Source organism: Actinotignum sanguinis (genome assembly GCF_030230305.1).
Taxonomy (GTDB): domain Bacteria; phylum Actinomycetota; class Actinomycetes; order Actinomycetales; family Actinomycetaceae; genus Actinotignum; species Actinotignum sanguinis.
The window spans coordinates 1-52,639 of record NZ_JASPCQ010000012.1 but is presented as its reverse complement, the minus strand read 5'-3'; the positions used below and the strand labels follow the sequence as shown (position 1 = coordinate 52,639).

Below are 52,639 nucleotides of genomic sequence, written 5' to 3'. Positions count from 1 at the left end.
GAACATCAGTCATAGTCATAGTTAATCCTCAATTTCTTACTCAAATCAAGCATTTACACAAACTATTTGACACCCTCTACGATTTTTGATCCGAATTTGTGCGGCAGCTATTTTTACTCGTTCTGGATCCGTGATAAGCCGTTCGGGATCAATGTCCGCATCGCTTTCAATTTCGGCAAGTAGTTCCTCGTCTGTTCTCATTGTTAGAAGCCTTTCCGTTCGAGAAACTTGCGCTCGACACCGAGCCGTCATCGCGTGAAAATCTCCCCGCAGCATCGCCCAGGGGCATACATTGAAGAACATCTTGACCCATGTTGAGCCGCTCGCTACCAGTATTGGGTAGCCGGGGGCGGGTAAAAAGTAGGAGCCAGCTATCCCCTCGGTGGGGGAAGAGGATCCCTGACCCTCTTTTCGCCGGCATCTCAATACTATCAGCGTGTAAATCTATCTCGCAGTCCCGAACGGAGGCGCTGTTCCTCAAATCGCCCCTTTTATTTTCGTCGCGTACCCCGGTTTGGGGGTACAAATCTCCACCCCTTGGGTTGTACCCCCAAAAGTACCCCCGAAGTACCCGTAAGTACCCCTAAAGACCGGTCAAGAGTGGCTACGGGGGAGCGTTCCAAGCCCCACCATTCCCCGACTTTCCCGCGCCAGCTCAACAAAAACTAAGCCCTCAGGCCGATTTCTCGACCTGAGGGTTAGATCGCATGCGGAGAGTAAGGGATTCGAACCCTTGGTGCGGGGTCGCCGCACAACGGTTTTCAAGACCGTCTCATTCGGCCGCTCTGACAACTCTCCAGGCAGCGCCGCCCACGCGGGCTGCAAAAGGCAAGTTTAGCTTAGTTTCGCGCGCTGCCACACCCGCCTGGATTCTAAATCGGAATGCAACAGCGCTGCGGTGCTATCTATAGCGCCACCACCTACGCCGCCGGCACCGCCACGTCAAGTTCTGGGCCAAACTGCCCCACAGCCCCAAACTCACCCACCGGCGTGAACTCCGGCAGCAGGATGCGCTCCATCAGATGCGCATCCATATCCGCCGAGTGGTTACCGGAATGGGTCATGCCGGTGTCCTCAAATCCCTGGCGAGCGTAGAAGCCGCGCAGCGGGCCCACGCAATCCAGGCGCACCCGGTCGTAGCCGTAGGTGACTGCCAGCTGGGCCATCGCGGCCAGGATCGCCCGCCCGGCGCCCTTCGCCTCAACGGCCGGATTGGCCATGAGGGTGTGGAGGTAGAGGGCGGGCCTGTCATCGAACCAGATGAGCGGGTCGGAATGCAGGGCCCGCACGGCGGCGGTGATAGTGCCATCGGCCGCGCGCAAAGCCCAGAATTCGCCGGCGTCTACCTGCTCGGCGATTTTCCACACCGGCAGCGAGCCGAGGGGCCACTGGCTGTTACCTGCGGCGGCCATAGTTTCTTCGATGGTGCGGCGGATGGTGGCGAGGGTGGGGATATCCTCACGCGTGCACCGGGTCAGGTGAGTCAATTGAGTGGTCATGAGAGTCGTCGTCCTCCGCAACTCGGTCCCACAGGGGAAATTCGGTCAGGAATTAGCCAGCGCTTGGCATGCATGAAGCAAATATGCGCTGCTGTTAGGTTGGGTTGGGGGTGGCGTCGTCGTACCGGACGAAACACCGGGGGTGTCACGCGGTCATGGGCCGCTGAACGCTAGCGTAAAACAAGAAAAGTCTTCAGTGCAAGCTCTAGTAACGGTCAAGAATCGGTATCGTTGCTGTACGCGAACAGCTGGAAACGCGGGTGGTACCGCCCGGCCTCGCTTGCTGCACACAGGATTTTACACAGCGCGGCGGCCCTGTCAAAACGTGGTGTGCACCACCGGCACGTGTCTGCCGTGAATGAAGGGCGACGACGCCGCGCCTACCGCCCACCAGCCCTGTTATCCCGCGGAAACGTGAGCGGCGGCGCCCCAGCGCCGGGCCGCGGCATTAAGTCTGACAACCACATAGGATGGTGCCATGACTTCTCTACATAAGGACCCGCACAATGATCGTGCGCAGGCCACCGCGCCCAGCGCTGGCGCCGCGGCTGGCCGTTCGGCCCGCGCGCTCGTCACCCGTACCGCCGACCGTGATTTCCGCATCCCGGCCGTGCTGCATCGGGATAACCAGCTGACCGTCTTCTTCGATGAACGCCCGCATCCGAGCGGGGATTTTGACTGGGAAAACCTGGGTGGGGCAATGGCTGCCGACCTGCCTAATCCCAACCGTATTTGCTATATCACCGCCAAGCTCCCCGCGCCGGGCACGCCGCTGCGCGCGCAGGACCTTGAATTTTCCGCTCCGCTCCCGGTTCCGGGAACTCCTGCGGTGTGCGGGGATCCGTGTGTGGCCGGCGCTCCGGTAGCCAGTGCTACGGGCGCGGATGCCGCAGCGCCAACCGCCGCCGGGAACGATGCCGGCATCACCCTGGCCTACGCCGCCTCGGAAGAAATCGGCTATTTCGGCTCCCGCTTTGATGGCCCGCGGCTGGAAGCTTGGATCGCCTGGGGGACCAGCCTCGATTCTCTGAGCCATACTCGGGTGGACGATGAGCTCTATAGTGAGCTGCGTTGCGATGGTCTTTTCGCCACCTCCGGCTCCACCCCGCTGCTGGGCGATACCGCGCTTCTCCCATACGTGACGAACCGCGGCGGGGAGGCGGTTATCTACGTGGTGCATGTGCGCGCAGGCAAGATTGTGGCGATTTCCGAGCCGATCCGCCCGGTGGGTACCCCCGGCTTGGACGAAACCACCCTCGAGGTATGCGGGGGAGAGGTCATCGCGAATATCCGCCTCCAGGGTTGCGGTGGGCGCGTGGTGGCACGCTCGAGCGATGGCCTGAGCTGGTCTGAACCGCAGCCCCTGAACTTCCCCGATCCGGGTTGCAATGCCAAGCTCATCACCTGCGGAGATGGCACCGTCCTCATCCATCCGCATTCGGATACCGCGCGGGAGAACGGCGCTATTATTGACGACGCCGGACGCCTGCTCCGCTCCCTGGGCCCGGGCGAATTCGGTTACTCCGACGCGGTGTGGCTCGCGGATAACCTCGCCGTCGTTTTTGAACGCGAGAACTCGCTCTACCTGGACCTGATCCCGGGCGAGGAACTGCGCTAACTAAACCGGAAACGTAGCCGCGTGGCACGCCACGCAACGGGGCCGGGTGAGCTGGAAATCCAGCCCACCCGGCCCCGGTTTGTATCTCGCTTATCGCGCCGCGAGGTGCTTCTCAGCGCGAGGTGCTTTTTTCAGCGAGATGGGGAGCGCTTAGCGCCGCACGCCAGGCGTGTCGATGCCATCGCCATCCCAGTCACCAATGAGGAGCTGATCGCCGGGCTTGCCGTAGGCGACGCTCATCACGGTATTGCCCTGCGCATCGGCGGTGTAGATGATGTTGCCGCGGCGCACCCCAACGGTGTCCACGCCGTCGCCATCCCAGTCACCCACGATGACCTCATCGCCCACGCGGCCGAAGCTGAAGACAGCGTCCGCATTTCCGGATTCCAGGGAGTTCTTCACGAAGAACTGGTTGCCGCGTACCGCCGCGAAGGTCGCGATGCCGTCGCCATCCCAGTCACCGGAGATGAGGGTATCGCTGGCCTTGCCGTAAGCGATGACGCTATCGGCATTGCCGCTGGTCAGCGAGTTCTTCACGAACACCTTATTGCCGCGAATAACCGCGAAGGTGGCCTTGCCGTCGCCATCCCAGTCACCCACCACAACCTTATCGCCGGCCTTGCCGTACGAGAATACGGTGTCGGCGTTGCCGCCGCCCAGGGAGTTCTTCACGAAGAACTGGTTGCCGCGGCGCACAGCAACGGACTTGCGGCCGTCACCGGTCCAATCGCCCACGAGGACTTCGTCGCCGGCACGCCCATAGGAGAAGACGAGGTCAGCAACTGTGGATGTCCACGAGTTCGAGAGGTAGTTGGCGTTACCGTGCGATTCGGGAACCGCGGGTTCGCTCGGCTCCGGTGTCGGTTCCGGGCTGGGAGTGGGGCTCGGGTCCGGAGTGCCCGGCGTCGGGTCAGTGCCCGGAGTCGGTTCTGGCGAAGGTGCCGGCTTATCGGGCGTCGGATCCGGCTTGGGGCTCGGATCGGGAGTGCCCGGCGTGGGATCGGTGCCCGGAGTCGGCTCGGGTTCGGGGCTCGGCTCCACGCAGGTATCGGAAACCTCGGTCATCTTGTACACCGCGATTTCTGCGGCGGAGGCCAGGGAATCGGCGGTGCGCCCGTAGGTGCCGGTAATGCGCAGGCGCAGGAACTTGGTGTCCTTAGTGTCCACGAAGAAGGTTGCCGGCTCCGGCGAATTCTCGAAGGTGCCTTCGGCAATCTTCACCGCGCTCTCAGCGTCCTTACCGGCCCACAGTTCCGCGGAGCGGATGCGGCCGTTATCCCCGCCGAAGCTGCGCGGGTGCACATCCACCCGGCCGATATTCTCAGCCTGGGGCAGTGCCAGATCAATATCCAACGGCAGCTTGATCGTGGAGCTCCACGGGCTGTGCCAGATGGTATTGAGATCGCCATCGAAGAGGTTATCGGTGCCGTTATCCTCGCGGGTAGTTTCTGCTGCCACTTCATTCGCGAGCTTCACGCCCGGCACGTAGACCGGCCGCGATTCGCACTTGCGATTGATGAGGGTGACCTCGGCGAAGCCATTGGCCGCCACCTTGTCACCGGAAGTAATACGGAACGGGATGGTTTGATCACCCGAACCGGCCAGTACCTTCGCGCCAATGGTTACCGGCACCTGAACAACGCGGGTTTCCCCGGCCTTGAGGGTGCCCAGCTCCACGGCTTCGGCTTCCCACCCGGCGGGCAGCTCACCGGGGGTGGCCACCACACCAGCGAGATCCTCGCTGCCCATATTCGTTACCGATAGCGGAATCGTGGACTTACCGCGATACACCTTGGCGTTCTCCGCGGGTACCGCGGAAACAGGCAGAGAGTTCAGCCAATCCAGGGTGAAATGCGCGTAGAGCATGTCGTTGTTATCGCCCTCGTAGAAGATGCCGTACCGGCCGTCATCCATGGCCCACATCGTGGAGTACGACATGGCACCGCGCTTGAACTGCTTACCAACTGACCACGTGCGTCCGTCGTCGTACGAAATACGCACGAGGCCGTTCGAACGCGAGGTCGCGGACGACGAGGAGTACAGCAAAATCTTCGCCTGCGCGCTGCCTTCCGGAGCGTTCGGGAACGCGCGGATAATCGAGGCGTTATTGCGCGGGTCGGGCAGCTGCCATTCAACCTGCATCGGGGTGTAGGTCTGGCCGCCGTCCTTCGAGAAGGCGATCTTGCGGGCCATGATGCCGTCCGAGGACCGCGAGTTGAGCATGACGGTGCCGTCGGAAAGCTCCACGACCTTGTTCTCGTCCATGTTCCCGTAGACCGGCTGGCCGGGGGTCCAGGTGGCGCCGTTGTCATCCGAGTAGACGGAGACGGCGGCGTAGCCCTTGCCGTTCGGCATGGTCATCGTGAACTGCTGGATGAGGCGGCCCTTATGCGGGCCGTACTTGAGCTGGATACCAGCGCCGGAGGCCGCGAAGCGGGAGCGAATATTCTCATCGAAGGTGATGTCCTTGGTGATGAGACGCGGCTTCGACCAGGTCTGGCCGTTGTCATCGGAGTAAACCACCTGCGCGTGCAGGGCCCGCCGGTTATCCGGATCGGTGCCCGGCTGGGAATCCTGGAAACGCACATCGTAGGAGAACACCGAGAAGAGGAAAATACGCCCGGTTTCTTCGTTCACCACGAAGGAAGGATCCGAGAAGCCGTACTTATCGGCGTCGCGGATATGTCCCTTGCCCTGGAGGATTTCCTCCGGTGCCGTCCACGACTTTCCGTTGTCCTTGGAGATACGGAGAGTGATGTGATTCGGGTTGGGGGAGTCCATGCAGGAATCCGGGCGGCCGTCATAAGCCGCGAGGATCCAGCCGTTATTCGCTTGGGCGAGGGCCGGAATACGGTAGCAGTAGTTGTCCTTATCCCCGGCACGCGCGAGGCGCACGGTTTCCATATCCCCACGTTCGGTGGGGATAGTGGCCGGATCGGGCCGCTTACCAATCTCCTCGTTGATCACCTTGATGGCGGGCAGCTCGGCACGGATATTATCCTGAAGCACCCGCGTGCCCTCGCGATCCTCCGTGGCGCGGAAGACCACGTAGGGGGTGAAGGTGCCACGCTTGGCATCTTCGGCGGTCACCTTGTAGGTGATGGTATTGCAGCCCTTGGTATCTCCGGCCGCCAGATTACCCCAGCGGCAATTCGGGGTGCCGGTGGTCAGGAAGCGGTTGAGGTTGGACTGGTAGGGGAAAGCCGTGATCGTGCGATCTGAGGTATTCGTGTAGGAGACACGGAAGGTCAGTTCCTGGCCGATGCGCAGCGGTTCTCCACCGTCATCGGTGCGCTCGAAGTCCACGGTCATGTACTGCTGGGGTGCGGGGGTTTCCCCTTCGCGTTCCTCCAGCCGGGCAATCGCGCTGGCGTTCACCCCGACCTTGCCTTCCACATTCACAACGAAGTCAAGCCCGATATCGTCGTCGTACGCGACAGCATCATTACCGATGGTGACCGGAATAGAGACCGTACGGGTTTCGCCGGCCTCCAGTTTTCCGATCTGTACCTGCTCAGCGGACCAACCGCGCGGCAGCCACAGCGGCGCCATAACCGGATTTTCGATGGCGGTGCTACCAAGATTAGATACGTTGATCTTCACCTTCGCTTCACCGCGGTTGACCACCACGCGCTCGGGGGTGGTGGAGAGCGGTACCGAGTTCAGCCAATCGAAGCCAAAGTGGGCATAGAGCATGTCATTGTTATCGCCCTCGAAGAAGATGCCGTAGCGGCCATCTTTCATCGCCCACATCGTGGAGTAGGCCATAGCGCCCTTCTTGAAGAGCTTGCCCACCGACCAGCTTTCGCCGTCGTCATAAGAAACGCGGATGAGGCCGTTGTGTCGCCCGTCTGCGGAGGACGAGGAGTAAAGCAGAATCTTCGCCTTATCGCTGCCCTGCGGCGCGTTCGGGAAGGCGCGGATAATCGAGGCGTTGTTATGCGGATCAGGCAGCTGCCAATCGATTTGCATGGGGCTGTAAGTCGCCCCGCCGTCCGTGGAATACGCAATCTTGCGGGCCCACACATTATCCGAGGAACGAGAGTTAATCATGAGAGTGCCGTCGGACAGCTCCACGACCTTGTTTTCGTCCATGCCGCCGTAAACAGGCTGGCCCGGGGTCCAGGTCTCGCCGTTGTTATCCGAGTACACGGAAACCGCCGCGTAACCGCGGTTATTCGGCATGGTCATCGTGAACTGTTGAACCAGGCGGCCCTTGTGCTTGCCGTACTTGAGCTGGATACCAGCGCCGGAAGCGGCGAAGCGGGAACGAATGCCCTTATCGAAAGTGATGTCGTTCGTGATGATACGGGGCTCAGACCAGGTCTCGCCATTGTCATCCGAGTAGACCACCTGTGCGTGCAGCACATTGCGATCCTTGGGATCCGTGCCCGGGCGTGAATCCTGGAAACGCTTGTCATAGGAGAAGACGGAGAAGAGGAAAATACGGCCGGTTTCTTCGTTCACCACGAAGGACGGATCGGAGTAGCCGTACTTATCGCGGCTGTAAAGGGTGCCCTTGCCCTGGAGGACTTCCTTCGGCTCGGTCCACGATTTCCCGTTGTCCTTGGAGATACGCAGGGTGATGTGGTTCGGGTTGGGGGAGTCCATGCAGGATCCGGGGCGGCCGTCGTACGCGGCCAAGATCCAACCGTTATTCGCCTGTGTGAGAGCCGGAATACGGTAGCAGTAGTCTTCCTTATCGCCCGCGCGTGCCAGGCGCACGGTCTCCATATCCTTGCGCTCGGTGGGGATGGTGGCCGGGTCCGGTTCCTTCGGGGCCTGCTCGTTAATGAGGGTTACCGGGGCCAGTTCCTGGCGGATACCTTCCTGGAGGACTTTTGTGCCGTTGCGATCTTCGGTGGCGCGGAATTCCACGAAGGGGGTGAAGGTGCCGGTCGCTGCATCTTCGGCTGTCACCGTGTAGGTAACCTTCGTGCAGCCTTTGGTTTCGCCGGGCTTGAGATTGGCCCAGCGGCAATTCGGTGTTCCATTGGTGAGAACACCCTTGAGATTCGACTGGTACGGGAACGCCGTGATGTTTCGCTTCGAGTGGTTCGTGTAGGTAATTGCGAACGTCATCTTTTGGCCGATGCGGAGCTCATTCCCGTTGTCATCGGTTCGTTCAAGGGTGAGCGACATGTAGTTCGCGGCGTTCGCGGTATTTTCCGCCTCCGAAGCTGCGGTGCTTTCGGCGGCTCTGTTAGTAGGTTCGGTTGCCGTTTCGCTGTTTTCTGGCCTGCTCTCCGCGGCGAGAGCGCTTGACGTGCCTGATTCTAATTCGTCAGCAGTGAGGGCCGGCGGCTGCGCAGTCTCGAGGACTTCCGCTGCCTGAGGTTCGGGCTGCGGGGGCGTTTCCCCCGGGCTGGCCCACGCTGTCAACGGCGTGACCGTGAGAGCAACCGTGGCTGACAGTGCCACGAATGCACTCCACCCACGCCGGGCGCGAGGAGTTGACATTGTGCTGTTACCTTTCTGGCAGACATCATCGTCTCGTCTGACGCTATTGTCAGACAACAACGAAAATAGCACAGCAACTCCGCGCTTGGAAAGTATTGTCAGACAACACTGCCTAGTGGAACAGCGTTCCGGCCGCATAAAACAGCGTTTCGGGCATGCAGAACGACGTTGTGGTCATGCTGTGGAACGTTGTTTTGGTGGATGTCGCGGCCGTGGCGGGTCTATTTCTCCGCGTTTCGGTACGACGGCGCAGCGCAGTCGGCACGTAGCTCCGCAAAGCAGTTCAATGCCACGGTAAGAATATCCGACATGGCCAGATAGCGCTCCACCGGGGCTCCGCTACAAGCCTATCGGGATGGGAATGCCGAAACAATGATTCTGGCTCACGCCATAATTTTTAGTTTGGAACTGAAGGATAAAAGCGTGCGGGCGGAGGGCACTCGGGCTACTGGCCGCAAACAGAGATCCAGCCCGCCTCGACCGAAGTCGAGGCGGGCTGAACGATTATGTATATTCTAGCCAGCTTTGGGAGCCGTGGACAAAATGCGAATCCCGCCTCACAACACCCCGGAAACCCGCGACGTTGGATCTGCAATATCGGCAAAGGAGGCGGCTCGCTGCGCCCGCGCGGCAATATCCGCAGCCCGCTCGGCCCGCACGGCCCGCTCAGCCTCGCGCTGCTGGGCAGCGGCCTGAGCGGTAAGCGCCGCCGGCGGCGCTTCCGGATCCCCGCACTCCCCGGGCGTGCTTTCCGCGCTACCCCCGGAACCCCCGGAATTCGCGTGCTGCTGAGCTGCTTCATGGCGGTCAATAATCATATTGAGGGGCCGGTAGTGGTCAATGACTGCCCCGCGATACGCGAAAATATCACCATCTTCGGCGGCCTGAATAATACGTTTATGTGCCTGAGCGGTTTCGAGGAGGAGTTCGTCAACGTCGTCGTCTAAATCGCGCAACGCAATAGAGTGCACCACCCACAGTGCCGTGACCATCTCTAACGCGACCTCGTTATCGAGCGCGGACGTCATCGCAATGTGGAACTCAATATCTTCGTGCTGGAAATTTTCCCCGCGCAGTGCCTTTTCGGTCATCCGCGCCACGATGTCGTGCAGGTTATCGTGATGGGTGCCCGACAGTGCCCGCACCACGCCTTCCGCCATCCCCAGGTCCAGATATTCGCGCAGCTGGGCCACGCTTTCCACCGCGCCCGTACCGGCGCCGGCCCGCGCGGAGGAACGCAGCAGCAAAGATTCCACCAGCGGGGAGAGGGACATATTCGCCACCTGGGTGCCCTTCCCGCGCTGCGAGGTAACGATATCTAGCGCCGCCAGCTTGGACAGGGCCTCGCGCACCGAGGAACGTGACACCCCGAGTTCCCGGCACAGCTCCGCTTCGGTGGGGAGCTTCGCGCCGGGTTGTAGGCGTTCTTCAATAATTCGTTGTTTCAAAGCGTCCATGACCAAATCGGCGCGATCCGAGCCGGAACCGGTGTGGCCGCCGGTGGCCCGCATAGCGCCCTGCGTGGCATGTGACTGCGCGTCGTCGGGCATCATGACACCTAAGGTATCGGAAAACGGATGTTTTCAAAAGATGCGCGCAGAAATATTGAAAAGGGTCACGTTACGCTCGTTTTCGCGCACTTTCATTCCGTTCGGGGCAGTTTCGAGGTGGTTTCGGCGTGGTACGACGACGCCCGCGCGGCCGCCGCCGCGCGGGGTGCACCCAGCCGCCGGACGTCCCGCTTTCCAGGTTCATCACAAATTGGTCACAGTTTACTCACAAGCCAGATACCGGGCTTGCACAAAGTTGTCAGACAATCTAGAGTCATAGGTACGCGACGCTAAAGATGGTTGTCGCACGCGAAAAAATAGCGGAAATTCGGCAGTGAATTTCCGGAAGAACTCAAAGGAGAGGACACTTCAATGACACGCATGAAGTGGGGCGCCAAGGCCACGGCCGTGCTGGCCGCTGGTGTGCTGGCGCTGTCCGGCTGCGGTGGCGGTGGATCTGACACCGGCAAGAGCGGTGGAGATGCACCCGAGAAGGCCGCAGTTCCCTCGGGACAGCCGGCAAAGGGTGGCACCATTCGCGCGGCAGCCGCCTATGAATCCAATAACTACCATCCTTCGTCTACCTCGTCCGCGCTGGCGACCGGCGCGAATATGCACGTGGTGGAGGGTCTGTACGAACTGGATTACCACGACTACAAGCCCTACCGCGCTCTGGCCAAGGAAGATGCGCCCACCAAGGTGACCGATACCCAGTACGAAGTTTCGCTGCGTGACGGCGCGAAGTTCTCGGACGGCACCCCGGTGACCACGGATGACGTGGTCAAGTCCTTCGAGCGGTCCACCGCTGAGGGCAATATCTACCTGCCGATGCTCAGCTTCATTGACAACGTGCAGAAGAAGGATGACAAGACTGTCACCATCAACCTCAAGCATCCCTTCTCGCTGGTTAAGGAACGTCTGGCCCTCGTCAAGATCGTTCCGGCTTCGATGAGCGATGATGAGCTGACCTCGAAGCCCATGGGTACCGGTCCGTGGAAGTACGATGAGATCACCAGCGCCCACATCAAGTTCTCCCCGAATGAGAACTACAACGGGCAGTTCCCGGCCACCGCGGAAGCGATGCAGTGGGAGATCCTCAAGGACGATACCGCTCGTACCACCGCCTTCCAGCAGGGCACCGTGGATGTTATCGAAGCGGCCCCGGCCGATGCCGAAGCTCTTATCAAGGGTGCCGGCGGTGTGATTGACGCGGTTCAGGGCTTCAACCTGCCCTTCCTGCTCTTCAACACCAAGAAGGCTCCGCTTGATAACAACAAGGTGCGCCAGGCATTCTTCTACGCTGTTGATACTGAGAAGCTGATCTCCAACGCGCTCTCGGGTAATGCGAAGGCCGCCAAGTCCTTCCTCCCGGAGAGCCATCCGAACTTCCACGAAGCTTCCACGGTCTACAAGTACAACCCTGAGAAGGCCAAGGAACTGCTCAAGGAGGCCGGTGTTGAGAACCTCGACATCAAGCTGCTGACCACCGATCACCCGTGGATCACCGCACTGGCTCCGCAGATCAAGAACGATCTGGCTGCCGTTGGTATCAACGCGACCATCGAATCCCAGGCTTCCTCGGCGCTCTACGCCAATAACCTGGACGTCGATAACCCGACCTTCGATGTTGCTCTCGCCCCCGGCGATCCCTCGGTCTTCGGTCAGGACCCCGACCTCCTGCTCAGCTGGTGGTACGGCGATAACACCTGGACCAAGAAGCGCACCCAGTGGGGTGGCTCCGAGAAGTTCAAGGAACTGCACCAGTACATGGATAAGGCTGTCACCCTTGAAGGCGACGCCCAGCAGCAGGAATGGAACAAGGCCTTCGATCTGGTATCCGAAGAAGTTCCGCTCTACCCGCTCTTCCACCGTCAGATGCTGACCGCGTACTACCCGGACAAGGTCACCAACTTCTCCCCGATCTCGACGACCGGCCTTGATTTCATCAACGCTGGCGCCGCGGCTGGAAAGTAAATAATCGCGTGACTCAGCGCTGACGACACGCGCGGCGCTGGTTCAAAGAACACACGGTAATGCGAGGGCCGGGGGTGGTGTAAACCCCACCCCCGGCCCGAGCTTTGCCCAAATACTCCCTCAAATAGTCAACGCGGGGCGCCGCAGCCCCGAGGAGATATTGCAGTGAACAACCTTCTCAGACTCATCGGGCGCCGCCTGTTGGTGCTTCCGATCATGGTTCTGGGCGTTGCCTTCCTCGTCTTCTTCCTGATGTCCTTCTCTAAGATCGATCCGGCCTATTCGGCCCTCGGTGAAGGGGCATCTGAAGAAGCTTTGGAAGCCTACCGTCAGGCCATGGGACTCAATGATCCCTGGCTCGCTCAGTTCTGGAACTTCCTCGTCAACTTCGTGCAGGGCGACCTGGGCACGTACGGCGCCAACCAAGCTTCGGTGGCCGAGCGCGTGGGTGAGGCTTTCCCCATCACCATGCAGTTGACCTTCCTCGGCCTTATTATCGCCGTTATTCTCGCTTTCGTCTTCGGTGTCATTGCCGCGCTCTACCGCGACAAGTGGCCCGACAAGATCATCCGCGTCTTCTCCATCGCTTTCATCGCAACGCCTTCCTTCTGGCTGGCCGTTCTTATGATCCTGGCGTTCTCCGTCAATATGCCTCTGCTTCCGGCATCCGGCGCGCTCCCGGCTTTCAGTGAAGACCCGGCCGGTTGGTTGGCGCGCATGGCGCTGCCGGCTATCGCCCTGGGTGTCCCGGTGGCCGGTTCCCTCACCCGTGTTATTCGTACCTCGATGGTGGAGGAACTCGATAAGGACTACGTGCGTACCGCTATCGGTGCAGGTATCCCCAAGCGCGTGGTGGTTTCCCGCAACGTGCTGCGCAATGCCCTTATCTCCCCGGTGACCGTGCTCGGTCTACGTATCGGCTACCTCATGGGTGGCGCTGTGGTTATTGAAGTTATCTTCAACATGCGCGGCATGGGTATGGCTATCCTCGAAGGCGTCCAGCAGAACTACCCCCTCCTGGTGCAGGGCGTGGTCCTCGTGGTGGCCTTGGCCTTCATCGTCGTCAATATTGTGGTTGACATGCTTTACGTGCTGATCAACCCGCGTATCCGGGAGGTCTAATCATGAGGCGTAAACTCACGGAAAAGATGGAACGCCCCGGTGTCCGGTTCAAGCGTTTCCGCAATATGACCCGCGGCGCCCAGCTGTGCGTCGTCGTTCTGGTGCTCATTGCCCTCGCGGCCGTTTTCGCACCCCTTATTTCTCCGCACGACCCGCAGGCAATTGAAGTTGCCCGCCAGGCACCGAATGGTGATTTCCTCTTCGGTACTGACGAAAAGGGCCGTGACATTCTCTCCCGTATGATCTACGGTGCCCGCTACTCGCTGGTTATCGGCTTCGCCGCTACCGCTTTCGCGCTCTTCTTCGGTGCGATCTTCGGTGCGCTGGCGGCGGTCTCCCGCAAGTGGATCTCCGAAGTGATCATGCGCTGCATGGACATCATCATGTCCTTCCCCGGCATCGCGCTGGCCGCGGTGTTCGTCTCGGTATTCGGCAATACCCTGCCCGTCATCATCATGGCGATCGGCTTCCTCTACATTCCGCAGATCACCCGCGTGGTGCGCGCGAATGTTATGAGCGAATACGGTGAAGATTACGTGCGCGCGGTCATCGTTTCCGGCGCGCGGGCTCCCTGGATCCTCATCAAGCACGTGGCGCGCAACTGTATCGCCCCGGTCATGGTGTTCACCACCGTGCTCGTGGCCGACGCTATTGTTTTCGAAGCCTCGCTGTCCTTCATCCAGGCCGGCATCGCCGAACCCACACCCACCTGGGGTAATATCCTCGCCGACGCTCGCGGCGGCGTGCTCCTGGGCCGGTGGTGGCAGGCGCTCTTCCCGGGCCTGGCCATTATGATCACGGTGCTCTGCCTCAACATCCTCTCCGAAGGTCTCACGGACGCCATGGTGGCGGCCCCCAAGGCCGCGGCCGTTCCCGATAACGTGGACGCGAACGCCAAGCGTGAAGAGGACCGCCTCCTCGTGGATCCGGTGGCCGCTTACGCCGCCCAGCACGATGCACTGGTCCAGCGCCTGGAGGAACTGCGCCAAGCAGAAGAACGGCGTACCGACCGCTTCGAACCCACCTCGCAGGAGGCCCCGGTTATCGAAGTGCGCGACCTGTGCATCAAGTTCCCGCGCCACGGCGATGTCAACGTGGTGGACCACGTGTCCTTCAATGTGCGCGCCGGTGAGACGATGGGTCTCGTGGGTGAATCCGGGTGCGGTAAGTCCATTACCTCCCTGGCGATTATGGGCCTGCTCGATAAGTCCGCCGATATTAGCGGTGAGATTATGTTCAACGGGCAGAACCTCCTCGAGCTCACCCCCAAGCAGCACAACGAGCTGCGTGGGCATGAGATCGCGATGATTTACCAGGACGCCCTGTCCTCCCTCAACCCGTCCATGCTCATCAAGGCACAGATGAAGCAGCTGACCAGCCGCGGGGGCACCCGCACCGCCGAAGAGCTCCTCGAGCTGGTGGACCTGGATCCCAAGCGGACCCTGGAGTCCTACCCGCACGAACTTTCCGGTGGCCAGCGCCAGCGCGTGCTTATCGCCATGGCGCTCACCCGTGACCCGAAGCTGGTGATCGCGGACGAACCGACCACCGCGCTTGACGTGACGGTTCAGGCCCAGGTGGTGGAGCTTCTCAACCGCCTGCGCAAGGAACTCGGCTTCGCGATGGTCTTCGTGTCCCACGATCTGGCGCTCGTTGCCGAAGTGGCCCACTCGATTACCGTCATGTACGCCGGTCAGGTTGTGGAGCAGGCATCCACGAAGGAACTGCTCACCGACCCGCACCACGAATACACTCGCGGTCTGCTCGGTTCCGTGCTTTCCATCGAAGCGGGCGCCGGCCGGCTCCACCAGGTGCCCGGCACGGTTCCCTCGCCGCGCGACTTCCCGAAGGGCGATCGTTTCGCCCCGCGGTCCTCGCATCCGACGGTGGGCCTGGACACCCGCCCGATTATGAAACGTGTGGGCGAGACGTGGCACTTCTACGCCGCCCAGCCCGACGCTCCGGACCCGGCCACCACCAACCTGGTGCCCAAGGAATCGCTGCGCGCGTCCAGCGCTGCCGAGACCGCTACCGGCGCCGCAGCTCACACTGCTGGCGAAGCCGCCGATGGCGCAGCCGGCCCGGATGCCCAGAAGTGACGAAGGAGGAAAGATCATGACAACTCTGGATACCGAAGCTCGTCACGCTGCCGGTGCGTCCGTAGCGGACCGGCCTACCCTTTCCGATGTACCGATTATCGAGTTGCGCGACGTTGACGTCACCTTCCGCACCCGTACCGGTTCCATCTTCAATCCGAATAAGGTGCGCGCCGTGCGCGGCGTCAACCTTTCCCTGATGCCCGGCCAGACCATCGGTCTCGTTGGCGAATCCGGTTCCGGTAAGTCGACGACGGCGAACGTGATGTGCGGACTCCAGTCCCCCACCGGCGGCAAGGTATTTTTCAAGGGTGAAGAAGTCACGAAACGTACCGCTGCCCAGCGCCGCCATATCGGCCGCGTGGTCTCGGTGGTGTTCCAGGATCCGGCCACGGCGCTTAACTCGCGTATGACCGTACGTGACCAGCTCCTCGACCCGATGACGGTCCACAAGATCGGCACTCGCGAGGAACGCTACGGCCGCGTGGAAGACCTTATCGGCATGGTGGGCTTGCCCCAATCGGCGCTTGACGCGCTGCCCGGGCAGCTCTCCGGTGGACAGCGTCAGCGTGTGGCTATTGCCCGTGCGCTGGCCGTGGGCCCGGACGCGATCATCGCGGACGAACCCACCTCAGCCTTGGACGTGTCCGTGCGCGCCCAGATCCTCAACCTGCTCACCGATCTCAAGCGGGATCTGGGGCTGGCGATGGTTTTCATCACCCACGATATTCAGACGGTGCGTTACGTATCGGACAAGATCGCGGTGATGAATCACGGAGAGATCGTGGAATGGGGAGACGCCAAGGACGTGCTCCACAATCCGCAAAATGACTACACGAGAACCCTATTGGCAGCGGCGCCCTCGCTGCTTCACCCGAAATTGGAGGCATAGTCCCATGTCAGATCCTCGTTTCCGCGGCGTTATCCCCCCGACAGTCACGCCGCTGACCGAAGAACGCGAACTCGATAAGGAGTCTTTCGCACGCTCGCTCAACCGGATGCTCGACGCCGGAGTACACGGCCTGTTCGTGCTCGGCTCAACCTCCGAGGTGGTGTTCAGCACCGATGCGCGGCGTCGTGAAATCCTCGAAACCGCGGTGGAAGTCGCTAACGGGCGTGTTCCGGTGCTCGCCGGCATTATCGATATGCAAACCGAGCGCATGATTGAGCACGCGCGCGATGCCCAGGCCATCGGGGTGGACGGCATCGTCGCAACTGCGCCCTTCTACGCGCTGGGTGGGGAAGCGGAAATTGAAGCGAACTTCCGCTACATCCGCGATGCCGTGGACCTGCCGCTTTTCGCCTACGACATCCCGGTGTGCGTGCACAAGAAGCTCTCCATTGACCTGCTCATGCGGTTGGGGCGCGAAGGCGTGCTGACCGGTGTTAAGGATTCTTCTGGCGACGACGTTAACTTCCGCTTCCTGCTGGAGGAGAACAAGGCCGCCGGTAACCCTCTCAATATCCTCACGGGCCACGAAGTGGTTGTGGATGGCGCCTACATGGGCGGGGCGGACGGATCCGTTCCGGGCCTGGCCAATGTGGCACCGCGCCCCTACGTGGAGCAGTGGGATGCCGCGCAGGCCGGGGACTGGAAGCGCGTTGCTGAATTGCAGGACGAGCTTGCCCATCTCATGCGCATCGTCATGGTGCCCAAGGGCGTGCAGGGCTTCGCCGCTGGCGTGGGCGCTTTCAAGGCGGCCATGAAGGAACTGGGGGTTATCGCCTCTAACCAGATGCCGCGGCCCGTCAAGGCCCTCGAAGGTGAGAACGTCGAAGCTATTCGCGGCGTGCTCGCCAGCTGCGGGCTGCTCTAAGGAGCACTCATGAAGGTAGCACCGTTCCAGCCCGGCTCCGAGTTTTCGCTGCTCGGGCTGGATATCGGGGGAACCAAAATCGCGGGGGCGGTGGTGACCTTTGCGGCCACCGCCCCGGGCGGTGATGCCCCGCGCATCTCCCTCGAGGCCAGTATTCCAACCGAGGCGCGGCGTGGTGGAGCCCGGGTGCTGGCGGATATCGCAGATTTCGCGGAACGCCAGATCGCGGCAGCCAGTGCCGCCGGAACGCCGGTGAGTGGAATTGCTATCGCCAGCGCCGGAGTGGTGGACGTGGAGACCGGGTGCATTACCTCCGCCACGGACACCATGCCCGGCTGGGGCGGTCAGCCCCTCGGCCCGCATCTTGCGGAACGCTGCGGCTTGCCGGTGCGGGTCCTCAATGACGTGCACGGGCACGCCCTCGGGGAAGCAACGTACGGGGCGGGCGCCGGCGCGCGTACCGCCCTTGTTATCGCTGTGGGAACCGGGCTGGGCGGCGCGGCCGTTATTGATGGCCGGATCCTTTTCGGTTCGCACGGGGTGGCCGGCCACTTCGGCCATATTCACCATCCTTATGCCGCCGGATTGGTGTGCTCCTGCGGGCGCGATGGCCACGTGGAATCAGTGGCCTCGGGTAGTGGGGCGGCCCGCCTCTACGCCAAGCGCCAAGCCGAAGCGCACGTGGAGGGCGCGAGTTACGCTGCCGCGGCAGCGGCTTCCCTCACCGGGATCGCCGATGTTCCCGAAAGTGCCTACCGGAAGGCCCCGGGCGCGCAGCGCCCCGTCGTCGTGCGGGGAGGTCGAGAACTGAAAGCCCTCGTGGACGCGGGCGATATGTTCGCGCGCGAGGTGTTCACGGACGGTGCTTTCGCACTCGGGCAGACCCTGGGCGGGCTGGCTAATTCCTTTGACCCGGACGTTATTATCCTGTCTGGCTCGCTTATTCACGTGGGTGAGTTTTGGATGGAGGCGCTGCGTAAGGGCTACCGGCGCGATGCCATGGTGGGCACCGCCGCCACCCCGATTGTGGAGGGTAGCCTGGGATCGCAGGCCCCGCTTATCGGCGCGGCCGTCCATTTCTTGCACACCGCCGGTTAGCGTGGCGTGCGGGTGGCGCGCTGGGAGCGCCGAACTGTCTTGCCGCGGGCTGCGCGGGCCGCGCTGGGAGCGCCGGCCGCACGAAGCGCGCCACATAACTACAACTCTGCATTTCTCGTTATAACTTAGGAGTTATCGTGCATCCGATGATCGAATCTCTCCGCGGGCGCCTCGTTGTGTCCTGCCAGGCGTACGTGGGCGAACCGCTGCGCCACCCCGAAACGATGGCGCAGATGGCCCTCGCCGCCGAGCGCGGGGGAGCGGCGGCGATTCGCTGCCAGGGCCTGGCGGATATTTCCGCGATTAAAGGCCAGGTGGAAGTGCCTGTCATCGGCCTGTGGAAAGAGGGCCACGAAGGCGTTTTCATCACTCCGACCCTGCGCCATGCCCGCGCCTGCATCAGCGCCGGCGCCGATATCGTGGCGCTCGATGCCACGTCCCGCCCGCGTCCGGATGGCTTGAGCTTCGCGGAAACCGTGGCTGCTCTTCTCGACGACGGCGCCCTCGTCATGGCGGACTGCGGCTCGATTGATGATGCCCGCGCCGCGGCGAAGGCCGGCTGCCATATCCTCGGAACCACCCTGGCGGGCTACTCCGGGGACCGCCCGAAGACCGACGGCCCCGATATTGAGCTGCTGGCCCAGATGGTCGCAGAATTCCCGGAGATCCCGGTGGTCTGCGAAGGGCGTATCCACACTCCGGAGCAGGCGCGCGCTGTTATGGAAGCCGGTGCCTGGGCGGCCGTCGTCGGAACTGCTATTACGCACCCGACCACGATCACCACGTGGTTCCGCGAAGCCGTCGAAAACTAAAACTTCAATTGGGTTCCCGCGCGTAACTGAAACGCGGGGCCCGCGAGCACTGACCACTGCCGCGTTTCACGTGAAACGCGCCCGGGAAAGGACGAATCTCATGCATATCGGAATTTTCGCCACCGCGGACGAAGCCTCCCGCGAGGGCGCACGTATTATCCAGGATCTTTTCGCGCGGAACGCGAAGGCGACACTCGGGGTGGCCACCGGTTCCACGCCGGATCTCCTCTACGCGGCGCTGCGCGAAGCCCACGCGGCCGGCGAATTTGATCTTTCCGGCGCCAAAGCTTTCGCGCTGGACGAATACGTGGGGCTGGATCCGGAGCATCCGGAATCTTACCGCAATGTGCTGCGCCGCAACCTGGTGGGGGATGACAAGACCGGCCTGACCGAGGAGGGGCTCAATACTCCCGATGCGCAGAACCCGGATCCGCAGGCCGCAGCTGCCGACTATGACGCCAAGATCGGCGCGGCCGGCGTGGACTTGCAGATCCTTGGCATCGGCGCGGATGGGCATATCGGCTTCAACGAGCCGGGTGGTTCGCTGGTGTCGCGCACTCACGTGGAGGCGCTGGCCCCGCAGACCATCAAGGACAATGCGCGGTTCTTCGACGGTGATGAAGCAGCCGTCCCCACCCGCTGCATCACCCAGGGCCTGGGCACCATTATGGAAGCGAAGAAGCTGGTGCTCTTCGCCTTCGGTGCCAATAAGGCCGATGCGGTGCGCGAGCTGTGCGAAGGCCCCATCAGCGCCTTCTGGCCCGCCACGATTATTCAGATGCACCCGGATGTCACCGTGCTCCTGGACGAAGAGGCCGCCGCGCAGCTCAAGCTGACGGACCTGTACCGTGCGCGTTGGGAGATGATCTAAGTGTTTTATCTGGGGCGCGTTCTCAGCGGGTACGGCCGCGAGGTTGGGTACGGTATTGAGACCGACGACGCCGGTACGCTGGCCCGGGTTCTCACCGCTGAGGAGGCCGCCGCGGTAACCGCGGGGCTGGCTGCGGAGCGGGAATCACGCGGAATCGAAGCTCGGGCCGCGGAGGCTTTTGGGCTGGGCGCTGATAGCCCGCACGTGTGCCGGGCACATGTTATTACCCCCGGTCTCGTGGATATTCACTGCCACGGCGGTGGCGGTTTCGCGTTCCCGGATAACTATACGGAAGAGGAGATCGCTACCGCGATCCGTACCCACCAGCGCGGGGGGACCACGGCGATGTTCGCTTCCTTGGTTTCGCTGGCTGATCCGCTGCCGCAGATTGAGGCTCTGGTGCCATTTTGCGAACGCGGGGAGCTAGCCGGTATTCACCTGGAAGGCCCGTACATTTCGCGGGAAAAGTGCGGGGCGCAAAATCCCGAGGTGATCCGCCCGGTGGATGAGGCCGAGCTGCGTTCCTGGCTGGAAGCCGGGCGTGGCTGGATTAAGACGATGACCGTTGCCCCGGAAGCGGAAGGGGCCCAGCGGGCTGCCGAGCTGCTGCTTGAGTACGGCGGTAAGCCGTCCTGGGGGCATTCCCACGGGGACGGTGCGGTTACCCGGGCCGAAATTGCGCGCACCCTGGAGGTGGCGCGGCGGTACGGGTATGTGCCGTTGGCGGCGCTGGGTGATGGCAGCGGTAGCGCCGTCGGGCAGGAAGCCGCACAAACTGTCACACATCTTTTCAACGCGATGACGGCTTTCACGCACCGGGCACCTGGCCCGATCCGTGAGTACATTCAGGCGGCGCGGCGCGGTTTCATCAGCGCCGAAGTGATTGCCGATGGCTACCACGTGCATCCGGATCTTGTTGAGGATGTGGTGGCCTACCTTGATGAGCCGGATCTCGGGGCCGGGTTCGCAGGTGTGCACGGTGCCGGAAACGGGGCGGGCGCCGCGGGTGCCGGCGCGGGCCAGCTGGGTATTCCCGGGGCTTTCTTCGTTACGGATTCTTTGGCCGCGGCCGGCATGCCTCCCGGGAAGTACACCCTGGGCGGGCTCGCGGTGGAAGTGCGCGATGGCGCCTGCTACTTGGAAGGTACCGATACTCTGGCTGGCGGTGCTTCGGTGCTGGCTGATCAGGTGGCCCTCTTTGCCGGGCGCGGGAAGCTGACGCTCCCGCAGCTGGTGCGGGCCACGGTGGCCGGACCGGTCTACGCCGGTGGCGCCTGGGATGCTCCCGGAGTCACGGTGGACTTCACCCCGGGCAAGCCGGTCAATCTTGTCGCCTGGAATGAGGCGATGACCCCGCTGGCGGTTGTCCGCGAGGGAGTGGAAATTTCCCACTCCTAAGCATCGGGTTCCATGCCGGGCCCGGGAGTTCCCACGCCGGAACGTGCCGATGGCCCACGTTGGAAGTATGTGCGGGCACGGCAGCACCACAAGCCGGGAAGCGTTCACTGCCTCCCTCGGGCAGGATCGGGCGTGTCGATCCTGCCCCTCTCCACGGGGCGCGGGCTCAGGCCCGCGCCCCGCTTTCTTCGCTCCGTCGAAGTCCCAAAAACAAAGTGGTACTGGAGCTACAGCCAACGCCCGATTTTCTGTCGTGGAGTACCACTTTGCTGGGCAGCAGCTGGTGACAGCGGGTTAGCCCCGGAGGTCCCGAAATGAAGTGTGCGTAAGAGCACCGTTTCGAAGCGATTTCGTGTTCCATACGCACACTACGCGGGATGCGCTGTCTGGAATACACACTTTGGCTCCCGCCGGTTCACCGCCCCGGCGGGAGGCAGGTGTGTTTTTCCGAGGTGTACTTCGCATGTACGACATATGCACTACAGCTCGGACACCACATGCCCCCTCCCCAGGTGCTGGTGTGACTATTGGGGTTCGTGAGGCCTGTGAGATTCGCGCGGGCCGGTCGCTGAGGCTTCTCGAAATCAAAGTGCAACGGCAACTACAGTAAGAAATTGTTTCGATGTCATCAGGTTGCACCCTGCGCGGCTCGCTGTCGTGAGGTTGTGCTTTGTGGTTGCGGAAAGGGCTCGGAAAAAGCCCTAGAAAAGAGCACGGAAAAGGGGCACGGACCCGTAAGTCCGTGCCCCTTCGCCGCCTCGTAACAAGGCCGGATTGGCCGGGCGAGAGTGCATCGCCCAGCCAAACCGACCTGCTCCGGTTAGCTCAGCTGGAGCATCACCTTGGACGATCCCGTGGACCGGTCATCGGCGGTGGCGAAAGCAGCCGCGGCGTCGTCGATCTTAAATTCGTGCGTGAGCACGGGCGAAACGTCCAGTCCGCGCGCCATCGCATCAATCGCGGCATCCATGGACTCCGGGTTGAACCGATACGAACCCCGGTACGTGATTTCGCGGGTGACCAATTGCCCGAGCACCACGGAAACTTCGCCGGCGGGCAGGTTGCCCACCTGTACCATGGTGCCGCCACGCACGGTAGCCATAAGGCAATCGCCGATAGCAACGGCGGCACCGGAGGCTTCGATGGTCACGTCCACGTCGGCGGGAAGCACCTCACCGGCGCTGCGGTTCACCGTGCGGGTCGCGCCCATCGCGCTCGCAACCCGCAGGGATTCCGCGGACACATCGGAAGCGATGACCTCACGTGCGCCGGCGAATTTCACGGCGGCCACGGCTAGTGCTCCGATCGGGCCCACACCATTGACCAGCACCCGCTTCCCGGAAAGATCCCCGGCTAAGGTCACGGCATGCATAGCCACCGCCAGCGGTTCGGCGACGGCGCCTTCTTTGGTTGAAACGTTCTCCGGCAAGACACGCAGCTGATCGGGGCGCACCACGCGGTAAGTGGAGAAACCACCCTGTTCGTGCGGGAAGAAAGCGGCGGAGCCAAAGTAGCGGACTTCCGGCCAGAGATTATCTTTCCCGCGGGTACTTTCTGGAATATCGTGCTCGCCCACGAGGGTCGGCGGGTAGATCGCCACCCGCTGGCCCACCTCAACTCCAGCAACACCTTCGCCAACCTGGTCCACCACACCGGCAACTTCGTGGCCGAGGATGAGCGGCTCGCGCATAATCGCGGTTCCAGAGGCGCCGTTCTTCCAGTAGGACAGGTCGGAGCCGCAAATTCCGCCCCATTCCATGCGCACGCGCACTTCGCCAGCGCCGGCAACCGGATCGGGAATTTCGGTGATATGGATCTGCTTGGGGGTATCGGTACGAACTTGTACAGCCTTCATTAGAATGCATCCTCCTTGACGGTGAGGTCGCGCCCGGTGATTTCGGGCATGAGCCACGCGGTGATATGGGTGACCCCGGTGTAAACGAACATGAGAATCGCGCAGGCAATCCAGGAACCGCCGAAGAGCTGCACCAAGCCAGCCGCAATGAGCGGGCCGAAACCGGCGGTGATCATATTCGGGATTTCCTTGGCGAGTGCCAGCTGCTCGTAACGGTGCGCGGAGCCGAAGCATTCGGCCATGGTGATGTTTTCCAGGGAGAACATGGCCAGCACGGTAATGTTGTGCAGCACGATGTATCCGATGAAGAACAGCAGCGTGGGAGTACCGTAATGGTCCACCATCTGCCCGTCCACCAGCTCCGGCGCATTGAGTTCGCCCAGGAACCGCGGAGAGACCATCAGCAGGAAGCACGGAATAATGAGGAGAATTCCCAGGCCGGTGACCAGGCGGTAGGTGCGCTCGCGGCCGATGCGATCACCGATCCAGCCGATAATCGGCACGGTAATGAAGCCGGCCAGCGAGGAGTAGACCACCACGGCGGAAGCAACGTCCTTGGCCACCAGGATCTGGGCGGTCAGGAAGGTGATGAGGTAGGTCTGCACCATCCCGGAGTTGCCGGACTGGCCGAAGCGCAGGGCGAAGGCCGCCATGAAGGCTTTGAAAGACTTCGGGGTCTTGGCCAGTTTATCCACGGCTGCTTCACGCTGGGCGGCTGCGGCCGCGCGGGCTTCGGCCGCGGCGGCAGTGGCGGCTTGCTTGCGTTCGGCGCGCGAAGGGAGCGGCTGGTCGTAGGTGGCCACGAGTGCGGCGTCGTCCAAAATTTCTCCGCTGGTTGCAGCCTCGAAAACGGGCGATTCCTTGAGGTGAAGCCGGATAAATACGGCCAGGCCCATGAGCGCAACCGAGGCGATGAAGGGGATACGCCAGCCCCACGCGACCACGGTATCCGTGCCCATGGTGGCGAGCATGATCGCCCAGATCGCGCCGGCGCCCAGGGTGCCGGTATTGGTGCCGAGGGCAACCAGCGAGGAAATAATGCCGCGGCGTTCCCGCGGGGCGTATTCGGCCAGCATCACGGAGGCACCGGCGATTTCCGCGCCGGCTCCGAAGCCTTGGATGAGCCGCAGGATCACCAGCATGATCGGTGCCCAAATGCCCACAACCTGGTAGGTGGGGAGGAATCCAATGAGGGTGGTGGCCACGCCCATCATGGCGATGGTGATAAAGAGGACTTTGGTACGGCCGATGCGATCACCGAGTCGCCCGAAGTACCAGGCGCCGAGCGGGCGGGCTACGTAGCCCACGCCGTAAATGGCCATGGCCCCGAGGATGGCCATGGACTGGTGGCCGGCGGGGAAGAAAATGTCTTTAAAGACGAGCGCGGCGGCCAGGGAGTACAGCTGGAAGTCCATGAATTCGAGAGCTGTTCCGAGCCAACCGGAGACCGCGGCTTTGACGAGGTCGGAGGTTGAGCGCGTGGGCACCGGGGCGGTTACTGTTCCCGGCGGGTGTTGTTTGGACATGACGGGTGCCTTCCACATCTTTCACTTCGTTGTGTTAACTGATAAGAAGCTGCTTTCCGTCGGGCTAAGCCAGGCGGGGTAAGCGAGCTCCGTTGGCTTCAGTATGCGGGCCGGAATACGCCGAAATCACGCGCGAGAGGCGGCGATATTTCGATATGTCATATGCGGATTTCGAATAGTGATACGCGGGTGGGATGTCATCGAGGTGTGGGTGGTGGCTTCGGTGGTGCTGCGACGCGGGGGGACAGCCGCTGCATATCGCGGAAAAGTGCGGGTATCGGGGTGGGTGCGGGTGCGGTGGAACGACGACGCCGCCCCGGTGGCGCGCCGTCGCGCGCCACCGGGGGAGCCGACTCGCCGCGCGGGGAACTTGTTGAAAGGCATGTACATTGTCGGAGACCGCGTTGGTGCCACACAGTCGTGGAGGGTTTTATGCGCATCGACCGACTTGAATGGTTGGAGTCTTTCGTTGCTGTTGCGAAATTATCGTCTTTTTCGCGGGCGGCTCGTTTGCTCCACAGCAGTCAGTCGCGGGTCTCGCTCCACGTTGCGAATTTGGAGCGCGCAACGGGCCATACCCTGGTGGATCGTAGCCACGTGCCCTGTACTCTCACTGCAAAAGGGGAAACTTTCCTGCCGCGAGCCGAAGAAATCCTGGTGAAATTGCGCGATGCGGTGGAGGAACTCCATACCGAATCGGGGCGCCTGGTTGGCTCGGTGACCCTGGGGGTGATTCCCTCGGTGTCGGCGGTGCTCTGCCCCGGTTTGCTGGCGCAATTGCAATTGGAAGAACCCGGTATCTCGGTTAATTTGCTGGAGCGTACGTCCGCGGAATTATTGGATAAGGTGACCTCCGGAAGTACGCAGCTCGCCATCGTTTCGCAATTTAGCTCCCTTCCCTCTATCCCGGAGTCGCAGCGGTTGTGGTGGGAGCCCTATGTTGCGGTGGTTCGTCAGAATTCGCCGGATTTTCAGGGTGTTGAGGTTGTGAACCCCGGCGATCTTGCGGAGATCACTCTGGGATTGACCGGGGCGCCGGGCCTGACTATCGATCCGGAAATGCGCGTTGCTTTTGATGTGTGGCAGCTGGAGCCGCGCATCGCGGAATTCCGTACCGAGCAGCCGCAGACTCTCCTTAATATGTGCAAGGCCGGGCTCCTCACCCCGGTTATTAACCTGTTGGCTTTCCGGAGTTGTGATCACGAGGGGCTGCGCGCTATTCCCATTGCGGGAGATTACGGGCGGGAAGTCGCCGTGGTGGCGAATACTGCAGTGCCTGTGACTCCCATTGGGCAGTATCTACGCGATCTCATTCTGGCTATTCCGCTACCCGCGGGGGTGCATTCCCTGCAGCCGCAGCGGGGTGACGCTGGAGATACCAGCTAAGGCCGAACCCGGGAAAACCCTGGAAGCTTTGCGCAAAAAATGGCAGCAGAGCTGGAAATCCGCGCTGGCTCCTGGCAAAATTGAGTATGTCGCACAGGGCGACTGTGTCAGAGTGGACACTCTGAAGTCACAGCATTTGTATATGGGCCCGGGTATTCCGGGCGCGGGGGCATCGCGGCCTGTTAACGGCTTCGTCCGCACCGTATCTGCTGGAACTTCGGGTGCCCATCACGGCACTCTTCACTCGGATCGTCCGGCACGTACCTGCCGGTGAAGGGACCAGTAATGGCATCTGTTACATTTGAGAACGCATCGCGTATCTACCCGGGGTCGGATACCCCGGCGGTTAATCAACTCAACCTCGAAATTGCTGACGGGGAATTCCTTGTTCTTGTTGGCCCGTCCGGCTGCGGTAAATCAACGTCGCTGCGCATGCTGGCCGGTCTGGAAGATATTAATGACGGGCGTATCTACATTGGGGACCGCGATGTGACCAATGTTTCGCCTAAGGACCGCGATATCGCGATGGTGTTCCAGAATTACGCTCTCTACCCGCATATGTCGGTGGCGGAAAATATGGGCTTCGCGCTGAAGATTGCGCGCACCCCGAAGGAAGAAATTGATAAGCGCGTCAAGGAAGCCGCCCAGATTCTTGACTTGACCGAGTATCTGGATCGCAAGCCGAAGGCGCTTTCCGGTGGGCAGCGCCAGCGCGTGGCGATGGGCCGCGCGATTGTGCGGAACCCGCAGGTCTTCCTCATGGACGAACCGCTCTCCAATCTGGACGCGAAGCTCCGCGTGCAAACTCGTACCCAGATAGCTACCTTGCAGCGCCGGCTGGGCACCACCACGGTGTACGTCACTCACGACCAAACCGAAGCGCTGACCATGGGCGACCGCATCGCCGTCCTGAACTTCGGGGTCTTGCAGCAGGTGGGCAGCCCGGATGAGCTGTACAACCGGCCGCAAAACGCTTTCGTGGCGGGCTTCATTGGCTCGCCGGCCATGAACCTCGGCACCTTTAATGTTGAGGGCGACGCCGCAGTTCTCGGCCAAGCGCGCATCCGCCTCCCCCGCGCGGTGATCGAGGCGATCACCCCGGATGATAAGGGGAAGGTAATCCTGGGCGTGCGCCCCGAGTCCTTCACGGAGCTGACGCGTGAGCCCGGGGAAAGCTCGGTGCCGATCGTGGTGGATATGGTGGAGAACCTGGGGTCGGATAACTACGTCTACGGTGAGATCGCCGGGGTGGAGAAGTCCGGCTTCGGATCGGGCGATGGCTCCTCCCAGGTTGTTGTGCGTATCCCGCCCTTCAAGGCCCCCGCGGTGGGTGACACCGTGTACGCCACCCCGAATCTGGATGCTATCCATGTTTTCCATGCCGGGGATGGCACCCGCATTAACTAGGTGATGCTAGGCCGCCAGGGCAGTGGCCGCATCTTCAGGGCCGGGGCGCATCGCGCCCCGGCCCTGCGCCGTCGTCGCATATAAATCACGCAAAAACTAAACTTACTATTAAACATGACTCGCACAGGCCGTGGCGAAAATCACGCGCTTTCAGCTGCGATTATGCGTAATCGCCGTCCCGAACTGCCGCGATGGAACTTTTCCGCAGTTCAACACGGGTGATACGGGCCGCCCGCTCGGAGGCGCCCGGGTGTTTCTATCCCGGGATTCTGCATACTTTCAGCGTAGTATGCACTCGATGAGACCTACTGCTCAAAACTTTTCAGGCGCGGTGCCTAAACTTGCCAGCATGACGGAAAGTGCCACTCCCGCTGCCTACCCCGGTGCGGGCGTCGTTCGCGCGCTGGCGGAACGGCCCCGCATTCTTGTTGTCTGTACCGGGAATATTTGCCGATCTCCCATGGGGGAAATCGTGCTGCGCCAGCGGTTGCGCGATGCCGGTATCGATATCGCGGTGGCCTCCGCGGGGGTCTCCAACGAGGAGGCGGGCAACCCGATTTACCCGCCCGCCCAACGAACCCTCACCGAACACGGTTATGGCCTGCCTGAACGCCACCGGGCTCACCGTGTCACCGCCGAGGAGCTGGAAAACGCCGGCCTGATTCTTGCCATGACCACCGGGCACGCGCGGGCGGTGCGAAGGCTGTGTCGTTCCCTTTCTCTATCTCTGACCAATATTCACCTGTGGACCGAGTTCGCGCTGCCGGAGGTGGGGATTGCTCCGGAGGGTGTTTTCGGGCATGGTGGGGTTCTTTCCGACGACGCCGGGCGTGCCTCGGGCCGCCAGCACTCTTCCGATTTTTATTATTCATCCGGCGAGTTCGATGTTCCCGATCCGTGGGGCGGCTCGGCGCGCGAATTCGAAGCGACGCTCGCCTGCGTGGAAGCCGGGTCTGAGCACCTCGTGGAGCTGCTGCGCAGTAATCTCCGCGCATCGCGGTGACCGGGCGCGTTTTCGCGGATGGCGGCGTGCCGATGGCTGATGTCGTGCCGATGAACGGTGGCACTCCGACGAACGGCCGTAAACGTATATTTATGCGGTCGCGGAGGTGGAGGCGGGTATTGCTCGGGCTGCTCGGGCTGCTCCTCATCGCCCTGGCTCTGCTGGCAGTGCGCCACATTCTAGCTGCCACGTACTATTCGCCCGCGGCCGTGGCCAGCCGGTATATGGGCGCGCTCGAAGAAGGCCGCGCTCGCGCTGCTCTCGACCTCACCGATCCCGGCGCGCTTTCCGGTTCCCTCGCCCTGCTGAGCGACGAAGTTTATCGCGCCGTCCCGGGCCGGCCCGCCGATTTCCAGGTGCGCGACACGAGTCAGACCGCGACCGGAATGCGAGTAGACGGCGTCGTCACGTATCACGGCACCCAAGAGCCCCTGAGCATTACTTTGGTGCGGCGCGGCACCACCCCGATCCTGAGCGCGCGCTGGCACGTGAGCGCGGGCGCCCTCGGCCAGCTGCGCGTGGATCGTGAGACCGAGCTGTCTCCCGGCCATGCCACCCCCACGCCTCCTGCGCTCACCAGCATTAACGACGTGCCGGTCGCCCTCGCGCCCCGTGAGGTTGCTCCGGCTTTCCCCGGCGATTATGCCGTCGCAGCACCCGGCGATTCGCGCTACGTGACCTTCGGGGCCGGCGCGACCGCCACGGTGCGGCCGGGCCAGACCGCGACCGCTGCGCTCGCGGCCCAGGCCACCCCGGCCGCGGGTGAACGTGCGGTGGAACTGGTGGAACGCCTCGTGGAGGGGTGCGTGCGCGGTGATGGTACGACGACGCCGCCAGCTGGCTGCCCGGCAGCTTTCCGCAAGGATCGTGCTTTCGGGGACACCCGCAAGGAGAAGCTGAGCTGGAAAGACAAGCCGCAGGTGAGCGCGACCGTAGAGGGGCGGGGAGGAACCGTAAGTGTGCGGGGAGGCACCTTGGAGCGCAGTTATGAGTGGCGGCTCGTTGCCCCGCTGAGCTGGGAAAAGCGTTCGGACACCGCGCGGGTTTTCGAGCGGGAGCACACCTTGCGCTTCCGGGTAGAAAACGGGGATGTGGTGCTGGAAAGTGAAAGCCTGCGCTAGCGCGGGTTACCATGGAAAGCACGGATTGGGCCGTGCACTACGGGAATGCGGGGATCACGCCGGCGACTAATTGCGCGAGAGAAGAGGAAGGACGTATGAGCACCAACGTTGTGGCTGAGATTTGGCGGGAAGGTAACCTTCCGGCGGGGCGGCCTATCGATCATGCCCGGCGGGTATGCACCGGTGCCCTGTGGGGTCTGGGCGCGGGCGTGGTGCTCGGCCTCATCACCTTCCCGAATGCCTTGGTCGGTTCGCGTGCTCTCTACCTGATTCCCGCTTTCGCGGTGGTGGCTTTCCTACTGGCGCTGCCGTGGCTGATCCGCGATAAAACACCGGTCGCGCCCGGAGTGGATGTGGTTGCGCGAGTGTTGGGAACCGATGAAAGTCGGCGGATGCGCACGGTTGGCAATAGCCGGCGCAAGCAGGCGCTCATGGTGCCGGTGGTGGTTCGCCCCGTGGATAAATCCGCGGATTTCCGAACCGTTATTGCGGTGCATGGCGCTGAGCAAGCGGGCTTCGCCGAGAGCAAGCCCGGAACGTTGCTTCCGCTGCGTCAAACGGAAAAGGGCTACGGCGGGCTCGCCAATGTGGAAGCAGCCAGCCCGGAACAGGAAGCTCTCATGAGGGCCTTGGAGCAGCGCCCGAAACTGCTGCCCAATACCGCGCCGGTGCTGCCTTTCAAACCGCAGTCTCTTGACCGCGTCACCAGTGGGGACCAGCTGGAATGGTGGGGCGGAATGATCGCCGGCGCGCTGTTGGCCGCCGTCATGATGGGCATCGTCAGCTTGCTCTAAGCTCCAAAAAGTACGACGACGTGTTCCGCGCCGCCAAGGCAGGGTGTTTTTCCGGGGTGTACATCGCATGTGTGACAAATGAAGTACAGCTCTGACAACACATAACACCCCCGCTGGGGTTCGTATGAAAGTCTGCGACTTGCGTGAAACCTGAGGCTCATGCGGGTCTTACCCCACTTGCCGCACTTAGCTGGCCAACAGTTTCTGGATGCGCTTGACGGAAACCTTTTCCTTCGTGCCCAGCTGCTGGGCGAAAAGCGAGACACGCAGTTCTTCCAGGAGCCAGCGTGCGTGGTCGAGCACCCGAGCGCGGCCAGGATCGAAAGCTGCGTAACTGGCTTCTTCACGGGCACTTTCCACCGCGTCTGTCGCGGTCTGTACCTGCCAGGCGAGTGAATCATCGGATGCCGGATTCACGGCAGCCTTCTCGATGCGCAGCTTCGCGGCCAGGAGATAGCGCGGCAGATCCCAGAAGCGTGCTGCCGGCGTGGCCCGCACAAAATCGGGGGGCATAAGCGCATCCAGATGAGCGCGCTCGTCGCTCATCGTGGCAAGTAGTGCCACCGAGCGATTATCCCGCACCAGCTGCTCCACCTGCGCCCACGCAGCCGCAGCCTTGCCCGCGCCCTGCGCAATCAGGAACACTTCGTCCTCAAACTCGTCACGAGCCCAAGCCTGCAATTCCTCAAATTCACGCCCGGAACGCAACTCCTCCGGACTGGCATCATTGGCCGCACCCCAACGGTCGGCAAGATTCCGTGCCGCCGCCCACTGCAGATCCGCCACCAGCGCCGCCGTGGAAGGCGCCGGACTACCCGCCAGCTGCAAAGCCAGTTCTCCATCCCAGCGCGAGGTGATACGGCCCTCGGGCAGCGCCAGCGCATCCGCGAGCAAACGAATCACACCACCGCGATGCACCCGGACTTGTTCGCCCGGTTCCGCCACCACATCCAGCACAACCTTCCCGGCGCGGTCAGCGAGCGCCGGATAGGCGCGGACCGTCCCGGCCGGTCCCTCGGTTTCGATAACCGCGGGGATGATCCCCTGTTCCACCGCGGGCCAGCCGCTCAGAGCGTCCCCGGTCGCGAGCGTATCTGCGGGAGCGGAACCAGTACCCGCACCCGCACCCGCGGCCGACGTACTCGTGGATGGCAGGCCCGTGGCCGGCGTACGCGTGGACGGCCCGCTCTCACCCGCGGCCGGCGTACCCGCGGCCGACGCGCTCGCGGTGTGCTTCGTGCCGTGTTTCGCGGAGCCCGCCCCGCGCAGTCGCGCCCGCGCTTCATCGAGGGCCTGAGCCACCGCCCCGGCCACCACGTTTTCCACCGCTGCCTTGGTTTGCGGGGCAAGACTGCGCTGCACATACTCAAGCGATGTCGATTCCTCAAGTACCGCGCCCCGCTCCGAACGCACCCGGAAATTCACAGTCAGATGCGCGGGGAGATTCACCTCCTGCCAGGCGGCGTCGTCGATCTCAATACCGCGCACGCGGGCCGTGGCCGCCCGGAAAGCCTCCGCGAAAGAAACCGGTTCCGGCCCGTGCACGGCCTCCTCCCAACCGGGCAGTACGGCGCGGATATCGCGCGCAACATCCGGGGCGGGTACCAGGTTGCGGCGCACGCGTTTGGGTAGCGCGCGAATCGTGGCAACCACCAGTTCGTCGAGCATCCCGGGCACCAGCCAGTCGAAGCCCTCCGGGCGCAGTCGCGGCAGCAGCGCGATGGGTACGTCCACGGTGATGCCATCGTTGAACGAGCCCGGCGCGAAGGTGTAGGTGATGGGCAGGGTGATATCGCCCTGGTGCCACTCGGTGGGGAAATCCTCTTCACCGGCGCCACCGCCCGCGCTGCCCAGCAGGAAATCCTGGGTGAAATCGAGCAGATCGGGGCGTGCGTGCCGTTCCTTCTTCCACCAGGAATCAAAATGCCGCCCGGAGACCACGCTCTCCGGAATGCGCTCCTCGTAAAACGCGGCCAGCGCATCATTATCGGCCACCAGACCGTGGCGGCGGAGCTTGTCTTCGGTGCGGCTGGCTTCCTCAAGGGCCGCGCGGTTGCGCGCCAGGAACTCGTGATGGCTGCGCCACTCACCTTCCACCAGGCCGTGGCGGATAAACATCTCGCGAGCTAGCTCGCGCGCCGCATCCGAACCGGAAGTGGCCAGCAACACCGGCCGATCCGCCACAAGGGTCACTCCGTAGAGCGTTACCTTCTCGTGGACCATCGCCGCACCGTGCTTGGCGGACCAATACGGTTCCGAATAGGAACGCCGCACCAGCTTCTTCGCCAGCGGCTCAATCCACTCGGGCTGTATCGCGGCCACGGTGCGAGCGAAAAGCCGAGAAGTTTCCACCAGCTCGGCGGCCATGACCCACTCGGGGGTACGCCGGTGCAGGCCCGAACCGGGCCAGATCACGAAATGTGTGCCGCGCGCGCCCAGGTAATCGCGGCTGCGCGGGGAATAATTGCCGATATTGGAAAGCAAGCCCACCAGCAGCGAACGATGAATCGCCCCGGATTCCGGGGTATCCGAGCCGCGCCCGAGCTCGCGGCACGCGTGGGCGACCGCCCCGGAATTCGGCGCTCCGCCCAGCGCGGGCGCGCCTGCCTGCTCCGCGGCGCGGATCTGCTTCGAGCTGGGCAGCGCGAGGCGGCGGATGCTCAAGTCCAGCGGCCGAGCCATCTGCTCCAGCTGCGCCACCACGTCCGCCCACTCCCGATAGCGCAGGTAGTTGAGGAATTCCGCGCGGCACATGCGCCGGAATGCCGAACCGGACAGCTCGCGCGCCTGGGTGCGCAAATAGCGCCACAGCGTCAGGTAAGCGAGAAAATCCGACGAGCCGGCCGTGAAGCGCGCGTGGAATTGATCGGCCTGGGCACGTTTCTCGGTGGGGCGCTCGCGCACATCCTGCACCGACAGCGCCGCCACCAGCACGAGCACTTCGGAAGCACAACCGTTGCGCTGCGCCTCGATCAGCATGCGGCCCAGTCGCGGGTCGATAGGCAGGCGCGCGAGCTGACGCCCGACGGCGGTCAGGCGCGGGGTGTGGCGATTTTCGCTGCCAAATGCGCTCGCAGCCCCAAACGCACCGTAGCTAATCGCCCCGATTTCCTCGAGAAGCTGGGTGCCGGCTCGCACCGCCCGCGCTTCCGGCGGGTCAATAAAGGGAAAATCGTCGACGGCGCCCAGCCCGAGCGCGAGCATCTGCAAAATAACCGCAGCTAGGGAGGTGCGCTGAATTTCGGGCTGGGTGAATTCGGGCCGCGCCAGGAAATCATCCTCGGAATAGAGACGGATCGCCACCCCGTCCGTCACGCGCCCGCACCGCCCCGAGCGCTGATTGGCGCTGGCCTGTGAAATCGGCTCGATAGGCAGGCGCTGCACCTTCGTCTTATTCGAGTAGCGCGAGATACGGGCGGTGCCCGGGTCAATCACGTACTTGATTCCAGGCACGGTCAGGGAAGTCTCCGCAATATTCGTGGCGAGAATAATGCGCCGGTAGGGCCCGGGCTGGAAAATTCGGTGCTGTTCCGCCGCGGAGAGGCGCGAAAACAGCGGCAGTACTTCCACGGCGCCCGGCGCGCTGGACCTGCCCCCGGGGCTCACATACCTGGCCCCGAGTTCATCATCGAGAGCCTTCGCGGTATCCCGAATCTCGCCCTCCCCGGAGAGGAAGACCAGAATATCTCCCTCGCCTTCCGCCATGAGTTCCTCGGCGGCCGCCACGATTCCACTCACCTGATCGAGTGCCGCGGCCCGGCCCGGGGTGCGCGGCGCGGCCACGCGCTGCGCACCGGCGTCGTCGTGCTGCTCCTCGTGTTCCGCGTCCTGTTCCTCATCGAGGGGGCGATACCGGATCTCCACCGGATAGGTGCGCCCGGACACCTCGATGATCGGCGCGGTGTCGCCGGGGCGGCCGCCCGCGCGGTGTTCACCAAAATGCGCGGCGAAACGTTCGGTGTCGATGGTGGCGGAGGTGATAATGACTTTGAGGTCGGGGCGCGCGGGCAGCAGGCGGGCGAGGTAGCCGAGGATGAAGTCGATATTGAGGGAGCGTTCGTGCGCTTCGTCGATGATGAGGGTGTCGTAGCGCAGCAATTGCGGATCGGATTGAATTTCCGCGAGGAGGATGCCGTCCGTCATGAGTTTGACGAGGGTGGTGGGGCCCACTTCTTCGGTGAAACGAACCTGATAGCCGACGGCGCCGCCAACTTTTTGCCCCAGTTCGGCCGCGATGCGTTCGGCAACCGAGCGGGCCGCGATGCGCCGCGGCTGGGTGTGCCCGATGAGCCCGGTGATGCCCCGGCCCAGCTCCAAGCAGATTTTCGGCAACTGGGTAGTTTTCCCGGAGCCGGTTTCCCCGGCAATAATGACCACCTGATTCGCGGCGATGGCTTCGCGGATTTCCGCGCGCCGGGCGGAAACGGGCAGAGTTTCCGGGTAGGTAATCCGCGGAACTGCCGCCTTGCGGGCTTCTAGCTGTGCCGGGGTGTAGGGCCGCGGGCCGCGCGGACCACGGGGATTGTGGGTGCCACGGCTGCCACGGTTGTTACGCCGGCCGCGCCGGCCGCGCTTACCGGAGTGCGTTGCGGATTCCTGAGACTTATCCATATCGTGCCTCATTATTCCACGCCTCCCCGGAGCTTCCTATCGGTCAGAGTGACATTGGTGTACGTAGCGTGCTTCCGGTGCCTGCAACGGAAGCACAGTGGTCCGGTATCGCATATGGCCCTACACAGTGGTACTCCCTGACAGGAAATCGGGTGGTGGTTGTAGCTCGGGTACCACTTTGTGTGTCCGATTGGGTCCTTGTCTACTGCTCAACGTGGACAAGTATGGAGAACTCGGGTCGGGGTGTTCACATATAGCAACATGTCGCCACCGGGGCCCGCAGAAAGCAACGTCTTGACAATTTTGCTAACAGGATGCGACACCTCGACACGGGCCACCTGCAGGATGCAACGCCCCGAGCCTGGGCTGCACAGAATGCAACGCCCCGAGCCTGGGCTGCGCAGGATGCAACGCTAGCGCATGTTTTGGAAAAGTTAATGTAGTTGCTGTTGCTTTTTGTGGCGCGGGTAGGAATCAGCTGGGGCCCGGGCGGCGTGCCCGGGCCCCAACGGCGTCGTCGTGCTTGAAACGCGTGTCGCGTTTGAACGTGCGGTGCTTGAAGGCGCTGCGCTTGCAGGTGCCGTACCTCAGCCGCGCCTACACGTCAGAACGCGAGAAACGCCACCCGCCCAACGCGAGCAGCACCACCGCCAGCGCACACCACAGCCCCAGGCCAAGTGCCGGGCTGGAAACCGTGAACGAGGCGACGTCCGCGCCGGCATTGAGGCCGGGCGGGCTGAGGGCCGCGGTAAGGAGCATCGGCGGCAGGTAGGGGATCACAAAGGTGCGCACGAACTCGGAGGGAATGAGCGCGAGCACCGGGGAGAGCATCATCACCGCGAGGATGAGCACGATGGTGCCGGCGGAACTGCGCAGCAGATAGCCGATTCCCAGGGCCATCCACGCGGAGGTGACCATGGCGATGATGAAATTGAGGAAGAGCCACCAGGCGTCGCCGCTGAAGCCGATGGTGAGGCCGAAGAGGGTACCGACCACGGCACCTAGCACCAGGAGCAGAAGCGAGGTGGCCAGCGCCACCAGGCTGAGCGCGAGGGTGCGGGCGGCCACGTTGCGCCAGCGGCGCGGGTCGGCGCTCACGGTGGAGCGCATGGTGTTCGCGGCGTATTCGGAACACACCGTAACGGCACCGAAAGCCACCATAATGATCTGGAAAATGCTGCTCGCGCTGATGAGCACGTACGCGGCGAGCGAATGCTCCGCTCCCATGGCGGTGGCGTAGGTATTGAGTTCGAGCTCGCTAGAACCCCAGGCGGTCAGTGCGGTGATTGCCAGCGAGAAGAGGGTGCCGATGATGAGCGTCCAGCGCAGCGAGGGCAGCGTGAGGATCTTGCGCAGTTCAGAGCGCAGCGAGCGGCCCAGCGTGACGCGGTAGTTCGGTGTGGCGAATTGGCTGATGCGCGGGGGAAGCTGGGCTAGCTGCGGCGCGGCGAGGCCGGGTACGGCGGGGCCGGGTGCGGCGGGGCCGGAAGCAGGAACAAAAGCGTTACTCATCGGTGGCCTCCCGGGAGGTTCGTGGCGGGGCGGCCCGCGCCGTATTCAACGTCGTGGCCGGTTAGGTCCATGAAAATATCTTCCAGCGAGCGGTGGATGGTAGTCAGTTCGTCTAGCTGCACCCCCGCCTCGAAGGCGATTTTGCCGATGTCCGCGCGTGAACCGCCCGGGATCGCGAAACGGGCAACCGGGGCGGCCGGCGCAACGGGCACAGCTTGCGCACCCGGCCCACCCGGCGCAGGCGCGACTTCGCTAGCATCCTGGAAGTCCAGCCCGGCTGCCCGCAGCGCGCCCTCCAAGCCTGCCCGGTTGGGGGAGGCCACCAGCACCGTGGTATTTGCCACGGCCTCGGTGAAGCTTTCGATGGGCCCGAAAGCAATCATGCGGCCGCGCCCGATGACCAGCAGGTCATCGGCGGTTTGCTGCATTTCACTCATGAGATGCGAGGACACCAGAATGGTGCGGCCCTGCTGCGCGAGCGTGCGCATGAGCAGACGCACCCAGCGCACCCCGTCCGGGTCCAGCCCGTTAACGGGTTCGTCAAAGAGCAGCACTTCCGGATCGCCCAGCAGCGCCGCGGCAATGCCGAGCCGCTGGCCCATCCCCAGGGAGAAGCCCTTGAGTTTGCGCTTGGCCACGCTCCCGATTCCGGTTAGCTCGATGACTTCGTCCACGCGCCGGGCGGGAATCCCGTGGGTGGCAGCCAGAATTTGCAGATGGCTGCGCGCGCTGCGCGAACCGTGGAATGCCTTGCCGTCCAGCAGTGCACCCACCGTGGTGAGCGGGGAGGCGAGCTGCTCATAGGGAAGCCCGGCAATAAGGGCACGCCCGGAGGTGGGGCGATCCAGCCCCATAATGCAGCGCATCGTGGTGGATTTGCCCGATCCGTTCGGGCCGAGGAACCCGGTGATTCTCCCGGGCTGGAGCTGGAAACTCAGGTTATCGACCGCGGTGGTCGCGCCGTAGCGTTTTGTCAGGGCTTCAACTGTTATCACAGGCAGTCCTTTCGTGCTGGGTTGGTGAGTACGCGGCCGTGCCGGCACCCGCGCTCATTCTACCGACGCGCAGCCGCCCCTCCCACTCCCCGGTGGTGCTCATCTCATGGACGCATCGCTGCCCCGTGTCGTGCCGCCCCGTATTCGCGCAGTCCTAGAATGTGCCTATGCCGCAATCCTCACGCACCACCACCCGCATCCGCGCCCTCGACGGCATCCGCGCGCTCGCAATTATCGCGGTGGTGCTCTATCACATGCGCCCGGCGGTACTGACCGGCGGATTCATCGGCGTCACGGTGTTTTTCGTGCTTTCCGGTTTCCTCATCACCCGCAGTGTATTGCGCGAGCTGAGCCGTGAACGCCGCTTCTCCTACCTGCGTTACCTGCGCCGTCGCCTCCTGCGCCTGTGGCCTCCGGTTCTCGTCACCATTGCGGGTAGCGCGCTCCTCAGCTACATGTGTGCACCCAGCCTGCTCCCGAAAGTCCAGGCTGACGCCCTTCCCGCGGCGCTGTTCGCGAGTAACTGGGTCTATATTTTCCGCGAGGTTCCCTATTTCGCGGCCTCCGGCCTGCCTTCTCCGCTCACTCACCTGTGGTACCTGGGGGTCCTTGCCCAGTTCTACCTGCTCTGGCCCTTTATCTTGCTGGCCCTGCGCCGGGTGCGGTATTCGACGGTGCGGATCGTGGCGGGCTTGGCCCTCGCCTCCGCGCTGCTCATGGCGCTGCTTTTCTTCGCGGGCCCGGATTCCACCCGCGCCTACTACGGCCTGGACACTCGCGCCGCCGAACTCCTTATCGGCGCGCTCGCGGCTCTCGTTTCGCCGTATGTCGCGTCTCTGTGGCCGCGCGTGGATAGCACGACGCCGCCGCAGCCTCCCGCCCGTTCCGCCACCGCCGCTTTCGCGTTGCGGGTTGGCACCGGCGCCGCTCTCCTGGCTTTGCTGGCGCTGGCCGTATGGGCCGATGGTGAATCTGCCCTCACGTACGCGGGTGGTTTAACGACGACGGCGCTCCTGACGGCCCTTATTGTCCTCACCGTGCACAACCCGCGGCTGGGCCTGAGCCGGGTGTTGGCCAGTGCGCCTTTTGCCTATGTGGGGTCGCGGTCCTTCTCCCTCTACCTGGTTCACTATCCGCTGTTGCTTTTCATGAATCCGGCTACCCGCACAGCGGAGATTTCCGGGGTGGCCAAGATCGGGCAGCTGCTGGTGGTGGGGCTGGTGGCGGAGCTGTTTTATCGGTGTGTGGAGCAGCCGAGCGCGCGCCTGGCGCGGACCGGCTGGCGTGCCGGTGTGCGCACCTGGTGGACTGGCCTGCACAGTTGGCGCAGTGACATACGCACGTGGCGTACCGACCCGCGCAACTGGCGCAACCTCGCGGGTAACCACCGGTTGAGCGATACGATCTTCGCGGCGGTGAGCGCGGTGGCTCTCCTGCTCGTGACTCTGCTGGCTTGCGCGCCGATTCCCTGGCAGCGCCTCGCGGATTCTCGCGCGGTGGCCTTGCGCCCGGAACTAGCTGCACCCGCACCTAGTGTGCCCGGCGTGCTTAGTGCCCCCAGCGCACCCGGCGCACCCGGCGTGCCCGGCGTGCCCGGCGAAGCACCGAATCCGCCCGCGCCGGCCAACGCGCCGGCCAATACTCCGGGATCCAACCCGACTTCTACTCCGGTGCCCAGCCCGGGCTCTCTCCAGCCCATCGCCACGAAGGTCCCGGCCAATCTGGATGCCTCCGCGTGGAGCAAGGACCCGGCCACCGGCATCTGCGGAGCGAATGCCGTGATGATCGGGGATTCGGTCACCTTGGGCGCAACCGATGCCCTCAAGGAGGTTCTTCCCAATTCGGTGGTGGACGGCAAGGTCAGCCGGCAATTCTCTGCCGGCGCGGAGGTGTTCGCCCAGCGCCAGGCCCTAGGGGAGAAACCGCGGGTACTTATCTATGCTCTCGGCTCGAACGGAGCTATCGGCGGGGAAGCGGATATCCAAAAGCTTGTGGATGCAGCTCAGGGGCTTCCCGTGTATTTCGTGACGAACCGCAGCCCGTTGCCGGCCCAGAACCCTAATAACGAGCTGCTCAAGGCATACGCTGCCTCCCACCCGAATGTGGGCATTATTGATTGGTGGGCGGCTACCGAAGGCCACGAAGAATTCCTGCGCGACGATGGTATCCATCTCACACCCACCGGGCAGCAGCACTTCGCTACCCTTATCCAGCAGGCCCTGTGCGGGGCCTAAAAGGCCAGCCGGAAAGGTAGGCGCGGTGCGCGTTCTCAATTCTCTTCTTGGGTTACTCCTTGCCGCTGTCGCGGTCTTCACGGTGCAACCGGCCTGGTTCGGCCCGCTGGCCCGGCTGGCCACGGTAGTGCCCGGGGCTCAGATCATGTCCAGCCGCGGGGCGCTGGCGCTCGGGATGCTCATTGCCGCGCTCGCGGTAGGGCTGCTCGGCGCGGTCCGCCGCTATGTCGGGGGTGGGCGCGTGGCGGTGAGCTGCGCCGTCGTGCTGCTCCTCGTGGCCCTCGCGCACGCCGGAACGCTGAGCGGGCGCGGGCTGGATCGGGAGGTGTTAGGTGCGCCTGCGCCCGGCGAGCTAACCGTGCTCCAGTACAACACCGAGGGCGGGCGCGTGGACTGGGATCAGCTGGCCGATACTATCGTGCGGGTGGGTGCGGATGCGGTCTCGCTGATTGAAACTTCGGGTGACGCCGGTGCGGAGATTCAGGAGAAACTGGCCGCGCGCGGGGCGGAATACCAGCTTTTCGACGGTGGTGTATCCCGCTACAGCGCCGATTGGCGCTCGTCGGTGCTGCTGGTTTCCGCCGCGCGCGGGGAGTATGAAGCGGTGGACTTGAGCGAAACTTACGGTGATGACCTGGCGCGGGCGGTGGCGGCTGCGCCGCGCGGCGGGGCACGCCCGGATGCTCCGATGTTCGTGGCCGGGCACCCCACGGCTCCGGTACCTGCGTATATGGATCTGTGGCGCGCGGAGGCGCGGGCGTTATACCGGGTGTGCGAGGCCGTGCCGGATGCGGTTGTTGCGGGTGATTTTAATTCGACGGCGGACCACCAGGCTGCCCTCAGCCCTGGCTCGACCTGCCGTGACCTGGGGGCCGATGCCGGAATCGGCGCGGTGGGGACCTGGCCCACCACGGTGCCCGCGCTGCTGGCTTCTCCAATTGATCGGGTCATGAGCTCGGGCGGCTACCGCGGGGTGGCCGGGGAGATCATCGACCCGGATAACGCCAGCGACCACCGCGGTGTCATCGTGCGGCTCAAGCCGGTTGCGGATTCTGCTCCTGCTACTGATCCCACGCCGGCAACGGAATCCGATTCTTAGGGACTGGCTGAGGCGGGGTCCGCAAGCAAGGGCTTTCGGGTAAACTCCATCGCAGGGAGCTCCGGGAAGGTCAATGTCGCGAAACATCGATACACCCCCGGGGCTATTGCTTTTGTGTTCAGCGTCTTTGCTCCACACAAACTTTTAGACAGGCTCGTCAAACGCGGGTGGTTCACTCCGCGAGGGCTTGGAGTGCGATGGCGCGGTTGTTGCGCACCACGGAGCGCACCTGAATCTCTTCCCACTCCCGGATGCCGCGCTGGAGTGCTTCGCGTGCCTCGGGCGTGCATGCCACCCCGAACTCGTCAATAACGAAAAGAAGAACTTCTTCCAAGCAGGGGCGGAACCTGCGCCCACCTACTGGGAAGTGCACATCAGCAATCCGGGGAGTGCGCAGCGCATTCTTGAGGCGCCGGAGCGAGCGCCGGGAATGCTTGCCACCTAGGAGCAAGGCATGAGTCCATTCATCGCGATGGGAATGCACTTGGACATGCGCACAGGGGATATTCGAGCGTGGCGAGCGAATATAATCCCACCGCACCAGGGGCTCTTTTCCAACCTTTCCATGAATCACTGAGAAGGTTGACTCATTGACAGCTAGAAGCCCGGTCTTCGAATTGAGGAAAACCTCGTAATCGAAGCGGACAATCAGGAAACGATCAACGCGAATATCTCCCGACAAGCTTTTTAGCGGGAGACCTCCCTTTGTGACCGTCTGATTTAGCAGCGAAAATCCGGGGTCAATCAGCTCCCCAAGCAACTGTAAATGTGCCGCAAACTCGTTAGCGAGCTCATCCAATCGTGCGTTCACCACGGTAGTACTCCTCGAAGCGATCCAGGATTTCCATTTCGAAGTAGGCGTTAGTTTCTTTTGGTCCGAGCTGGTAGTCATCAGCGCGCTGGTCGAATTCTTCCCGGGTCATTCTGACCTCACGCAAGATTTCTTCTTTGCGCTCGAGAATCTCTTCTAGCGAGTTGTAAACACGGTCTGGAAAGCACAGCCGATCCTCAGCAATATCCATTTGTCTGACTCCTTCAATCGCCTCACGGCGAAGTAGTTACGTGTGCTTCTCCGTCATTCTTGCATGGTATGCAAGCGCGAAAAAGACCCATCCACAACCTGTGGAAAAACGGGGAGTAATTCTGCGGATAACTCCGGATCCGTTGCTGTCATATCCCTTCACCATCTACCCCCAATCCCACTCCGTGAAAAGTTCCGTCACCTAGAATGGGAGACGTGGATTTGGATACGCTCTCGGAATGGTCTCCGGTTGTTTTTGACCTCTTAGATATTTTCGGGGTGTTCGTGGCGGCCATCCTCGGCGGCATGGTGGCCCGTGAAAAGTCCTTCGATATCGTGGGCTTCGTGATCGTGGCGATCATTAGCGCCCTGGGCGGCGGTATGCTGCGTGATGTTCTTATCCAGCAGGCGCCCCTCCTCAAAGAACCACCGGTGGCGCTCACCAATCCGTACTACCTCAGCTGCGCCCTCCTCGGGGCGCTGGTGGCTTATCTGCTGCGCCTGCGCGGGAAATGGGTGCGCCGCTTTATGACGGTGATGGACGCCGCCGTGATGGGGGCCTGGACCGCTACCGGCGTGATCAAAACTCTCAACGCCGGGCTGGGCGTGATGCCGGCCGTCATGATGGGCATGATTACCGCGGTGGGGGGCGGGCTCATCCGCGATATCTCCGTGGGTCGCACCCCGGTGATCTTCGGCGGTAACACCCTCTACGCCACAGCGTCGCTCATCGCGGCTTTCCCCGCGGTGGTGCTCTGGTACAACCACGCACCCATGTTGGCCATGGCGGTATCCACGCTGCTTGCTTCCCTGTTGGTGATCCTGGCTCGCGTTTTCGAGTGGTCGCTGCCCGTCAATCGGGACTATTCCGTGAACGACACTCTCCAGCACGTTAGTTCTTCGCTGAGCCGGCGGATGCGTAGGTTGCGGGATGAAGAGCACCGTCGGTTGGCGCGCGCGGAACGCCAGGAACGTGCGGTACGACGGCGCAATCAATCCCGCCAGTCGCTTCGCGCCCGAGCGCTCAGCAAGAAGAGCCAAGCGAACTCTTCCGGATCAGGCAGCTCCGGGGAGTCCGGGGCGAGCGGTTCGGGGAAACCTTCGAGCGGTGGCCAGTCCTCGGGGCGCTAGTAAATCGCGACCGGGCCGCAGGGGCCGGGGATCACATCGATATTCGCGTCGAAAATCGCGGAAAGGCGCTCCGGGGTCATAATATCTGCCGGGGTGCCCGCATCCATAACGATGCCCTCCCGCATCGCAATAATGCGATCCGAGTAGCGCGCCGCGAAATTAATATCGTGGATCACCAGCACGATAGTGCGATGCAGCTCGTCGGCGGCCTGGCGCAGGTGGCGCATCATCTGCACCGAATGTGAAATATCCAGGTTATTGAGGGGTTCGTCCAGCAGCACGCAATCGGTTTCCTGGGTGAGCACCATCGCCACGTAGGCGCGCTGGCGCTGCCCACCGGAGAGCTCATCTAGGTAGCGCCCTTCCAGCTCGGTCAGCCCCAGGAAATCAATATAGCGGGAGATAATCTCCTCGTCCTCGGCAGTCAGGCGTCCATTCGAATACGGGAACCGCCCGAAGCCGACCAGCTGGCGCACCGTCAAACGCGTCACGAAGTGATTTTCCTGGCGTAGAATAGCGAGAATCTTGGCAAGATCGGCGGATTTCGTCGTCGTTACATCAAGCCCCGCCACCGCAATCGCGCCCGCGTCCATACGCATGAGCCGCCCGATCATCGTGAGCAGCGTGGACTTACCCGCACCGTTCGGGCCCACCAGTGCCGTGACCCCGCCGTGCGGAATATCCAAGGTCACCGGGCCGATCCGGACCTCCGAACTGTAGTCGCGCCGGGTGCCTTCCATACGGATCATCGGATCGGCGCAGCTCAGATCAGCCGCGCGCAGATGCGGGGAAACCACCGGCGGCACCGGCGCGGGAACCTCAAGATGTGTGCCTGCTGTGTTCTTGCGGTGGCGCATTACAACCGCCCCTTTCTCAGTACAACGACGAGGAACGTCAGGCCGCCCACCAGCTCAATAATGATGGAGACCACGCCTTCCGCCGAGAAAATATTTTTCATCACGAAGAAACCGCCCATGAGCACCGCGTAACCGATCACGGCGGCCATGGGGAAAAGGAAACGGTGATCGTAGGTATCCGCCGCCTGGTAGGTCAGGGTGGCAACCAGGAAACCGAAGAACGTCATCGGCCCCACGAGCGCCGTGGATACCGAGATAAGTACCGCGATGAGGGTGAGGGAAATAAGGAGCATTCGCAGGTGATTGACTCCCAGCGACACCGCCACATCCCGCCCCAGCGCAATCGCGTTGAGGGAGCGAGAAATGAGGAGGAGCGCCACTCCCGCGCCCAGCGCCAGCGGCAGCGCCGCCACGAACACATCCGAGCGGGCATTCGCGATAGTGCCGAACATGCGCGCGGAGAGCACATCGAATTCGGACGGGGTGAGCATGCGTTGCATAAAAGCGGAAAGCGAACCCAGCCCGGTGCCGATAATAATGCCGATAAGTAGCATAATATGCAGACTGCCGAGTTTGCCGCGCAGCAGCCACCCGTACAGCGCCAGCGCGCAGGCCACCATAATCGCCACCTGGATGAGGAAAGCGCGCACCCCGGTGAACGCCACGAACCCGGCCACCCCGAAGAAGAAAATCGTGGAGGTGTGAATCACCGAATACAGCGACTCAAAGCCCATAATCGACGGTGTAAGAATCCGGTTGGTGGTCACCGTCTGGAACGCGAGGGTGGCTAGCGACTGGCAGAACGCCACCAACAGAATGGAAAACACCGCCTCGGCGCGCATCCGGGTAATAATCCAGAAGCCCTCGCTGCCCACCGCCACCGGAATATTCCACACGAAATAGAGCGCGGTGCAGGCGAGCCCGAGGAGCGCCACGCCGATGAGCAGCAGCCAGTAGCGCCGCCGCGCGCGCGGGGTTGCGAAAGCACCGGCGTGGCGGGGCGCTTGGCCAGGAACGTAAGATTTTTCGGGAGATTGTGGTACGACGACGCTCATGAGAGCCTCCGGCGCTGACGCAGGATAAGGAAGATGAACACGGCCGCTCCCAGGGTGCCGAGGATGAGGGATACCGGGATTTCAAAGGGAGCGATGAGGGTGCGGGACACCAGGTCGCATACCGTGAGGATCCCGGCTCCGAAAACGCAGACCCAGGGGAGGTTGGAACGCAGATCGTCCCCGCGCAGCAGCGAAATAATATTGGGGACGATGAGCCCGAGGAAGGGAATCCGGCCAATCACCACGGTGACCACGCCGGTGGTCAGCGCGATCACCCCGGTGCCGAGCAGCACGATGAGGTTGTAGTTCACGCCCAGCCCGGTGGCCACATCCTCACCCAGGCCCGCCACGGTGAGACGGTCAGCCAGGATGAAAATGAGGACGGTGGCAATTAAAACAATCCACAGCGGCTCGTAGCGTCCGGCTACCACATTTGCGAAACTACCCTGGAACCAGACCCCCAGGGTTTGCAGGGTGTCAGTTTTGAGGGCGAAGAAGGTGGAAATCGCGGAGACCACCGCGCCGAGCATAATTCCCACAATCGGCACAATTACCGAGGAACGCAGCGTCACCCGGCGAAGGAACAAGAAGAAAATAATAGTGCCGATAAAAGCGAAAAGGATGGCGGCCAGCATCTGCTCGATGAGCGAGGTGTGCGGAACCAGGAACATGACGACGAGCAGCCCGAGGCCGGCCCATTCGGTAGTGCCCGTGGTGGTGGGTTCCACGAATTTATTTTGGGTCAGCAACTGCATGACCAGCCCGCACATCGCCATTGCGGCGCCGGCCAGCACCAGGGAGGCGGTGCGGGGAATACGGGTGGCGAAGTACATGAATTCGCCGCCTTCGTGTTCGGAGATATTGTAGGTACCCGTGGTCATAGACAGGTAGACGAGGCCCGCCAGAATAATGACACCGAGGGTAAGCGGCAGCGCGCGCAGCAGCCTGCTCCCGGTAAATCTGCGTGAGGAAAGAGAACTATGCGGTGGTGTTGTCATGAGCGTACATGCTGCGGGGGCCGGGTCCCCGGCCCCCGCAGGTAGGTTATCTAGCCTGAGCTACTTGGCGGCCTTGAAGGCCTTGGCCAGGTCGTTGAGGAATTCGATGTAGGTTTGCGGACCCTCATTGACGTAGGTATCCGCGGGCATGGTCAGGATCTGCTTCTTCTGGACCGCCGGCACATTGGCCATGGCGGGCGAGTTGGTCACCAGGTCAGCACCGTGAGCTTCGTTGCCTTCACCCACGCCGGCATCGCGGTCCATAATGAGGATCCATTCGGGATTGGCCTGTGCCAGGGCTTCGTCGGAAACTTCGTCACCCTTGTGGTTCGCGGTTCCTTCACCCAGATCGAAGGCCGGGGTGAGGTTGAGGAGCGGGTAGAGCGGGCCGAGGGTGCGGCCCACGCCCGGGGCGAGGTACCCCATCTTGCCACCGTTGGTGTTGATGGAAAGCACCTTCTGGCCGGCCGGGTAGGCATCGCGCGCGGCAGCAATCGCGGCATCCAGATCCGCGTTGAGCTTGGCGGCTTCCTTTTCCTTGCCGAAGATCTTGCCCAGATCCTCAACGTCCTTCTTCATGCCGTCCATAAGGAGTTCGCCGGACTTATTGGCGTCCGCATCCTTTTCTTCCTTGGGCAGCTTGATATTCATGTCAATAATCGCGGCGTTCGGAGCGGCGGCCTTGATCTTGTCATAGTGCTGGGCGAAGCGCTGGCCCACGATCACGAGATCGGGGTTAGCTGCGGTAATCGCCTCAAAATTCGGTTCGCGGTGGTTGCCGATATTGACCACAGAGTCATCCTTGACGTACGGGTCGTCCTTGGGCATAACATCCTTGGGCGCCGCGAGCAGCTTGACGCCCCACTCGTGCAGAGTCTCGAACGTGCGGTTATCCAGGGAAACCACGCGCTCCGGGTTCACCGGAACTTCCTGGGTGCCATGCGAATCCGTGATCGAAACGGTACCCGCGGCCTGTGAGGTGGCCTCAGCGGCGGGTTCCGAAGCGGCGGCCGAAGGTGAGGGGCTATCCTTGGCGGAGTTATTGGAGCAAGCGCCCAGAGCGAGGGTGCCGGCAGCCACAAGCGCGAAAAAGCCGCGAACTGTCTTCTTCATCGTTTACCTTTGCGTAGAGTAAAAATACGTTAGGGAAGGAAGTCCTAACCCGTAGATGAGTGTACTTATACGGGACACCTTAATTCAAGGGCATGTATAAAAAGCGGTATTTTCCCAGGTGAGCCCAGTGTGTATACCTTAACTAATGGTGCGTATTTTAGCGACGCCGTCACGAAGTCGGGGTTTCGGGGTGGAAGCGGTGCGGGCGCGATAGGACCTCTGACTGGCGGCGGTGCGGGCGCGATAGGGCCTCTGGCGAGCATTCGCAATCACGGCAGGCCGCGCCAAAGTAGAAGCACCTCGGCAGCAAGATGTGGAACGGATCTTGCCACCGAGGTGCAGTCGCTGTGGTGTGTAGCCACCGGCGTACGGGGATATTTATGCACGTCAAAGCGCTCCCCGCGCCGCGGTACTCCTTAACGTTACGCTACCGAAAGTTACCGCGGCACGAATGGCGCTCCGGGATATCTCACATCATGTGGATATCTCAACAAAGGTGCTTAGTCCCAGCGTTCTTCCGGGCGGGCGGGATCCTGCCACACGGTGTGGAAAACACCCTCGGTATCGAGGCGGTGATAAGTATGCGCCCCGAAGTAATCACGCTGGGCTTGAATAAGATTGGCCGGGAGGCGTTCGGCGCGCACGCCGTCGTAATAGGCGAGCGAGGAAGCGAATGCCGGGATCGGCACCCCGCGCTGCGCGGCGAACACCACAATGCGGCGCCAGGCCTCCACCGCTCCGGAAATCTCGGAGCTGAAATAGGGATCGGCCAGGAGCAGCGGCAAATCTGGCTGGCGAGTATATGCCTCGGTAATACGGTCGAGGAAAGCCGCGCGAATAATGCACCCTGCCCTCCAAATCCGCGCCATGGCTCCCAGGTCAATACCCCAAGAATTCTCCAGGGAGCCCTTGCGGATAAGCTCGAAACCTTGGGAGTAGGCCACCATCTTCGACGCGTAGAGAGCCAGGCGGATATCTTCGATAAAGCGCTCGCGGTCCTCCACCGCTACCTCGGTGGTGTGCCCGGGCAGGTTGCGGCCGGCGGCACGTTCCGCGCTATCCCCGGAGAGGCTGCGCGCGAAGGTCGCTTCGGCGATGCCGGTGGCGGGCACCCCGAAAGCTGCGGCGTTTTGCACCGTCCACGCCCCGGTGCCCTTCTGGGCGGCGGCATCCTGGATTACGTCCACGAGCGCGCCCCCGGTGGTGGCATCGCGCTGGCGGAGCACCTCGGCGGTGATCTCAATGAGATAGGAATCCAGCTCGGTGGAATTCCAGCGCTCGAAAACGTCGCCAATTTCCGCGGCGCTCATGCCCAGGGCGGTGCGCATGAGGTCATAAGCTTCCGCGATGAGCTGCATATCCGCGTATTCGATGCCGTTATGCACCATTTTTACGAAGTGACCGGCGCCGTTGGGGCCCACGTAGGTGCAGCACGGTTCGCCGTTCTTCCGCGCGGCAATGGCCTCAAACATGGGGCCGAGGCGATCGTAGGATTCGCGGGTGGCACCGGGCATAATCGAGGGGCCCTTGAGCGCGCCCTCTTCACCGCCGGAGACCCCGGTGCCCACAAAATGCAGCCCGCGTGCGGAAATTTCCGCTTCGCGGCGCATGGTATCGGTGAAAAGCGAATTTCCGCAGTCCACGATAATATCGCCCGGCTCCATGAGATCGGCAAGCTCGTCAATAACCGCATCGGTGGGCTGACCGGCCTTGACCATAATAATGGCGACCCGGGGGCGGGCCAGCGAGGCCACGAAATCAGCCATGGATTCGCTCGGGTAGAACTCCCCTTCGCTGCCGTGTTCCGCCATCACCCGCTCGGTTTTCGCGGCGGTGCGATTGTGGATAGCAACTTTGTAGCCGCGGCTGGCGAGGTTGCGGGCCAGGTTCGAGCCCATCACCGCCATTCCGGTTACTCCGATATCTGCAACGCCAACGGGCGGGGTGGGAATAGACATGCGGCTCCTTCTTCTGAGACTTCTACGAACACCTGATTGAGGTTTCTAACGTGTCTATTCTAGAGTCCCGCGCGGGAGCGATGGATAGGTGTTCCGTTCGCTTCCCGGCGAGTGCGTGAAAAATGACAGCCGCATGAGAATATTGCCATCTTCCCCTGAAAAACTGCCGTTTATGCGCATAGTTGTTAGGGTGGCGGTATGAAAAGAACACGTTTCGCGGCCCTGCTTGCCGCCACCGCCACCGCCTTCACCCTGAGTGCCTGTTCCCATGACAACGCCACGACCGCGGATGCCACTACCTCGCCGGCCAGCGCCGCGTCCCAGCCCACCGCCGCGGCATCGAGCTCCGCTGCTGAGAGCGGGAAGAACGACGACGCCGCCGCTGCCGCGGCGGGAGCCTGCGGGGCAGCTCATCTGGCTGCCACGTTCGAGGCTGGCAGCGCTGCCGGCACGCATGTTCTCACCCTTACGAATAGCTCACAGACGGCCTGCACCCTGCATCCCGATGTGGAGATTGAGCTGAAAGATGCCGCCGGCGATGGCGTCTCCGAGAATCTGAAGCTGAGCTCCCAGGCCGGCAGTATCGCCCCGGGATCCAGCGTGAGCTGGACGGTGGCCCTGGCCGATGCCGGGAGCGTGCCGGGATGTGCGCCGGTCAAGCCCGCGACCCATCTTGAGGTTGATATCGAGGATGGCGGGGAGGATATTGATATTCCCGTCAATCTCACGGGCTGTCAGGATGATGATATCGACCTGCTCAGCGAAGTCCGCTAGCGGGGAATCAACCGGGGCGGGTGGCTCAGCCACCCGCCCCGCGTCGTCGTCGTACTTAATATTTAGTTACCCAGGGCGGCCGCAACCACGGCGCGTGCCTCCTCCTGAACCTGGGCCAGGTGCTCGGGGCCGCGGAAGGATTCCGCGTAAATCTTGTAGACATCCTCCGTGCCGGAAGGCCGGGCCGCGAACCAGGCGTTTTCCGTGGTGACCTTGAGGCCGCCAATCGCCGCGTGGTTCCCGGGGGCCTCCACCAGCTTCGCGGTAATCGGTTCGCCGGCCAGCTCCGTGGCCGTGACGTCCGCCGGGGAAAGCTTGCCGAGCTTGGCCTTTTCTTCCTTCGTGGCGGGGGCATCGATGCGGGCATAAGCCGAGGAACCGTAGCGTTCCACCTGCTCATTGTGGAGCTGGGAGGGCGACTTGCCGGTCACCGCGGTGATTTCCGCCGCGAGTAGGTCGAGCACAAGCCCGTCCTTATCCGTGGTCCACACCGAACCATCCTTGCGGAGGAAAGAAGCACCGGCGGATTCTTCCCCGCCGAAGCCGATTTCCCCGCTCACCAGGCCGGGCACGAACCACTTGAAGCCCACCGGGACCTCCACGAGGGTGCGGCCAATTCCGGCCACCACCCGGTCGATAAGCGAGGAGGACACCAGGGTTTTCCCGACGTTCACCTGCTCGGACCACTGCGGGCGGTGGGTGAAGAGGTATTCAATGGCCACCGCGAGATAGTGGTTGGGGTTCATGAGGCCGGCATCCGGGGTGACGATACCGTGCCGGTCGGAATCGGCGTCGTTCCCGGTGGCCAGATCGTAAGGGGCGCGGCCGTTCGCATCCGGCTCCATGCGGTGAAGCAGACCCGCCATCGCGTAGGGCGAGGAGCAGTCCATGCGGATCTTGCCGTCCCAGTCCAAGGTCATAAAGGGCCAGGCCGGATCAACGTGAGGGTTGACCACGGTCAGGTTAATGCCGTAGCGATCCGCGATTTCCTGCCAGTATTCAGCACTTGCCCCGCCCATCGGGTCCGCGCCGATGCGCACGCCCGCCGTGCGAATCGCCTCGAAATCGATGATGGTATCGAGGGCCGTCACGTAGGCGTCGCGGAAATCGTAGGTGCCGACCTTTGTGACCGCGTCCGCGTAGGGCACGCGGGCAATGTTCTTCCACCCCGCGGCGATGAGCTCATTGGCTCGCGCCGCGATCCACTTGGTGGCATCGGTATCCGCAGGGCCGCCATTGGGCGGGTTGTACTTGAAACCACCATCGCGCGGCGGGTTGTGGGACGGCGTAATAACGATGCCGTCGGCCAGACCCGGGCCATCCAAGCGCAGCGCGTGCGGGGCGCCATTGGCCTCCAAGATCGCCAGCGAGACCGCCGGGGTGGGAGTCCACGAACCGCGAGCATCCACCCGCACATCAGCACCGTTGGCTACCAGCACCTCGATAGCGGTTTTTTCCGCCGGGAGGGACAGTCCGTGGGTATCACGGCCCACGAAAATGGGGCCGTTGTATCCCTGGGCATTCCGGTAGTCCACGATCGCCTGCGTGGTTGCCGCGATATGGGCTTCGTTAAAGGCACCATCGAAAGCTGAGCCGCGATGGCCGGAAGTACCGAAAACCACCTGCTGGAGGGGGTTATTCGGATCGGGTTCGATATCGTAATATGCCGCCACCAGCTCATCAACATTGATGAGATCTTCGGGGCGGGCCGGGGTTCCTGCGCGTTCGTTCATACATTGAGTATCCCACGAATTGCGCTCCAATCGCGGGACTTGTTCCGCGGGTGGAACTTCCCCCAGTGACCGGCGCGCGCGGCTAGGGGAACTTCCTCGCCGGGGGCCACCGGGCCGGGCGCGGTAGAGCGTTCCCCGCGGGTGGCCGGCCCGCCGAAAGGTGAGCCGCCTAGCGCCTCCCGGCCGTGCGGGCTGAGCCATCCGGAAGTATCCGGGCCCAGCGGCACGATTTGATTGGGGTTCACGTCCAGGTGGACTTCGTAATAGTGCGAGGTGATGTGCTCGAAATCCACGGTGTCCCCGAAACCGGGGGTCTGGAAAAGATCGCGCGCGTAGGCCCAGAGCACCGGCATCTCGGTCAGCTTCTTTTCATTGCATTTAAAATGCCCGTGGTAGACGGCGTCGAAACGCACCAGGGTAGTAAAGAGGCGCACGTCCGTTTCGGTGATGTGGTCGCCCATGAGGTAGCGGCGGTGCTCAAGCAGCTCGGAAATATTGCGCAGTGCGGTGAAAAGGCGCAGGTAGGCGCGATTATAGGAATCCTGGCTGCCGGCAAAACCGCAGCGGTACACGCCATTATTAATTTCGGTGTAGATATAGCGCATGAGGGCGTCCATGGGTTCGCGCAGTTCCGCGGGGTAGAGGTCCGGGGCGCCCTCGCGGTGGAAATCGCGCCACTCGGTAGAAAAATCGAGCGTCATTTGCGCAAAGTCATTTGTGGCGACGGCGCCGCTAGCAAGATCCACCAGGGCTGGAACCGTAATTCCCAATGAGAAATTCGGGTCGCGGGCCAGGTAGGCATCCCGCAGGAAATGAATACCGAGAACCGGATCCACACCGCCTTCATCACGGTCAAAAATCCAGGACCGCTCATCGTGGGTGGGGCCGGGGATGCCCAGTGATATAACATTTTCGAGCCCGAGCAGGCGGCGCACGATCATCGTGCGATTCGCCCACGGGCAGGCGCGCGCCGCGATGAGGCGGTAACGCCCGGGTTCTACCGGAAATTCGGCACTATCGCGGCTCACGCGCGTGGTGATGTAACGAGCGTCGCGGCTGTATCCTTCGCCGCGGCGGGTAAATGTTGCTCCGATGGTCATATTCGCCTCCCTGTGCATCGGCGATTGGTGATGAGTGATCG

At 62.7% G+C, this 52,639-nt stretch carries 37 protein-coding genes and 1 tRNA gene; 19 read left to right on the top strand and 19 right to left on the bottom strand.

The genetic code is table 11. From position 1 onward, the window contains the following. Window positions 1-710: 710 nt before the first annotated feature. Window positions 711-798: transfer RNA gene (locus QP828_RS07075), tRNA-Ser, on the bottom strand. A gap of 122 nt (window positions 799-920) precedes the next feature. After that, window positions 921-1,499 carry a GNAT family N-acetyltransferase gene (locus tag QP828_RS07070; RefSeq protein ID WP_016441977.1) on the bottom strand — a complete coding sequence of 193 codons (579 nt, stop codon included), beginning with the start codon at window positions 1,497-1,499 and terminating at the stop codon, window positions 921-923. Between the two features lie 478 nt (window positions 1,500-1,977). On the opposite strand from QP828_RS07070, the gene QP828_RS07065 reads away from it, so the two are divergent. Continuing rightward, window positions 1,978-3,117: a sialidase family protein gene (locus QP828_RS07065; protein ID WP_274733001.1), complete on the top strand. Its 1,140-nt coding sequence runs from the start codon at window positions 1,978-1,980 to the stop codon at window positions 3,115-3,117. 150 nt (window positions 3,118-3,267) lie between these two features. On the opposite strand, the gene QP828_RS07060 is transcribed toward QP828_RS07065, so the two are convergent. Next, complete coding sequence (locus tag QP828_RS07060) at window positions 3,268-8,577, bottom strand: exo-alpha-sialidase (protein ID WP_274732999.1); 5,310 nt, start codon at window positions 8,575-8,577, stop codon at window positions 3,268-3,270. Window positions 8,578-9,134: 557 nt separating this feature from the next. Then, complete coding sequence (locus QP828_RS07055; protein WP_274732998.1) at window positions 9,135-10,130, bottom strand: FadR/GntR family transcriptional regulator; 996 nt, start codon at window positions 10,128-10,130, stop codon at window positions 9,135-9,137. Window positions 10,131-10,499: 369 nt separating this feature from the next. On the opposite strand from QP828_RS07055, the gene QP828_RS07050 reads away from it, so the two are divergent. From QP828_RS07050 to QP828_RS07010, 9 genes are all read left to right on the top strand, one after another. Continuing rightward, complete coding sequence (locus tag QP828_RS07050) at window positions 10,500-12,101, top strand: ABC transporter substrate-binding protein (RefSeq protein ID WP_016441973.1); 1,602 nt, start codon at window positions 10,500-10,502, stop codon at window positions 12,099-12,101. A 165-nt stretch (window positions 12,102-12,266) separates the two neighbouring features. Further along, window positions 12,267-13,223 carry an ABC transporter permease gene (locus tag QP828_RS07045; protein ID WP_016441972.1) on the top strand — a complete coding sequence of 319 codons (957 nt, stop codon included), beginning with the start codon at window positions 12,267-12,269 and terminating at the stop codon, window positions 13,221-13,223. Between the two features lie 2 nt (window positions 13,224-13,225). Continuing rightward, entirely contained in the window at window positions 13,226-15,322 is a 2,097-nt protein-coding gene (locus QP828_RS07040; RefSeq protein WP_375712901.1) for a dipeptide/oligopeptide/nickel ABC transporter permease/ATP-binding protein, read from the top strand. A 16-nt stretch (window positions 15,323-15,338) separates the two neighbouring features. Further along, window positions 15,339-16,211, top strand: coding sequence for an ABC transporter ATP-binding protein (locus tag QP828_RS07035; RefSeq protein WP_016441970.1), 873 nt, complete (start codon window positions 15,339-15,341; stop codon window positions 16,209-16,211). Between the two features lie 4 nt (window positions 16,212-16,215). Further along, window positions 16,216-17,136, top strand: coding sequence for a dihydrodipicolinate synthase family protein (locus tag QP828_RS07030; RefSeq protein WP_016441969.1), 921 nt, complete (start codon window positions 16,216-16,218; stop codon window positions 17,134-17,136). A 9-nt stretch (window positions 17,137-17,145) separates the two neighbouring features. Continuing rightward, window positions 17,146-18,234: an ROK family protein gene (locus tag QP828_RS07025; protein ID WP_274732995.1), complete on the top strand. Its 1,089-nt coding sequence runs from the start codon at window positions 17,146-17,148 to the stop codon at window positions 18,232-18,234. Window positions 18,235-18,371: 137 nt separating this feature from the next. Continuing rightward, complete coding sequence (locus tag QP828_RS07020) at window positions 18,372-19,046, top strand: N-acetylmannosamine-6-phosphate 2-epimerase (protein WP_016441967.1); 675 nt, start codon at window positions 18,372-18,374, stop codon at window positions 19,044-19,046. Window positions 19,047-19,146: 100 nt separating this feature from the next. After that, complete coding sequence (locus QP828_RS07015; protein WP_016441966.1) at window positions 19,147-19,917, top strand: glucosamine-6-phosphate deaminase; 771 nt, start codon at window positions 19,147-19,149, stop codon at window positions 19,915-19,917. Next, window positions 19,918-21,315, top strand: coding sequence for an N-acetylglucosamine-6-phosphate deacetylase (locus QP828_RS07010; RefSeq protein WP_274732993.1), 1,398 nt, complete (start codon window positions 19,918-19,920; stop codon window positions 21,313-21,315). An 820-nt stretch (window positions 21,316-22,135) separates the two neighbouring features. Here the strand turns inward: QP828_RS07010 and QP828_RS07005 are convergent. The 3 genes from QP828_RS07005 to QP828_RS06995 form a co-directional block, all read right to left on the bottom strand. Then, the gene (locus QP828_RS07005; protein WP_274732992.1) at window positions 22,136-23,170 is read right to left on the bottom strand and encodes an L-idonate 5-dehydrogenase; all 1,035 of its coding nucleotides are present in this window, start codon (window positions 23,168-23,170) and stop codon (window positions 22,136-22,138) included. Further along, on the bottom strand, window positions 23,170-24,696 hold the full coding sequence (locus QP828_RS07000; protein ID WP_274732991.1) for an MFS transporter: 1,527 nt from the start codon (window positions 24,694-24,696) through the stop codon (window positions 23,170-23,172). Before QP828_RS07000 ends, QP828_RS07005 begins: the two co-directional genes overlap by 1 nt. 126 nt (window positions 24,697-24,822) lie before the next feature. Next, the gene (locus tag QP828_RS06995) at window positions 24,823-25,080 is read right to left on the bottom strand and encodes a hypothetical protein (protein ID WP_274732990.1); all 258 of its coding nucleotides are present in this window, start codon (window positions 25,078-25,080) and stop codon (window positions 24,823-24,825) included. A gap of 48 nt (window positions 25,081-25,128) precedes the next feature. Between QP828_RS06995 and QP828_RS06990 the strand changes: the two genes are divergently transcribed. From QP828_RS06990 to QP828_RS06970, 5 genes are all read left to right on the top strand, one after another. Next, window positions 25,129-26,082, top strand: coding sequence for a LysR family transcriptional regulator (locus QP828_RS06990; RefSeq protein ID WP_274732989.1), 954 nt, complete (start codon window positions 25,129-25,131; stop codon window positions 26,080-26,082). Between the two features lie 285 nt (window positions 26,083-26,367). Then, window positions 26,368-27,489: an ABC transporter ATP-binding protein gene (locus QP828_RS06985; protein ID WP_274732988.1), complete on the top strand. Its 1,122-nt coding sequence runs from the start codon at window positions 26,368-26,370 to the stop codon at window positions 27,487-27,489. 349 nt (window positions 27,490-27,838) lie between these two features. After that, entirely contained in the window at window positions 27,839-28,492 is a 654-nt protein-coding gene (locus QP828_RS06980; RefSeq protein WP_274732986.1) for a low molecular weight protein-tyrosine-phosphatase, read from the top strand. 92 nt (window positions 28,493-28,584) lie between these two features. Continuing rightward, a complete protein-coding gene (locus QP828_RS06975; protein ID WP_274736515.1) occupies window positions 28,585-29,613 on the top strand; it encodes a hypothetical protein in 1,029 nt (342 codons plus the stop codon). Window positions 29,614-29,708: 95 nt separating this feature from the next. After that, window positions 29,709-30,407: a hypothetical protein gene (locus QP828_RS06970; RefSeq protein ID WP_274732982.1), complete on the top strand. Its 699-nt coding sequence runs from the start codon at window positions 29,709-29,711 to the stop codon at window positions 30,405-30,407. Between the two features lie 186 nt (window positions 30,408-30,593). On the opposite strand, the gene hrpA is transcribed toward QP828_RS06970, so the two are convergent. From hrpA to QP828_RS06955, 3 genes are all read right to left on the bottom strand, one after another. After that, window positions 30,594-35,018 carry an ATP-dependent RNA helicase HrpA gene (gene hrpA / locus QP828_RS06965; protein WP_274732980.1) on the bottom strand — a complete coding sequence of 1,475 codons (4,425 nt, stop codon included), beginning with the start codon at window positions 35,016-35,018 and terminating at the stop codon, window positions 30,594-30,596. Window positions 35,019-35,615: 597 nt separating this feature from the next. Continuing rightward, on the bottom strand, window positions 35,616-36,530 hold the full coding sequence (locus QP828_RS06960) for a hypothetical protein (protein ID WP_274732979.1): 915 nt from the start codon (window positions 36,528-36,530) through the stop codon (window positions 35,616-35,618). Next, the gene (locus QP828_RS06955) at window positions 36,527-37,525 is read right to left on the bottom strand and encodes an ABC transporter ATP-binding protein (protein ID WP_274732978.1); all 999 of its coding nucleotides are present in this window, start codon (window positions 37,523-37,525) and stop codon (window positions 36,527-36,529) included. The genes QP828_RS06960 and QP828_RS06955 overlap by 4 nt, the downstream gene beginning before the upstream one ends. A gap of 167 nt (window positions 37,526-37,692) precedes the next feature. Between QP828_RS06955 and QP828_RS06950 the strand changes: the two genes are divergently transcribed. Together QP828_RS06950 and QP828_RS06945 are read left to right on the top strand one after the other, a co-directional pair. After that, window positions 37,693-39,759 carry an acyltransferase family protein gene (locus QP828_RS06950; RefSeq protein WP_274732976.1) on the top strand — a complete coding sequence of 689 codons (2,067 nt, stop codon included), beginning with the start codon at window positions 37,693-37,695 and terminating at the stop codon, window positions 39,757-39,759. A gap of 25 nt (window positions 39,760-39,784) precedes the next feature. Next, window positions 39,785-40,858: an endonuclease/exonuclease/phosphatase family protein gene (locus QP828_RS06945; RefSeq protein WP_274732975.1), complete on the top strand. Its 1,074-nt coding sequence runs from the start codon at window positions 39,785-39,787 to the stop codon at window positions 40,856-40,858. Between the two features lie 172 nt (window positions 40,859-41,030). On the opposite strand, the gene QP828_RS06940 is transcribed toward QP828_RS06945, so the two are convergent. Then, window positions 41,031-41,540 carry a hypothetical protein gene (locus QP828_RS06940; protein WP_274732973.1) on the bottom strand — a complete coding sequence of 170 codons (510 nt, stop codon included), beginning with the start codon at window positions 41,538-41,540 and terminating at the stop codon, window positions 41,031-41,033. 109 nt (window positions 41,541-41,649) lie between these two features. Beyond that, window positions 41,650-41,880 carry a hypothetical protein gene (locus QP828_RS06935; protein WP_274732971.1) on the bottom strand — a complete coding sequence of 77 codons (231 nt, stop codon included), beginning with the start codon at window positions 41,878-41,880 and terminating at the stop codon, window positions 41,650-41,652. Between the two features lie 206 nt (window positions 41,881-42,086). On the opposite strand from QP828_RS06935, the gene QP828_RS06930 reads away from it, so the two are divergent. Continuing rightward, window positions 42,087-43,010, top strand: coding sequence for a trimeric intracellular cation channel family protein (locus tag QP828_RS06930; protein WP_274732970.1), 924 nt, complete (start codon window positions 42,087-42,089; stop codon window positions 43,008-43,010). Here the strand turns inward: QP828_RS06930 and QP828_RS06925 are convergent. The 5 genes from QP828_RS06925 to gndA all read right to left on the bottom strand — a co-directional run bounded on the left by QP828_RS06925 (window position 43,007) and on the right by gndA (window position 48,991). Then, complete coding sequence (locus QP828_RS06925; RefSeq protein WP_274733010.1) at window positions 43,007-43,759, bottom strand: iron ABC transporter ATP-binding protein; 753 nt, start codon at window positions 43,757-43,759, stop codon at window positions 43,007-43,009. The genes QP828_RS06930 and QP828_RS06925 overlap by 4 nt on opposite strands. Window positions 43,760-43,866: 107 nt before the next feature. Continuing rightward, complete coding sequence (locus QP828_RS06920) at window positions 43,867-44,922, bottom strand: iron chelate uptake ABC transporter family permease subunit (protein ID WP_274732969.1); 1,056 nt, start codon at window positions 44,920-44,922, stop codon at window positions 43,867-43,869. Further along, window positions 44,919-45,920, bottom strand: a complete 1,002-nt coding sequence (locus QP828_RS06915; RefSeq protein ID WP_274732967.1) for an ABC transporter permease — start codon at window positions 45,918-45,920, stop codon at window positions 44,919-44,921. The genes QP828_RS06920 and QP828_RS06915 overlap by 4 nt, the downstream gene beginning before the upstream one ends. Window positions 45,921-45,980: 60 nt before the next feature. Continuing rightward, window positions 45,981-47,033 carry a siderophore ABC transporter substrate-binding protein gene (locus QP828_RS06910; protein ID WP_274732965.1) on the bottom strand — a complete coding sequence of 351 codons (1,053 nt, stop codon included), beginning with the start codon at window positions 47,031-47,033 and terminating at the stop codon, window positions 45,981-45,983. A 500-nt stretch (window positions 47,034-47,533) separates the two neighbouring features. Further along, window positions 47,534-48,991, bottom strand: coding sequence for an NADP-dependent phosphogluconate dehydrogenase (gene gndA, locus QP828_RS06905; protein WP_274732964.1), 1,458 nt, complete (start codon window positions 48,989-48,991; stop codon window positions 47,534-47,536). 198 nt (window positions 48,992-49,189) lie between these two features. Between gndA and QP828_RS06900 the strand changes: the two genes are divergently transcribed. Then, the gene (locus QP828_RS06900; RefSeq protein WP_274732962.1) at window positions 49,190-49,765 is read left to right on the top strand and encodes a DUF4232 domain-containing protein; all 576 of its coding nucleotides are present in this window, start codon (window positions 49,190-49,192) and stop codon (window positions 49,763-49,765) included. Between the two features lie 62 nt (window positions 49,766-49,827). On the opposite strand, the gene pgm is transcribed toward QP828_RS06900, so the two are convergent. Continuing rightward, entirely contained in the window at window positions 49,828-51,498 is a 1,671-nt protein-coding gene (pgm, locus tag QP828_RS06895; protein ID WP_126135848.1) for a phosphoglucomutase (alpha-D-glucose-1,6-bisphosphate-dependent), read from the bottom strand. Further along, window positions 51,495-52,598, bottom strand: a complete 1,104-nt coding sequence (locus tag QP828_RS06890) for a glutathione S-transferase family protein (RefSeq protein WP_274732960.1) — start codon at window positions 52,596-52,598, stop codon at window positions 51,495-51,497. Before QP828_RS06890 ends, pgm begins: the two co-directional genes overlap by 4 nt. Window positions 52,599-52,639: the final 41 nt, after the last annotated feature.

Coding starts and splice junctions, on each gene's coding strand:
- QP828_RS07060 (WP_274732999.1), bottom strand. CDS start 8,577: ATGTCAACTCCTCGCGCCCGGCGTGGGTGGAGTGCATTCGTGGCACTG.
- QP828_RS07015 (WP_016441966.1), top strand. CDS start 19,147: ATGCATATCGGAATTTTCGCCACCGCGGACGAAGCCTCCCGCGAGGGC.
- QP828_RS07000 (WP_274732991.1), bottom strand. CDS start 24,696: ATGTCCAAACAACACCCGCCGGGAACAGTAACCGCCCCGGTGCCCACG.
- gndA (WP_274732964.1), bottom strand. CDS start 48,991: ATGTCTATTCCCACCCCGCCCGTTGGCGTTGCAGATATCGGAGTAACC.
- QP828_RS06985 (WP_274732988.1), top strand. CDS start 26,368: ATGGCATCTGTTACATTTGAGAACGCATCGCGTATCTACCCGGGGTCG.
- QP828_RS06960 (WP_274732979.1), bottom strand. CDS start 36,530: ATGAGTAACGCTTTTGTTCCTGCTTCCGGCCCCGCCGCACCCGGCCCC.
- QP828_RS07050 (WP_016441973.1), top strand. CDS start 10,500: ATGACACGCATGAAGTGGGGCGCCAAGGCCACGGCCGTGCTGGCCGCT.
- QP828_RS06970 (WP_274732982.1), top strand. CDS start 29,709: ATGAGCACCAACGTTGTGGCTGAGATTTGGCGGGAAGGTAACCTTCCG.
- QP828_RS06935 (WP_274732971.1), bottom strand. CDS start 41,880: ATGGATATTGCTGAGGATCGGCTGTGCTTTCCAGACCGTGTTTACAAC.
- QP828_RS06890 (WP_274732960.1), bottom strand. CDS start 52,598: ATGACCATCGGAGCAACATTTACCCGCCGCGGCGAAGGATACAGCCGC.
- QP828_RS06910 (WP_274732965.1), bottom strand. CDS start 47,033: ATGAAGAAGACAGTTCGCGGCTTTTTCGCGCTTGTGGCTGCCGGCACC.
- pgm (WP_126135848.1), bottom strand. CDS start 51,498: ATGAACGAACGCGCAGGAACCCCGGCCCGCCCCGAAGATCTCATCAAT.
- QP828_RS06920 (WP_274732969.1), bottom strand. CDS start 44,922: ATGAGCGTCGTCGTACCACAATCTCCCGAAAAATCTTACGTTCCTGGC.
- QP828_RS07030 (WP_016441969.1), top strand. CDS start 16,216: ATGTCAGATCCTCGTTTCCGCGGCGTTATCCCCCCGACAGTCACGCCG.
- QP828_RS06980 (WP_274732986.1), top strand. CDS start 27,839: ATGACGGAAAGTGCCACTCCCGCTGCCTACCCCGGTGCGGGCGTCGTT.
- QP828_RS06930 (WP_274732970.1), top strand. CDS start 42,087: ATGGGAGACGTGGATTTGGATACGCTCTCGGAATGGTCTCCGGTTGTT.
- QP828_RS07040 (WP_375712901.1), top strand. CDS start 13,226: ATGAGGCGTAAACTCACGGAAAAGATGGAACGCCCCGGTGTCCGGTTC.
- hrpA (WP_274732980.1), bottom strand. CDS start 35,018: ATGGATAAGTCTCAGGAATCCGCAACGCACTCCGGTAAGCGCGGCCGG.
- QP828_RS07055 (WP_274732998.1), bottom strand. CDS start 10,130: ATGATGCCCGACGACGCGCAGTCACATGCCACGCAGGGCGCTATGCGG.
- QP828_RS06950 (WP_274732976.1), top strand. CDS start 37,693: ATGCCGCAATCCTCACGCACCACCACCCGCATCCGCGCCCTCGACGGC.
- QP828_RS07070 (WP_016441977.1), bottom strand. CDS start 1,499: ATGACCACTCAATTGACTCACCTGACCCGGTGCACGCGTGAGGATATC.
- QP828_RS06915 (WP_274732967.1), bottom strand. CDS start 45,920: ATGACAACACCACCGCATAGTTCTCTTTCCTCACGCAGATTTACCGGG.
- QP828_RS06925 (WP_274733010.1), bottom strand. CDS start 43,759: ATGATCCGTATGGAAGGCACCCGGCGCGACTACAGTTCGGAGGTCCGG.
- QP828_RS06990 (WP_274732989.1), top strand. CDS start 25,129: ATGCGCATCGACCGACTTGAATGGTTGGAGTCTTTCGTTGCTGTTGCG.
- QP828_RS07005 (WP_274732992.1), bottom strand. CDS start 23,170: ATGAAGGCTGTACAAGTTCGTACCGATACCCCCAAGCAGATCCATATC.
- QP828_RS07065 (WP_274733001.1), top strand. CDS start 1,978: ATGACTTCTCTACATAAGGACCCGCACAATGATCGTGCGCAGGCCACC.
- QP828_RS07025 (WP_274732995.1), top strand. CDS start 17,146: ATGAAGGTAGCACCGTTCCAGCCCGGCTCCGAGTTTTCGCTGCTCGGG.
- QP828_RS06900 (WP_274732962.1), top strand. CDS start 49,190: ATGAAAAGAACACGTTTCGCGGCCCTGCTTGCCGCCACCGCCACCGCC.
- QP828_RS06995 (WP_274732990.1), bottom strand. CDS start 25,080: ATGCCTTTCAACAAGTTCCCCGCGCGGCGAGTCGGCTCCCCCGGTGGC.
- QP828_RS06975 (WP_274736515.1), top strand. CDS start 28,585: ATGCGGTCGCGGAGGTGGAGGCGGGTATTGCTCGGGCTGCTCGGGCTG.
- QP828_RS07035 (WP_016441970.1), top strand. CDS start 15,339: ATGACAACTCTGGATACCGAAGCTCGTCACGCTGCCGGTGCGTCCGTA.